The following is a 57,671-nucleotide window of genomic DNA, read 5'->3' as shown; positions in this document are numbered from 1 at the left end:
CAGGCCAGAAGGGGTCGTCTCACATCAAGCGCCCACGTCATCTGTCGTCGCGGAAGGGGCTGGTGTTCCACGCGCTGCGACCCCCTCTGTCGCCTTCGGCGACATCTCCCCCCTCAAGGGGGGAGATCAGGTGCGCTGCGCCAGCCTTGCACTCTCCACGGCAATGCCGAGCAGCGCCTGGCGTGCCAGCGCGACCGACAGATCCGGCCGCCGGCGTGTCTGCAGCACCGCCGTCTGCAGGCGGTTGAGGGCGCGGCCGAGCGCTTCGCTGCTCCACCGTTCGAGCGCTTTCTCCACCAGCTTGCGCCGCGAGAAAAAAACCGGCGGGCGCGCCGCGGCAACGACCGAAGCGGCATTGCGGCCGCCGGCGTCCATCTGGCCACGCATCGCCTGAATCGCCTGCAACTGCCGCATCGCCGACGACAGCACCAGGAAGGGCTGGCCGCCAGACTGGCAATGGCGGGTGAAAGCGGTGTCGAAGTCGGCGATCCTGCCTTCGAGCAGGGCGTCGACCGCCGCGTCGAAGGAGAGGCCGGAGACATCGCCAGACGTCGCCTTGACGTCGTCGAGGCCGATTTCGGGCTGGCCATGCGCATAAAGGACAAGCTTTTCGATCTCGCCGCGCGAGGCCAGCCGGTCGCCGCCGAGATTGCGGCGCAGCGCCTGGCGGGCCTCCAGTGTCATCGACATGCCGGCCTTGCGCAATTCGTCGTCGATGACCGTATCGATATCCCTGGCTTCATCGGCATAGCAAGGCAATGCCATGGCATTGTCCGCCGCCTCCACCACGGCGCGCAGGCCGACGCCCTTCTTCAGGTCGCCGGCCTCGATGAGTATGATGGCGTCCCGCGCGGGCTCGGCGGTCAGCGCCTTGACGTCGTCGGCAAGCGCCTTCTGGGCGCCGGCATTGCGCACCCAAAGCAGGCGCCGCTCGGAAAACATCGGCACGGTGCGGGCCTCGTCGAGCAGGCGGCCCTCGTCGCGATCGACCTCCGAACCGTCCAGCCTGACCACTGAGAACGGATCGTCAAGCGGCAGGCCGGTCTTGCCGGCAAAGGCCTTTGCCCGCTCGGCAACCAGCCCGCGATCGGGACCGTAAAGCAGCACGATCGAGACGCGCGGATCCGGCTTCGCGAGCCATGCATCGACCTCGTATGCTTTCTTCTGTGCCATGGGCGCTGATTAGCATGACGCAGGCGCTGGGTGAACGAGGATAGCGTATTGTTTCAGGGCACAGTGACAGGCGCGGAGAGGCCGGCCTTTCAAGACTTGGGTTCCTCGCCCACCGCGAAGCGGGGGAGAGGTGGCCGCGAAGCGGCCGGAGAGGGGGCCTTTTCGTAGAGCGCGGTTCCCCCTCTCCGTCTCGGCTTCGCCGAGCCACCTCTCCCCCACTTTCGTGGGGGCGATGAACCCAAGCTGAAATGATGCCGCGAGCCTTCGGCAGGACAGAGGGGGATAAGATGAAACTCGACAGAGGACTCTTGCCGCAGGAATTCACTCCTCTTGCACCAGATCAGCCGAACCATTCCCCAAATTGCGCGCCGGCGCGGAAGATCGACAAGAAATTTCGCTGACATATCTCCATCTTGTCTGCCGCGGGCAGTAGCCAGCGGCAGACAAGCCTCGCCCGACGAATTGGCACTGGTCTGGCGGTGTGCAAATATCTTGGCCGGGCAACAGTGGAGGACCGAGATCATGGCCGATGCCGGAATGCTGCGCTTCCATGTTCCGGAACCGGAAGTGCGGCCGGGCGGGACGCCGGATTTCTCCAATGTGAGCATTCCAAAAGCTGGCTCGGTGCCCCGCCCGAAGATCGACGTCGACCCGCGCGACATCCGCGATCTGGCCTTCTCGATCATCCGCGTGCTCAACCGCGCCGGCGAGGCGGTCGGGCCGTGGGCAGGGCTGCTTTCGGACGAGGAGTTGCTGGAGGGGCTGCGCCACATGGTGACGCTGCGCAGCTTCGATGCACGCATGCAGATGGCGCAGCGCCAGGGCAAGACCTCTTTCTACATGCAGCATCTCGGCGAAGAGGCGGTGAGCTGCGCCTTCCGCAAGGCGCTGTCGCGGGGCGACATGAACTTTCCGACTTATCGGCAAGCTGGCCTGCTCATCGCCGACGGCTACCCGATGGTCACGATGATGAACCAGATCTATTCGAACGAGGCGGATCCGCTGAAAGGGCGGCAATTGCCGATCATGTATTCGTCGAAGGAGCACGGCTTCTTCTCGATCTCCGGCAATCTGGCGACGCAGTACATCCAGGCGGTCGGCTGGGCGATGGCCTCGGCGATAAGCAACGATTCAAAGATCGCCGCCGCCTGGATCGGCGACGGCTCGACCGCCGAATCCGATTTCCATTCGGCGCTGGTCTTCGCCTCGACCTACAAGGCGCCGGTCGTGCTCAACGTCGTCAACAACCAGTGGGCGATTTCGACCTTCCAAGGCATCGCCCGCGGCGGCTCCGGCACTTTTGCCGCCCGCGGCCTCGGTTTCGGCATCCCGTCGCTGCGCGTCGACGGCAACGACTATCTCGCCGTCCATGCGGTGGCCAAATGGGCGGCGGAACGGGCGGGCAGCAATCTCGGGCCGACGCTGGTCGAATACGTCACCTACCGCGTCGGCGCCCATTCGAGCTCCGACGATCCGTCGGCTTACCGGCCGAAGGCCGAGTCCGATGCCTGGCCGCTCGGCGACCCGATCGTCAGGCTGAAGAACCATCTCATCCAGCGCGGCGTCTGGTCGGACGAACGCCACGCCCAGGCCGAGGCGGAAATCCTCGACACGGTGATTTCGGCGCAGCGGGAGGCCGAGCGTCACGGCACGCTGCATGCCGGCGGCAAGCCCTCGGCGCGCGACATGTTCGAGGGCGTCTATGCCGAGATGCCGCCGCATCTCAGGCGCCAGCGCCAACAGGCAGGGGTCTGACCATGCCGCGGCGGACCATGATCGAGGCGATCCGCGACGCTATGGACGTGTCGATGGCGCGCGACGAGCGCGTCATCGTGTTTGGCGAGGATGTCGGCTTCTTCGGCGGCGTCTTCCGCTGCACCCAGGGCCTGCAGGCGAAATACGGCAAGAGCCGCTGCTTCGATGCGCCGATCAGCGAATCCGGCATTGTCGGCGCGGCCATCGGCATGGCCGCCTACGGGCTGAAGCCTTGCGTCGAGGTGCAGTTTGCCGACTATGTTTATCCGGCCTATGACCAGATCGTCTCGGAAGCGGCGCGGCTGCGCTACCGGTCGAACGGTGATTTCACCTGCCCGATCGTCGTGAGAATGCCGACCGGCGGCGGTATCTTCGGCGGCCAGACCCACAGCCAGAGCCCGGAGGCGCTGTTCACCCACGTCTCCGGCCTGAAGGTTGTGGTTCCGTCCAATCCGCACGACGCCAAGGGCCTGCTGATCGCGGCGATCGAGGATCCCGACCCGGTGATCTTCCTGGAGCCGAAGCGGCTCTACAATGGCCCCTTCGACGGTCATCACGAGCGGCCGGTAACGCCATGGTCGAAACATGAGCTCGGCGAAGTCGCCGATGGCCATTACACGGTGCCGCTCGGCAAGGCGGTGATCCGGCGGCCTGGTGCGGCAGTCACCGTGCTTGCCTACGGCACGATGGTCTATGTCGCCCAGGCGGCAGCCGAGGAGACCGGCATCGATGCCGAGATCATCGATCTGAGGACGCTGCTGCCGCTCGATCTCGAGACGATCGTCGCCTCGGTCAACAAGACCGGGCGCTGCGTCATCGTGCATGAGGCGACGCTGACATCCGGGTTCGGCGCCGAACTGTCGGCGCTGGTTCAGGAGAACTGCTTCTACCATCTGGAAGCGCCGGTGGCGCGGGTCACCGGCTGGGACACGCCCTATCCGCATGCGCAGGAGTGGGACTATTTTCCCGGTCCTGCCCGGCTAGGCCGCGCGCTCGTCGAAACGATGGAAGCCTGAAGGGGGAACGATGGGCGAATATGTCATCAAGCTGCCCGATGTCGGCGAAGGCGTCGCCGAGGCCGAGCTCGTCGAATGGCAGGTCAAGGTCGGCGATCTGGTGCGCGAGGATGCCGTGCTTGCCGCTGTCATGACCGACAAGGCGACGGTCGAGATTCCTTCACCCGTCGATGGCGAGATCCTTTGGCTGGGTGCCGAGATCGGCGACACGGTGGCGATCGGCTCGCCGATCGTCAGGCTGAAGGTGGCGGGCGAAGGTAACGTGAAGGATGCGGCGGCGCAGGCCGCTGAGGCCGGCGCCAAGAGTACCCCCACCCCGAACCCCTCCCCACAAGGGGGAGGGGGACGTGCCTCGGCTCCCAAGGTCGAAGCCAATCCCACCGCACCATCACCCAGAAAAGTTTCAACGCATGAGGGTGGAAGCACGGCGTCGGAATCCCCCTCCCTCCTGTGGGGAGGGGTTAGAGGTGGGGGTACTGCCGCCGTTGGGGGTGCTGCGCCGACCTTCGGCGCGCCGCGCCCCGAGGGCGACAAGCCGCTGGCCTCGCCGGCCGTCCGCCTCAGGGCGAAAGAGGCCGGCGTCGACCTTCGGCAGGTCCCGGGAACCGGCCCGGCCGGCCGCATCCGGCACGAGGACATCGACGCCTTCCTCGCGCGCGGGCCACAGCTTGCGAAGGCCCCTGGCCTCGCCCGCAACGAGGCTATCGAGGACATCAAGATAGTCGGGCTCAGGCGAAAGATCGCCGAGAAGATGACGCTGGCCAAGTCGCGCATCCCGCATATCACCTATGTCGAGGAGATCGACGTCACCGCGCTCGAGGATCTGCGCGCCGCGCTCAACAAGGAGAAGCGGTCGGGCGCGGACCGGCCGAAGCTGACGCTGCTGCCGTTCCTGATGCGGGCAATGGTCAAGGCAATTGCCGACCAGCCCAATGTCAACGCGCTGTTCGACGACGAAGCCGGCATCGTCCACCAGCATGGCGGCATCCATATCGGCATCGCCGCGCAGACGCCTTCGGGGCTGATGGTGCCGGTGGTAAGACACGCCGAGGCGCGCGATATCTGGGACTGCGCCGCCGAGGTTGTCAGGCTGGCCGAGGCGGCAAAATCCGGCACGGCGACGCGCGACGAGCTCTCGGGATCGACCATCACCATCACCTCGCTCGGCGCCATGGGCGGCGTGGCGACGACGCCGGTGATCAATCATCCGGAAGTGGCGATCGTCGGCGTCAACAAGATGATGGTGCGGCCGGTATGGGACGGCAACCAGTTCATCCCGCGCAAGATGATGAACCTGTCCTCCAGCTTCGACCACCGCGTCGTTGACGGCTGGGACGCGGCGGTGTTCATCCAGCGGATCAAGGCGCTGCTGGAGACGCCGGCGCTGATTTTTGTGGATTGAGGAGATGCGGTTGATCGCGAAGCACGAGGAGAGTCGTCGGAAGATGCCGGCGTTGGGATGCGGCCTTCCCCTTCTCCCCTTGTGGGAGAAGGTGGATCGGCGCGATAGCGCCGAGACGGATGAGGGGTGTTCCAGGGAACGCCAACGTCTCACTCCGCTGGAACACCCCTCATCCGTCGCCTTCGGCGACACCTTCTCCCACAAGGGGAGAAGGGGGAGCCGCGCTGCGGCCATCGCCCAAAGGATGCAGCTGACATGAAGGAAATCTCCTGCAAGCTGCTGGTCATCGGTGCCGGTCCGGGCGGCTATGTCTGCGCCATCCGCGCCGGGCAGCTTGGCATCGACACGGTGATCGTCGAGGCCGGCAAGCCCGGCGGCACGTGCCTCAATGTCGGCTGCATCCCGTCCAAGGCGCTGATCCATGCGGCCGAAGAGTTCGAGAAGCTCTCGCACATGGCCGGCGGCAAAAGCGCGCTCGGCATTGCGATCGCCGCACCATCGCTTGATCTCGCAGCGACCATTGCCTGGAAGGACGGCATCGTTAGCCGGCTGAACAACGGTGTTGCCGGCCTGCTGAAGAAGGCGGGCGTGAAGACAGTGCATGGCTGGGCGACATTTCGCGACGGCAAGACCGTTGCCGTCGAGACCGAGATCGGCATGCAGGTGATCCGCGCCGAAACAGTGGTGATCGCAACCGGCTCGGCGCCGGTCGAGCTGCCATCGCTGCCGTTCGGCGGGCCGGTGATCTCGTCGACAGAAGCACTGGCACTGAGCGAAGTGCCGAAAAGGCTGGCGGTGGTCGGCGGCGGCTATATCGGGCTGGAACTCGGCATCGCCTTTGCCAAGCTGGGCGCCAAGGTGACCGTGGTCGAGGCGTTGCCGCGCGTGCTGGCGCAATATGATGCGGAACTGACCCGGCCGGTGGTGAAGCGGCTGGCCGAACTCGGCATCGAGGTGCTCGTGAACGCCAAGGCCAAGGGGCTGTCCACCAAGCGCGACGCGCTGCTGGTCGAGACGAATGGCGGCAAGAACGGCAAGATCGCTGCCGACAAGGTCCTGGTCACGGTCGGTCGCAAGCCGGTGACCGAAGGCTGGGGGTTGGAGCAGATCGACCTCGACATGGCCGGACCCTTCATCCGCATCGACGACCAGTGCCGCAGCTCGATGCGCGGTATCTTTGCCATTGGCGACGTCACCGGCGAGCCGATGCTGGCGCACCGGGCGATGGCGCAGGGTGAAATGGTCGCCGAGATCGTCGCCGGCCACAAGCGCAGCTGGGACAGACGAGCGATCCCGGCTGTCTGTTTCACCGATCCGGAGCTGGTCACCGCGGGCCTGTCGCCGGAGGAGGCCAAGGCCCGTGGCGAAATCAAGGTCGGACTGTTTCCCTTCACCGCCAATGGCCGGGCGATGACGAAGTTGGGCGAGGACGGATTCGTCCGGGTCGTTGCCCGCGCCGACAACCATCTGGTGCTCGGCATCCAGGCCGTCGGCCAGGGCGTGTCGGAACTGTCGACGGCCTTTGGGCTGGCGCTGGAGATGGGCGCAACGTTGGAGGATATCGCGGGAACGATCCATGCCCATCCGACACAGGGCGAGGGTTTTCAGGAAGCGGCGCTGAAGGCGCTGGGGCATGCGCTGCATGTCTGAGGGCAGGTGATCTCCCCCCTTGAGGGGGAGATGGCCGGCAGGCCAGAGGGGGTCGGTTCGACTGGATGCGACGTCCCTTGCGACAGATGAGGTGCTCTACGCGAGGCGACCCCCTCTGTCGCCTTCGGCGACATCTCCCTCTCAAGGGGGGGATTACGCAGCTCACCCCGCAAGCCGGCTAACCATCTCGTGCTGCGCATAGGCGCGGCCGAAGCGGTTGGCCAGAAACACGTCGAGCGCGATGTCCTCCTGCTTGATGAAACCTCTTGCCGGCAAGGTGCCGTCGGCGAGCATGTCGAGCACGGCGCAGATGGCGGACGCTGTGGTGACCTGGATGGCGCTGCGCACCGTTTCGCCGTCGCGCCTGGCGTAGATCTTGTTGGCGTAGGTCTCCTGCAGCAGGCGGCCGTTCTTGCGGCCGCTGACGGTGACGAAGACGATAACCACGTCCTGCAGCGTTGCCGGCAGGGCGCTTTCAAAAATATCCTTCAGCACGTCGCGGCGGTGGCGCAGGCCGAGGTCGTTGAGCAGCGCCTTCATGATCGCGGCGTGGCCGGGGTAGCGGATGGTGCGGTAGTTCAGCGTGCGCACTCTACCCTTCAGCGTTTCGGCCAGCGTGCCCAGCCCGCCCGACGTGTTGAACGCCTCATAGGTGACGCCGTCGAGCGAGAACTCCTCGCGCTCCTCGAGCGGCGGCACCTCGATCAGCTCGCCTTCGACAATCGCCTCGCAAGGCTCGCAATATTCGTTGATGACGCCGTCGGTGCTCCAGGTCAGATTGTAGTTCAGCGCGTTCGACGGGTATTGCGGCAGCGCGCCGACCCGCATGCGCACGCTTTCCAGCGTGTCGAAGCGGCTGGCGAGATCGTTGGCGACGATTGAGATGAAACCCGGCGCCAGGCCGCATTGCGGGATGAAGGCGCTGCTGCCGGAGCGCGCCAGTTCCTTGACCCGCCTGGTGCTGACGACGTCCTCGGTCAGGTCGAGATAGTGGACGCCGGCGCTGGCCGCCGCCTCGGCGATGCGCGTCGTCAGATGGAAGGGCGCGGCGCTGAGCACGGCGAACTTGCCGGCCAAGGCCGCTTCGAGGGTGCCGGCGGCTTCGATGTCGAGTTCCAGCGTCTGGACCGTTTCAGGCAGTTCGGCCGCGCCAAGCTGCGCCGCCGCGCGGTCGACGAGCGTGACACGGTAGTCGCCCGTGAAAGCCAGCATCTCGGCAATGGTCGAGCCGATCTTGCCGGCGCCGACGACAATGATTTCCTTCATGACCGGTCCCTCGCACCAACGTTAAATTTGATTGCTAGAATCGCAGCTTGCCTGTCGAAAGGAAGCGTGGGATTGTACGAAACGCAGCCTCTCGTAGGGCAATGTGCCGGTAAGGTTCGTCGAAATGCTCAGCGATGCCGACCAGGCTCTGCTTTCCCTGCTGCGCACCAATGCGCGCGCCTCGACGGCCGAACTGGCGCGGCGGCTCGGCGTGTCGCGAACGACGGTGCAGAGCCGGATCGAGCGGCTGGAACAGCGCGGCATCATCGCCGGCTACGGCGTCAGGCTGTCGCCGGATTACGAACAGGGGCTGGTCAGGGCGCATGTCCTGCTCACCGTCACCCCCAAGCTCGCCGACAAGGTGGTGCGCAGCCTGCAGGCGCTGCCACCGGTTCGCACGCTGCACTCGGTCAGCGGCAATTTCGACATGATCGTCATCGTCGAGGCGCCGTCGATAAGGGATCTCGACACGCTTCTCGACCAGATCGGCGCCATGGACGGGGTCGAGCGCACGTCGTCGTCGATCATCCTGTCGACGCGGATCGACCGCTGAGCCGGCTGGTGTCGCGGGTCCGGACGCTGGCAGGGCAGAAGGGGGCGCGAAGGATCACCAAGGGCGGTGATCGTTCTGGCGTTACCGCAGCAAAGCGATATAGGCTTTCAAAACGTGGATCGATGGCGTGCAGCCGCCCCCTATCTCTCGCAGCATCGCGCGTTCACCCAAAGAACCTAGACAGGAGGCCTTCTTGCCCAAGCAGTGTTTTGGAAAATCCCATGTGCCGTTGTCTCCGGCTGTCAGGGCCGGCGATTTCGTCTATGTCTCAGGCCAGGTGCCGGTCGGCGGCGACGGGCTGGTGGTCAAGGGCGGCATCGCCGAACAGACCGAACAGGTGCTGTCGAACGTCAAGGCGGCACTGGCGCTGGCCGGCTGTACCCTCGACGACGTGGTCAAGACGACGGTCTGGCTGGAAGACGCCCGCGATTTCGGCATTTTCAACACCGTCTATGCCAGGCATTTCCCGAAAGACCCGCCGGCGCGCACGACAGTGGAGTCGCGGCTGATGATCGACATCAAGATCGAGGTCGAAGCCGTCGCCTACAGGCCGGCCTGACGGAAAAGCGGAGACAGGCGCGATGCAATTCGATCTGCTGATAAAAGGCGGCCGCCTCATCGATCCGGCGTCCGGCCTCGACGCGCAACGCGATCTGGCGATCGCCGACGGCCGTATCGCCGCGATCGACGCCGAAATCCCCTTCGAACGTGCCGCCCGCGTCATCGACGCCACGGGCTCCATCGTCGCGCCGGGCCTGATCGACCTGCACAGCCATGTCTATTGGGGCGGCACCTCGCTCGGCGTCGATGCGGACCGGCTCGCCGCAAAGAGCGGTACCACCACCTTCATCGATGCCGGAAGTGCCGGCGCCGGCAATTTCCTCGGCTTTCGCCGCCACGTCATCGAGCGCTCGAAGGTCCGCATCCTGGCCTATGTGAACATTTCCTTTGCCGGCATTTTCGGCTTCTCGCAAACCGTGGCGGTCGGCGAGTGCAGCGACCTCCGGCTCTGCGAACCGCGCGAAACGGTGGCGGCGGCACGCGAGCACGCCGACGTGGTTGTCGGCGTCAAGGTCCGCTCCGGTCGCCACGCCGGCGGCAGCAGCGGCATCGCGCCGGTCGATCTCGCGCTCGAAGCCGCCGACAAAGCAGGCCTGCCGCTGATGGCGCATATAGACGAGCCGCCGCCCGGCCGCTCGGAAGTGCTGCCGCGGCTGCGCAAGGGCGACATCCTCACCCACTGCTTCCGGCCGTTTCCCAACGCGCCGGTCTTCGCCTCGGGGGTGGTGCGGCCGGACATGCGGCTGGCGCGCGAGCGCGGCGTCATCTTCGACATCGGCCACGGCATGGGCTCTTTCGATTTCGAAGTGGCCAAAGCGATGCTGAGCGAGGGGCTGGCGCCGGACGTGATCAGCAGCGATGTGCATCTCTACTGCGTCGACGGGCCCGCCTTCGACATCCTGGTCTGCATGTCGAAGCTGCTGGCGCTCGGCATGCCGCTGGTCGAGGTGCTGCGTGCCGCGACACAGCGGCCGGCCGAAGCGATCGCCAGGCCCGATCTCGGCAGGCTTGCGGTTGGTGCGGTTGGCGACATCGCGGTGCTGCGGCTGCGTCCGGGGCGCTTCACCTTTGTCGATTCGGTCGGCGCCTCGCTGATCGCCGAGCAAAGGCTGGTCTCGGACGGCATCGTGGTCGGCGGCAGTTGGTGGCCGAACGAGGCGGTGGACGATCTCGGCGAAACCGAGCGCTTCGAAGCGCATGCGCACGCCACGCATGTCGATGTTGTGGCCAGGCATTTCGGGCATCGGCACGATTGAGGTCAATGTGGCTCCCCCTTCTCCCCTTGTGGGAGAAGGTGTCGCCGAAGGCGACGGATGAGGGGTGTTCCAGCTTGGCACCGACGGCACTCCGGCCAGCACCCCTCATCCGTCTTGGCGCTGCGCGCCAATCCACCTTCTCCCACAAGGGGAGAAGGGAAGAAGGCGCCGCTACCGCCCTGGCGCTCCATAGACCGGCGTCGGAATGCCTTCCATCCTCGCCTTGATCTGCAGAGCCACGAATTTCGAATAGAAGCGCGACAGCGCCAGATTGCCGCCGTGGAACCACAGCGCCTGCTGCGCCGTCGGCTTCCACATGTTGCGCAATTCGCCTTGCCATGGCCCGGGATCGCCTTTCACGCCCGAGCCAATCCCCCAGCACGGCCCGACCTTGTCGGCGACTTCGCGCGAGACGATCGCCGCCACCGTTTCGTTCATCGAGAGATAGCCGGTGCAGGCGATGATTGCGTCGGCCGCCAGTTCGGTGCCGTCGTCGAAGAGGATGCCTGTCGGCGTCAGCGACTTGATCCCGACGCCGCTGCGGATGCCGATCTCGCCGTCGATGATCAGGTCGCAGGCGCCGACGTCGATGTAAAAGCCGGAGCCGGTGCGGTAGGCCTTCATCAGGAGCCCGGTCTCGTCGTCGCCGAAATCGATGGCGAAGCCGGCGCTGCGCAAGCGATCGTAGAAGGCCGCGTCGCGCGCCTTGATGATGTCGTAAAGCGCCCGCTGGCCCTGTGGCAGCAGCGCGAACGGCGTCGAGGCGACGATCATGTCGGCCTTCTCCGTGGTAATGCCGCGGGCCAGCGCCTTTTCCGAAAAGATCTCGAAACCGATCTCCATCAGCGTGTCCGACTTGACCACCGTCGTCGGCGAGCGCTGAACCATGGTCACCTCGGCGCCGCTCTCCCAGAGATCGACGCTGACGTCATGGCCGGAACTTGCCGCGCCGATGACGGCGACCTTTTTGCCGCGGAATTTGTCGCCGCTGGAATACTGGCTGGAATGCAGGATCTCGCCGTTGAAGACCTCGGCACCCGGCAGGTCGATCGGCCTGGGCGGGCCATAGGCGCCGGTCGCGAAGACGATGTGCTTCGGCTTCAGCGTGATGCGCTCGCCGGCGCGGTCGAGCTCGACCGTCCAGACCTTTTCGGTCTCCTCATACGACGCGCTGACGCATGTCGTGGAGGTCCAGTAGTTGAGCTCCATGACGCGCGTATACATCTCCAGCCAGTCGCCCATCTTGTCCTTGGGCGTGAACACCGGCCAGTTCTCGGGAAACGGGATATAGGGCAGGTGGTCGTACCAGACCGGGTCGTGCAGCACGAGCGAGCGGTAGCGATTGCGCCAGGAATCGCCGGCCTGGGCGTTCTTCTCGATGACGATGGCCGGCACGCCCAATTGCCTGAGCCGTGCCCCCAGCATGATGCCGCCCTGGCCGCCGCCGATGACCAGGCAATAGGGCTGCCGGCTAACGCCGAGGTCACGCGCCTCGCGGCGCCTCGCCTCCAGCCAGGTCTCGCGCTCCGGATCGGCCTTGTGGCGGACGCCCAGCGGCCGCGCCGGGCCCTTGCGCTCTTCATAGCTCTTCAGATCGCGCATCGCCGTAAACAGCGTCCGGCATTTGCCGTCCTTGAGGCGCATGATGCCTTGGCCCCACGCCGATGACGTCTCGAAAGAAAACCAGGCTTCGATGGTGCCTTCGTCCGAAGTCGCTTCGCCGCTGAGCTGCCACTGGGCAGGCTTTATCGTTGCCAGCGTCGCCGCCAGCATGTCGCGGATCGCTGCCGCCCCCTCCATCGTCTTGATGTTCCAGGTGAAGGTCAAAAGATCGCGCCAGTAGCAGTCCTCGACGAACAGGCTGGTTGCGGCCTCGACATCGCCCGCTTCGAGCGCCCGGGCAAAGGAACCGAGCCAAGTGGCAGCCTGTTTCGATGGTGCGATGTCGAGCATCTGTCTTCCCTAACTTCCAGAGACGGTGGCGCTGCCCTCATTCTTAGCCTTTCCCGGTTCTTTGTGGGAGAGGGTGAGGGCAGCGCAAACAGTCCGCAAGCCTAGGGGCGCAGCGTAAGGCTGAAGCGACTGCCGCTGCGATCAGGCCCGCGCGCGGGCCTGATCCGGACCGCTATCCAGCCATGCAAGATCGTCCGGCGAAAGTGAAATGTCGAGCGCCTGGAGGCTGTCTTCCAGTTCATCGAGCGTGCGCGGTCCGATCAGCGGGACGGACGGGAAGGGCTGGGCCAGGACATAGGCGAGCGCGACGTGGATCGGGCTCTTGCCCAGCCGCTTGGCGAGCTCGATGGCACGGTCGCGACGGCCGAAATTTCTCTCCGAATACCAGACCCGGACCAGCTCCTCATTGTCGCGCCGGTCGCGGCCGGCGCGGTCGGTGAAGAAGCCGCGGCCCTGGCTCGACCAGGCGAAGTTCGGCATCTGCCGGGCGGTGAGCCAGGTCTTCCACGCGTCGCTGGAGGAGGTGACGCAGCCTGCCCAGATCGGCTCCAGCATCTCGGCCAACGAGAAATTGTTGGAAAGCGCGCCGGGCTTCTGCTTGCCGGTGCGCTCGGCATAGGCAATCGCCTCGTCCATGCGTTCCATCGTCCAGTTCGAGCCGCCGAACGGACCGCGAATGCGGCCGGCCTTGACCTCGCGGTCCATCGCATCGACGAACTCGTCGACCGGCACGTCCGGATTGTCGCGGTGCATGAAATAGACGTCGATATGGTCGGTCTGCAGCCGCTCGAGCGACTGGGTGAGCTGCTTGCCAATGACGTCGGGATAGCAGAGCGGCGAGTGCGCACCCTTGCCGATGACCACCGACTGCTCGCGCACGCCGCGGTTTTTCAGCCATTGGCCGAGCAGCGTCTCGGTATAGCCGGAACCGTAGACGAAGGCGGTGTCGAACAGATTGCCGCCGGCCTCGAAATAGGCATCGAGCAGGATGGCGCCGGACGAAAAGGTGCGGAAATCCTCGAAGCCGAGCGCCAGGCACGAGGCGGGCCGCGGCAGGCCCGGAATGCTGCGCTTGGGGATGGCGGACCCGCCGGCGCGCAGCTTCCGCCCGGAGATCGTGTTGACGCGCTTTGCCGGTTTCTCGATGTCATATTCGAGCCCGATTGCGGCTCGCCATTTATCGAGCACGCGCAGATTGCCGAGACTGTCGGCCCAGCCCATGCCGGGCCAGGCGAACTCCTGCTTCCCGCCGAGAATGGCCTCGCCGGCGGCGTCGACCTCGAATGCGTAAAGCCAGCCGTCCTCCTTGACCTCGACTACCTCGGTGTCACCCGGACGGATGATGCGGATTTCGCCGGTACCGCCTTGCTTGCCGCCGGCAAACCAGAAATCCGCCACCTCGATGCGGCCCTTGCTGCCGAGAACGCGCAAGACATTGTCCTGCGCGAGCGAGATGCTGCAGGAGACTTCCGCGACGATGCCGCCCGGAAAATGCAACAGCGCCGACGCCCATTCGTCGACGCCGGATTGGCCGAGATGCGCAGCGCCGACCACTTTGTCCGGCTCGGCGAAGGGCTTTCCCGCCGCGGCGCCGGCAATCAGCCGCGCCATCGAGACGGGATAGCCGCCGACATCGAGAATGCCGCCGCCGGCGAGATCCTTGGCGTAAAGCCGGTGCTCCGGCATGAAGCCCGGCATGGCGAAGCCGAAACTGGATTTGATCATCTTGATGTCGCCGATCGCGCCGGCCCTGACCAACTCGACCAGCTTGGCCGTCTGCGGATGCAGCCGGTACATGAAGGCTTCGCCGAGAAAGGTGCCGGCCTTGCGCGCGGCATGGATCATGGCGTCGGCTTCGAAGGCGGTCAGGCCAAGCGGCTTTTCGCAAAGCACATGCTTTCCGGCCTCGGCTGCCTTGATCGCCCATTCGGCATGGCTCGGATGCGGCGTCGAAATATAGATCGCATCGACGTCCGGATCGCCAAGCAAAGCCTCGTAGCCGTCGAGGATGCGGGCGCCGGGGAAAGCCTCGGTGAGCCCTGCCTTGCCGGGATTGCGCGCCCCTAAGGCGACCAAAGTGCCGGTGCGCGAATGGGCGACGCCGCCGGCAAAGGCCTTGGCGATGTTGCCGGGCCCGAGAATGCCCCAGCGAACTTTTTCTGGTTTGGACGTCATGTCAAATCTCCGTGGGGTGGCCGCGAGCAATCGCGATCGGACATAAGAAAGATGGGTTAGCGAATGCGTGCGCCGGCGGCGTCGAAGAGAAGCGAGCGGTCGGCCTTGATCGACACCACCAGGTCGTCGCCATTGGCGCGATGCCGCGAGGCCTCGCGCTCGATGATCAGTTCCTCGCGCCCGCCCCCGGTTCCGGAATTGGCATAGACATAGCTCACCGATCCCAAGTGCTCGGCGACGTCGGCCTTGAGGGTAAGGTCGCAATCGCCCTGGCCGGCGTCGAAGAAATGCTCCGGCCGCACGCCAAGCACGACATCGCCGCCTATCGCAGGCGGCGCATCCGAAAGCGGCTTCCGCAGTCGCGCGCCGCGATGATTGACGAGTTCGACGACCGCAGCGCCATTGTCGGCGCCGACCATTTTCGCCGCCAGGAAATTCATCTTCGGCGAACCGACGAAGCCGGCAACGAAGCGGTTGGCGGGGTCGTCGTAGAGATCGAGCGGCGCGCCGATCTGTTCGATATTGCCGGCGTTGAGCACGACGATCCTGTCGGCCAGCGTCATCGCCTCGGTCTGGTCGTGCGTCACATAGACCATGGTAACGCCAAGCTCCTTATGAAGGCGCGATATCTCGACGCGCATCTGCACCCTGAGCTCGGCGTCGAGATTGCTGAGCGGTTCGTCGAACAGGAACACTTGCGGCTCGCGCACGATGGCACGGCCGATGGCGACGCGCTGGCGCTGGCCGCCCGACAATTGCCGCGGCCGCCGCTTCATCAGCTCGGCGATGCGCAGGATTTCGGAGGCCCGCTTCACCCGCCGCTCGGTATCTGCCTTGGGGTTGCCGGTCATTCTCAGGCCGAAGCTCAGATTTTGCTCGACCGTCATGTGCGGATAGAGCGCGTAGGACTGGAACACCATGGCGATGCCGCGATCGGCCGCCTCGACGTCGTTCACCACTTTGCCGCCAATGGCGATCTCGCCGTCGCTGATGTCCTCGAGCCCGGCGATCATCCGGAGCAGCGTGGACTTGCCGCAGCCGGAAGGGCCGACGAAGACGACGAATTCGCCGTCATCAATATCGATATTGGCACCGTGGACGATCTCGAAGACGCCGAAGCGCTTGATGACGTTTTTGAGTGTGACTGCCGCCATGCTGATCCTTACTTGATGGCGCCGGCGGCGATGCCGGCAACGAAATGGCGCTGCAGAAGCACGAACACGACGAGCATTGGCGCTGTCAGCATCACCGCGCCCGCCATGATGCCGCCCCAGGACACCTTGGTGAGACCGATCAGCGTGCCGAGCGCCACGGGCGCGGTCATTGCGCCCGGCTTGGAATTGATCAGCAGCGGCCAGAGATAATTGTTCCAGGAGGCAAGGAAGAGGATGATGGCGAGCGCCGCCAGCATCGGCCGCGCCAGAGGCAGTGCGACAAACAGGAATATCCGCCATTCCTTGACGCCCTCGACCTTGGCGGCGTCGAACAGCTCGTGCGGCATCATCGAAAAACTCTGCCGCATGAACAGCACGCCCAGCGAGTTGAACAGCGGCGGTACGATCAGCGCCACCCAGGTGTTGGCGAGCTTGAAGTCGCGCGCCACCATGATGAATTGCGGGATCAGCACGACCGCATAGGGCAGCGTGATGGTGCCGAAGATGATGGCGACGACCATGCCTTTGCCGAAGAAGTTGTAACGCGCCAGCGCCCAACCGGCCATCGAGGTCAGCATCACCGACAGGAAGGTATAGGTCACCGCCACCGAGACGGAGATGCCGATGGCGCCGATGAAATTGGTGCCGCGCTGCAGATTGCCGACATTGTCGAGGAAATTGCCGTGCGGCAAAAGCTCGATGTCGGGGCTGAAGATGCCGTTGTCGGGCATCGTGGAAAAGACCACCATCATCCACAGCGGAAACAGCCAGACCAGCGCCAGCGGCGTCAGGAACAGATGCAGTGCGATGCTGCGGCCCAATCTGGCCTGGGAACGGCTGACCCGTGAATGGCCGATTCGGGAGCGCGAGGTCATTTCGGTTCCCTCGTCAACCATATCTGCACCAGCGAAATGGCGATCGCCAGTCCGGCCATGGTGTAGGCGATGGCCGAAGCGTAGCCGAAATTGAGCGACCGGAAGCCTTGGCGGTAAAGCAGCAGCCCGAGCGTTTCGGTGCCGCCGCCCGGCCCGCCGCGCTCGGTGATCAGGAAGGGCTCGGTGAACAGCTGCATGGTGCCGATGATCGACAGCACGGCGCAGAACACGATGATCGGCTTGAGCAGCGGCAGCGTGATGTAGAAGAACTGTTTGACCTTGCTGACCCGGTCCAGGGTCGCCGCCTCGTAGACATCCTCGGGAATCGACTGCAGGCCGGCGAGCAGGATGATGGCGTTGTAGCCGGCCCAGCGCCACGTCACCGCCATCATGATCACCGCCATCGCCGGGGTGACGTTGGTAAACCAGTCGACACTGGGCAGGCCGATGCTGTTTAGCAATTTGTTGATGATGCCGTAGTCGAGATTGAACATCAGCCGGAAAACCGCCGAATAGGCGACTTCGCCGACCACGACCGGCGCGAAGAAGGCAAAGCGGAACAGGCCACGGGCCTTGAGCAGCGGCGAATTCAAAAGCACTGCCATCACAATCGCCAGCGAAATCATCACCGGCACCTGGATGACAAGGATCAGCAATGTGTTCTTCAAGGCATTGAAGAAGGCCGGATCGCCGATCAGCCGGCCCCAGTTGAAGGTCGGCGCGAACCGCCACGGCACGGTGCGCGTTGCCTGGAACGAGATCAGGAAGGAATCGATGATCGGCCACAGCCAGAAGATCGAAAAGATCAGCAGATAGGGCGCGAGGAAGCGATACGCCGTGGCGTTCTGGTAGCGCATCGTTTTCCTCCTTTCTGCTTTTCAAGTCTCTTGCCTTCTCCCCTTGTGGGAGAAGGTGGATCGGCGCGTAGCGCCGAGACGGTTGAGGGGTGATGGCCGGAGTGCCGCCGGCGCCAAGCTGGAGCACCCCTCATCCGTCGCCTTCGGCGACACCTTCTCCCACAAGGGGAGAAGGGGAGCCGCGCACCGGAGCCGTCTCGTCTAGATCACGACTTGACCGGCAGGCCGGTCGCCGCGGCGATCTGGCTTGCGGCATCGTCGAGCGCTGCCTTGGCGTCGGGATAGCCGCCGGCCAGATATTTGGTCTGCACCGCGCGGATGATGATCTCGGCGTCGCTCTGGAATGGCGTGCCGCGGCTGGGTACGACCTTGGGCAAGGTGCCGAGGATCTCCTTCCACACGGCCTGGCCACCCCAATAGGGCAGGCCTTCGGAGACATAGGGGTCGTTGAGGGCCGAGATCAGTGACGGCACCAGGCCGAAGCCTTTCAGCATGGTGATCTGGCCTTCATTCGTCGCAAGCGTGTATTTCAGATAGGCGTAGGCGGCTTCCTTGTTTTTCGACACCGAGGTGATGGCGAGCGAGGAGCCGCCGAGATTGGCGGCGCGCGGACCGTCGGCGGTCAGGCTCGGCATCAGATAGACGCCCCATTTGCCTGCCCCATCGGGCGATTCGGTGCGCACGGTGCCTTCATACCAGCCGCCATACATCTGCGTGGCGACCTTGCCGGCGGTGTTGTTGGTGATCTTGGTGCTCCAGTCGGCCGAGGAAATGATGCCGGCGTCCTTCATCTCCTTGATCTTGGTCATGGCATCGACGCATTTGGGCTGGTTGACCGTGATCGATTGACCGTCGGCGGAGAAGTAGGCGCAGCCCTGCTCGTTGGAAATCATGCGGAAAAATTCGGAATCGCCGTTGAAATCGGCGTTGGTCATCGTGACGCCGGGATTGGCGGCCTGGATCTTCTTGGCGGCGGCGATGAAATCGTCCCAGGTCTTGATCGAGGACGGATCGACGCCGGCCTTCTCGTAGAAGTCGCGGCGGTAGAACATCGCCACCGGGCCGGAATCCCAGGGCATCGCGATAGGCCTTGTCGTCAACCTCGAGCTCGGTGCGCTTGAAATCGGGGAATTTTGCCTGGTCTTCCGCGGTGTAGCCGAGCGTGTGCAGGTCGACGAAGCAATCCGGGAACTGGCTCCAGTAGTTTTCGGCTTCGCCGTTCTCGATCGTCACGATGTCCGGCAGCCCCTCGCCGCCGGCGGCACAGCCGGCGATCGACTTGTCATAGGTCGGCTGGTTGCCGAGGTCCTCGACGGTCACCTTGATGTCGGGATACTGCTTGTTGAAGCCCGCTATGGTGGCCTTCAGCGACGAAGCGGCGATATTCCAGCTCCAGATCGTGATTTCACCGGACTGCGCAAAGGCCGGGCTGGAGCCCAAGGCAAGCGCGAGCGCGGCGCAGGTCAATTTTATGCGCATTGAAATCCTCCCATTTCAGTTGCTCTCTGTTTGCGAGCGTGGCTAGACTAGGCCTCGGGGACGTCTTGTCCGCGACAAAGGGAATAAGAAATGAGCGGAAAGTAAGATGCCGGAAAGGCCGTTTTACCAGCCCGGCGCCAGCAGCGTGGAGGGCCTGCCGCTGCTGCTGCAGATGTTCCACACCCAGCCCCTGGTGATGCTCAAGCCGCATTGGCACGCCCAGGTCGAGGTGAATTTCATCGTGCGCGGCGCCGTGCATTACCGCATGGACGGACACGGGCTTTCGCTCTCTGCGGGCGACATGTGCCTGTTCTGGGGCGGCCTGCCGCACCAGATGGACGAAGCCTCCGACGATGCCATCTACGCCGGCGCGCATCTGCCGCTGGTGCATTTCTTCCGGCTGCATTTGCCCGCCGACGTCCGCAACAGGCTGATGACCGGCGCGACGCTGGTGACCGACGCCACCGACCGGTCGGACGACCACAATTTCGAGCGCTGGAACCGCTATGCCCGCTCCGGCGACCCGGTCAAAGCCGAGCATGCCGTCAACGAGCTTTTGCTGCGGCTGGAGCGGGTGCGGTTCGAGCCTTACCGGCTGGTGCCCGAAACCCCGGTCGAACAGGAGATAGGCAGTCCGTTCGATCAGCAATCGCTGCGCAATGTCGGGCGCATGTGCGACTTCATCGCCGAGAATTTCCTCTACGAGATCGATTGCGTCGACATTGCCGCGGCGGCCGACATCCATCCCAAATACGCCATGAGCATCTTCAAGAAATCGACCGGCATGACGCTCAACGAATATGTGAATCTGCTGCGCCTCAGCTACGCGCAGGCGCTGCTGATGCATCAGGATGCCAATGTGCTGCGCGTCGCCATGGAATCGGGCTTCGGTTCGCTCAGCGCCTTCAACAAGTCATTCCGCAAGCTTGCCGGCATGTCGCCGTCGGATTTCCGCAAGGGCGTGCCGGGAGTGAGGTGACGGTCAGCCGATGGTCCCCAAACCCCTCGGCAAGCGGTTCATCGGCGATGGCCCGTTGGCGGTGATCAGGAACTGGTCCTCGAGATTGAAGCTGGCGAGACCGTCGATGTAGAGCGGGATCTCGAATGCCAGCACCATGCCGGCTTCGATCACGACATCGCTGTCGGCCGAGATGAACGGCCATTGCTCCGAAAATACGGAATGGCCGACGCTGTGGCCGAAATGGCCGCGGCGATAGGAACGCAGGCCCTGGCGCGCCAGGCTTTCGCTGGCGGCGCGATGCACGGCGGCGAGCGGCTTTCCGGGCATAAGCGCGGCAAGCCCGTCGGCGAAGGCGCGTTCGGCTATCGCATGTAATTCGGCCTGTTCGGGCGACGGTGGCCCGAAGGTGAAATTCCGCGACATGTCCGAGGCATAGCCGTTCACGCTGCAGACCATGTCGGCCTTCAGCGGATCGCCTGCGGCGGCGACCGCATCGGCGCTTTTGGGGCGAGCGCCCAGCGTGACGTATTCGGCTGTCGAGATTTGCTGCGATGACCCGGCGGCTGCATCCGCGACGCCTTGCCGGTAGAGCGCGACCAGCTCCGACTGACGCATGCCGGTCGTCGCATGGCGCTGCAGCCGCGACAGGCCGGCTTCCGACACGACGATGCCCTGCTGCAGAAGGCCGATTTCGCTCTGCGATTTGATTGCCCGCAGCCTGTCGAGAACCGGCGAGCAGTTGACCAGTGCAGTGCCCGGCAACATCGCCTGCATCGCGGCAAAATCGCTGGCCGAGACAAAATCCAGTTCGATGCCGAGCGTCGCACGCTCCAGCCCGAATTCTGCGAGGATCGTTTTCAGCTCGCGGACGGAGCGGGCAAGCTCGAAGGTCGCCGGACGTGAAAAACCGGGCTCGCGGCCAACCAGGCCGGCCTCGATGCGCTGCGCCACGGGCCGATCGGCCGTCGCCGGCTCGAGCGACGCCGATTCGATCCAGATCGGATGCGTGCGCACCACGGCGCCGGCCATCGCCGCCCGGAGCTGGGCAGCCTGGAAATCCGCCACCACGACGCCGATCGGCAGGTCGCCTCGCTTCGGGATAACGACGAAACCGGCGCCGGCCCGCCGGAACAGGCCGGCCGGGCCGATCCAGGCGCCGGTGGCATATTGGAACGCCTCGGGTTCGCAAACCACCAGCGCCTCGATGCCGGCGCGCTGCATCAGGTCAGTTGCGCGCTCGCGGTCGACAAAGCCGGTCATGGGATCTCCTCGCATGCAATCGAATCCGACGCCGATGCGGCGGCACTGGCCTCAGCGTAGCTTCAGTGCCGCGGTGGAGCAGCTCTTTTCTGGAGGTGCCGTTCACCTGCCGACTTAAATCAAAAGCCTAGAGAGTTCGAACGCCAGGAGAGGAAAAGAAAAAAGCCGCGGCGAACCACGGCTTTCAACGCAACAAGTTGCCTGTTTCGAGCCCCTATTCGGTTTCGTCCGAGGTGTCGTCGGCAGTGTCTGCCGCGTCTTTCGCGGCCTGTCTTGCCAGCGCTGCCTGCAGGGCCAGCGTGGCCTGCGGTGAGGCCGGTGTCGTCGCAACGACCGCCGCTGCATGAGCGACTCCGGTCGTCGACTTGTCCTTGGCCGCGGCGGAAGTGGCGGCTCCGTGTCCCTGCGAGCCGGCCCCGGCCGAGTTTCCGCCGTTGCCGTTGCTGCCGCCATTGCCGTTGCCATTGCCATTGCCGCCGGGAGCAGCGAGGACCGGAGACGCGACAAGGGCAAGAGCGGCTACAGTTGCGAATAGACAGGTGCGCGTTTTCATAATTCCTCCTTCGAGTCGCCCTCCCGTCAGGATGGGTTCCAGATGAAAAACGTCAGGACTTCCGAGTCCGAAAGTCGGCTTACCTAGCTTTGTTCAAATACAGTATTCTACAAGACGGACCTTGGTCCGAAATCGACACGCAAAAGTCCTGAATTTTATCGACAGCGTACTTCGCACGACCGCAGCGGCGGGATTTTTGCTGCCGGCAGATTGTCCGGCGCCGCTACAGCGCAGTGTGCGATCTTGGCGCCAGGAACCGCCGACCATTCAACGCCGGCCGAAGAATCGGCTGAATTCCGAAAATCAAACCGGCACCGCGTCGTCCATGGCGTCCAAAAAGCTAGTGAGTTCAATTGGCTCGCCCGAAAAGAGTCGAACTCCTGACCCCCAGATTCTGGTCTGAGAAGCCGAGATCTGGGCGGTTCGAACGTGTCCCCTACTCCGTCAACGCTCCGGCTTCCCACGGCCAAGGCACATCATGGTTTAGGAGCTTGGCTTAGACGCTCGAAGTGAAGTACCCAACCCATACCTTATTCCATTCTGGAGCTTCCACGTTGATCGTAGCGGTCAAGGCTGCCGAGAATCCGAGATGGTCAATACCAGTGAAATGGTGCAGGTTCTTCTGGACCTACGTGGCAAGCAAGCCGCCGAGCAGACGTAGCTTCCTGATTTCAGCATATGGACCCTCTTTGTAATACGAATTGAAAATTGCGCCCTCATGTTTCAGAACAGGTCGGTAGACCCGCGAGGATGGTTTCGAATCCCGCGGGTCGCTCACGGTCCTCAAGGCGAGAATTCTAAGAGACGTTCAACAATGACCCAGCACGCAGAAAACGCTCGAATTCTCATGTACAGCCACGACACGTTCGGGCTCGGCCATTTGCAGCGCTGCCGGACTATCGCGCATTCGCTGGTCGAGGATTTCCGCGGACTTCAGGTGCTTATCATTTCGGGTGCGACTATCGCTGGCGCCTTCGACTACCGCGCCCGTGTCGACTTCGTGAAGATCCCCAGCGTCATCAAGCTGCGCAACGGCGAATACACCTCGCTGGAAAAGGACATCGATCTGCATGAGACGCTAAGGATGCGCCAGTCGATCATCCGCCATACAGCTGAGACCTTCCGGCCGGATATCTTCATCGTCGACAAGGAACCGCTCGGCCTGCGCGGTGAGATTGAGGACACGCTGTCCTACCTCAAGACGCGGGGCACCACGCTGGTGCTTGGCCTGCGCGAGGTGATGGATGCGCCGCATCTGCTCGAAGCAGAGTGGGCACGCAGAGACGTTATGCGCAAGATAGGCGTCTTCTACGACAAGGTCTGGGCCTATGGTCCGCCGGATTTCTACGATCCGTTGACCGGCTTGGATGTGCCCCCGGCTGTCAGGGCAAAGATGAGGTTCGTCGGTTTCCTGCAACGGAGCCTGCAGCGGAACGAGTTGCCCGGCCACCGGCCCGAGGGCGACTATATCCTCGTTACTACCGGTGGTGGCGGTGACGGCGCCGATCTGATCCACGACGTCATCGATGCCTATCAGCAGGATCCGCAATTGCAGCATAGAGCCCTGATCGTGCTTGGGCCTTACATGCCGGCGCGCAAGCGCAACAAGCTGCTCAAGAAGGGGTCCAAGATCCCCTACATCAAGATCATCGAGTTCGACAACCGCATGGAAGACCTGATTGCCGGCGCCAAGGCGGTAGTGGCGATGGGCGGCTACAACACCTATTGCGAGATACTGTCTTTCGACAAGCCGGCGCTGATCGTGCCGCGCGTCGAGCCCCGCCGGGAACAACTGATCCGCGCACGGCGCGCAGCCGAACTCGGCCTCATCGAGATGCTTTTGCCGGAAGAAGCCGAGGATTCCCGGCGGTTTGCCGATGCACTGAAGGTGCTGCCGGACCGGCCCCGCCCATCGCAGAGCAATCCGCATCTGACGCTGGAGGGGCTGCCTCATATTTCCGAAATCGTCGCGGAACTGCTCGACCGGCGGGCCGGCCATCACCTTTCGGTCATTGAAGGAATGACCTGAGTTGCAACATCGCAAGATCGTCGTGGTTCTGAAGGGTTATCCGCGGCTGTCCGAAACCTTCATCGCGCAGGAACTGCTCGGTCTTGAGCGTGCGGGGTTCGACCTGATACTCGTCGCGCTCAGGCGGCCGACCGACGAAAAACGCCACCCCGTGCATGACGAGATCAAAGCGCCCGTCCATTATCTACCGGAATATCTGCATGAAGAGCCGCTGCGCGTGCTTCGCTCGCTGTTTGCCTATCTGCTGCGTCCGGGCTTCTGGCGCGCGCTCGGATCGCTGGCTGCCGATATGCCCCGCGACTTTACGCGCAATCGCGCGCGCCGCTTCGGACAAGCGCTCGTGCTGGCGGCCGAATGGCCAGAAGACGCGGCCTGGCTGCATGCACATTTCGCGCACACACCGGCATCGGTGACGCGCTATGCCAGTCAGCTTCGTGGCCTGCCCTGGACCTGCTCGGCCCATGCCAAGGACATCTGGACTTCGGCGGACTGGGATCTGGCCGGCAAGCTTTCCTCGGCGCGCTGGACGGTCACTTGCACGAAAACCGGCTTCGACCGTCTGAAAAAACTCGCTAACGGCAACTCGTCTGTGCATCTGAGCTATCATGGGCTCGACCTTGATCGCTTCGGCAGTTTCGGCGAGGCGCGAAAGCAGCATGACGGCTCGGCGCCGGACGAACCGGTTGTCGTTCTGAGTGTCGGGCGCGCCGTTGAAAAGAAAGGTTACGATACGTTGCTGCAGGCCCTTGCCCTGTTGCCCGGCGATCTGGCGTGGCGTTTCGAGCATATCGGCGGCGGCGAGGAACTGGAACGGTTCAAGGCGCTGGCGCAAAAGCTCGGCCTGGATGGTCGAGTCTCTTGGAAAGGCGCGCTTGCGCAGGAGGAAGTGCTTGAGCACTACCGCCGCGCCGACATCTTCGCCCTGGCTTGCAGGATCACCGCAAATGGCGACCGCGACGGTCTGCCGAACGTTCTGGTGGAGGCGGCTAGCCAGCGACTTGCCTGCGTGTCGACCGATATTTCCGGCGTGCCGGAGCTTTTATCGCCGGATGAAACCGGGTTGCTGGTTCCGACGGAAAACCCGATTGCCCTGGCACAGGCGCTGGAGCGCCTGATCCGTGATCCCGTGCTCCGCGACCGCCTCGGCGACGCCGCGGAGCGGCGCGTGCGCGGCAATTTCGATCATATGGCAAGCATTGGACAGCTCAAGGAACTGTTCGAGCGGGAGTGGCGGGCCGCCGAATGAAGCGGCTGCGCGCTTTCTTCTATGTCCAGCACCTGCTCGGCATCGGCCATCTCGCGCGCGCCAGCCGCATTGCAGCGGCTCTGGTCGATGACGGGTTTGACGTAACCGTCGTGACCGGCGGAGCGCCGATCGCCGGGTTTCCGGGATTGGGAGTAAAATCTGTAACCCTGCCACCTGTCACCTCCGGTGATGAAGGATTTTCGGGACTTGTCGACCTGCAAGGCAACCCGATCGACGATGATTTCAAGAAATGGCGTTCAGAGATGCTGCTGCAGGCATTCCGGCATTGCAGGCCTGATATCGTCATTGTCGAGGCGTTTCCATTTGGACGCCGGCAGATGCGTTTCGAACTCTTGCCGCTGATCGAGGCCATCGACGCGACGTCGCCCAGACCGCTGCTGGCGACGTCCGTCCGGGATATCCTCCAGGAGCGCGTCAAGGCGGGCCGAAACGAGGAAACGGTCGATCTCATCAACAGGCATTTCGATCTTGTTATGGTCCACGGCGATCCGGCTTTCGCAACCATCGACAAGACATTTCCACTGGCTGGGGCGATCAGGGCCGAGGTCACCTACACAGGGCTCGTTGCCGCGCCGCCATCGCCCGCGGCCTCCGAGCGCTTCGACGTTCTGGTGTCGGTTGGCGGCGGGGCTGCCGGAAAGAGCCTTGTCAGCTCTACCATCGCAGCTGCGCGGAAGGCCAACAACGTTTGGAAATGGTGTTTGATCACCGGCCCAAACCTGCCGAAAGACGAGTTTGACGCGATCGCACGCGATACTACGCCGGGCCTGTCCATCTTCCGGTTCCGCGAGGATTTCGCCAGCCTGCTGACCGGCGCCCGCCTGTCGGTCTCGCAGGCGGGTTACAACACGGTCTGCGATCTCCTGCGCGCGGGTTGTCGCTCCCTGCTCGTTCCATTTGCAGCCGGCGGGGAAACCGAACAGACGGTTCGCGCCCTGATGCTCGAAGAACTCGGTCTTGCAACGGTGCTGATGGAAAAGCACCTAACGCCTGAAGGTTTGGCGCAAGCGATCGAACAGGCGCTTGGGGGACCGACGCCATCCGCGCATCGTCTCGATCTGGAAGGCGCGCGTCGCTCGGCGCAAATCCTGCGCGAGCGGTATCGAACATGGTCCCTAAATGTGGGGCCCGGTTTCGGAAAAGTTCATGATCAAACAGACGAAAGAACCTAGAGCGGTTCATCGGTTCACGAAAACGCCGAACCGCTCTATCTCTTTGTTTTGACGCAATTCCCAAGGGAAAGCGCTACGCGCTTTTTCCCGGAAAACCGTTTCACACTGTTCCTGGAATTGCTCTAACGCGTCGCGTCTGGTGAGATTCGTGCGACGCGCTTCAAGTCCTGTCTTTATGCGGGTCGTTGTCCCAAAACCGCTACGCGCTTTTGGGCGAAATGCATCAAACAGTTCCAATCAGCATGAAGCGCGTATAATTTTTTGTCGGCAGTTCGCCGGAGAACCGCACCTCCCGTAGCGCCACCATTTCCTCGAAGGCTGCAAGCGAAGCCACGCAGTTGATGTGCGTCGGCTCGCTGAAATAATCGTTCGATTGCAGCAGTACATTCGTGCCCGGCGGAAGCAGAGCAAGCCAGGCGCGCAGATCGGCTATGTGTTCGCAGCTCGTATTGACCATCAGGTCGGGCCGCCCGGCCGCATAGTCGAGTGCGTACATATCTGCCGTCAGTGCCCGGAACCGGTCGCCGGCTTCCCGGTTGAGGGTCCGGGCGACCGGCGCGACTTCGGGATCGATGTCGATGCTATCGACCGCCGCGATGTCGAAGCGGGCGTCGTTGAAAAGCATTGCCGGCAATACGCCGTACCATCCACCCAGAACCCATATGCGCCCGAACCGGCCGCCGCAGCTTTCGAACAGTCGGTCGAGCGCCCACATCTTGCAGGCGACCTGCTTGTGGTTGAAGGCGTTGGCGATATCGGCCTTCGGATGCTTGGCGACGACGCGCGCCAGGCCTGCCACGAGAGGGCAGTTGACATAAGCAGCAATTCCCCGCGTGAGGTCCAAGGCTTGCTCGTGCCAGTCCATGGCATTGCGTGGTTGCGTGACATCCATCATAATTCGTCTTGTATGTTGGGATTTTGGGCGACACAACGCAATCTTGCCTCCCGCAAGATTGTTTGATTCCGCGGACGTGATCATGCTGCAAGCCGCTTGGCTATTGCCCGGTGCCGGAGAGAGCCTGTTGCATCTGTCCGGATCATCGGCGTCCATCCGCCAGCACCAGCCGCGCAGCTGCGGCCTCGTGCTGTTCGGCTGTTCGCCAAAGCCTTACGAAAGCCGCGGACCGCTTGGCCAGCTGCTTTCTTCGCCGATCAACAATGCCCATGTCGTTGCCATCGACCATGCGCCGGAACTGGATCGCGCCGCCTCGCAGGTTCCCTGCATCGTTGACCGCAGGACCATGTCCGTGCACAGCAGCTTCGAGCCTGTCGTTGGCGACGAAGAAATTGCCGATACGCCATTCGCCAGCAGGTGCTTTTACATCCTGCGTCCTTCCAACTGAAGGGTCCACAGTCGCATATGGAAGCCAGCCTAGCCCGCTATATCTGGACGCACACCAAGAAGCAGCAGCTCTGGATATTGATGATCGTCGTGCTTTCGATGATCCCGTATTTCATGTCCTTCGACCTGCCGAAGCTGATCGTCAACGGCCCGATCCAAGGCAGGGGCTTCGAGCAACCGGGCGCAACCCAGCCATTCATGAGGCTACACTATAACCTGCCGTTCATTGGAGAGGTCCAGTTCTTCTCCGGTTTTCAGCTCGACCGCAAGGAGACCTTGTTTGCCCTGAGCCTTGTGTTCCTCTTGCTAGTCGTCATCAACGGCCTGTTCAAATTCTACATCAACACCTACAAGGGCCGCCTCGGCGAACGCATGCTGCGGCGTATCCGCTTCGATCTGGTCGACCGCGTGCTGCGTTTTCCGCCGGTTTACTTCAAGCGAGTCAAATCCGCCGAAGTGGCGACCATGGTGAAGGACGAGGTGGAGCCGCTGGGCGGCTTCATCGGCGACGCCTTCCTGCAGCCGGTACTGCTCGGCGGCCAGGCGCTGACGGCCATGCTGTTCATCATGATCCAGAACGTCTGGCTCGGAATGATAGCGGTCGTGATCGTGGCGATCCAGATCGTGCTCATCCCGCGAATGCGGCGGCGGCTGATCGTGCTCGGGCGCCAACGGCAGTTGACGGCGCGCGCGCTTTCGGGCCGGGTTGGCGAAATCGTCGACGGCATCGGCGCGGTTCACGTCCACGATACATCAAACTACGAGCGCGCCGACATAGCTGCCCGGCTCGGGCTCATCTTCAAGATCCGCTTCGATCTTTACCAATGGAAATTCATGGTGAAGTTCCTCAACAATTTTCTCGCGCAGCTCACGCCCTTTCTGTTCTACATGATCGGCGGGTATCTGGTCATCCTGGGGCGGCTGGACGTCGGCCAGCTCGTGGCCGTGATCGGCGCCTACAAGGACCTGCCCGGACCGATGAAGGAACTGATCGACTGGGATCAGGATCGGCAGGATGTCCAGGTCAAATATCAACAGGTCGTTGAACAGTTCACCGTCGAAGGTCTCATCGCGCCGAAAATCGGGGCATTGACGATCGACGATCCCGATCCGATGACCAAGCCGCTCTCTGCGATCAATCTGTCCATAGCAGACGATGGCGGTGCAATGCTTCTCAACCGCATCTCCCTCCAGGTCAAGCCGGGTGAGACGGTGGCGCTGGTCAGTACCGCAACAGGTGGAGCGGAGGCGCTTGCAGAAGCCTTCGCGCGGCTGAACTGGCCGGACAGCGGAAGGGTCGCTTCGGGCAGCGACGACCTGCTTGAACTCCCCGAAGCAGTAACCGGCCGGCGCATGTCGTATGCCTCGTCGGATGTTTTCCTGTTCCAGGCAAGCCTCCGCGACAACCTGCTCTACGGGTTGAAGCATGCGCCTCTGACATCGGTGCCTTATGACGGTGCTGCGGCAGATCAGCACCGCTGGAACATTCACGAGGCGCGCCGGTCGGGCAATCCGGATCTTGATATCCACAGCGACTGGATCAACTATGCTTCCGCTGGCGCTACCGGCCCGCACGACCTCTTTGAAGCCGTGCGCCGGGTGCTCGACGCGGTTGTTCTGTCGCGTGACATTCTGGATCTTGGCTTGCGCTCTTCGGCCGACCTCACGCGTCACACAGAGCTTGCCAGGCGGATCGTCGAACTGCGTGCGGCGCTGCGGAGCCGGCTGGAACAAGAGGGGCTGAGCGGACTTGTGGTTCCTTTCGAACCAGGCGCCTACAATAAGGAAGCAACGATCGGCCAAAACCTGCTCTTCGGCGCTGCCGCCGGCCCCGAACTGGCCGACAGGGCCCTGGCGGCCAATCCCTATTTTGCTTCCGTGCTGAGGCAAGCCGGCCTCGACCGCACGCTCTACGAAATGGGCTTAGAGATCGCCAAACAGGCGATCGAGCTGTTTGCCGACCTGCCGCCCGATCATCAGTTCTTCCAGCAGCTCGCCTTCATGAGCGCGGAGGAGATACCCGCCTACGAAACCTTGCTGCAACGGCTCAAGAACCGTCCCTACGAGGCGGTTTCGGAGAACGATCGCGCCATGATCGTCACCTTGAGCTTTGCCTATATCGAGCCCCGGCACCGCTTCGGCCTGCTGAGCGACGAGCTGATGAGCAAGATCGTCGCTGCACGCAACCGGTTCCATGAAGACCTGCCGCCCGAGCTGCACAATGCGGTCGAACGGTATGATCCTGCCAAATACATTGCCGCGGCCACCGTCATGGATAATGTCCTGTTCGGGCGTGTGGGCAACAATCATCCCGACGCGCCGGACCGCATACGCTCCATCGTCTATGACATTCTCGACGAACTGGGGCTTTATGGCGAACTTCTGGATGTCGGCCTGGACTTCAACGTCGGCTCCGGGGGCAGGCGACTCACCGGTGGACAGCGACAGAAGCTTGATGTTGCCCGGGCCTTGCTCAAGCGTCCCGATTTTCTCATTCTCAACCGGCCGCTGTCGGCGCTCGACCAGCGCATGCAGGATAAGGTGCTGCGAAATGTGCTCGAGGAAGCCAGGCGCGACGGCCATTCGCCGGCAATTGTGTGGGTCGTGACGAATCCGGCAATGGCGATGATGTTCGATCGCGTTATCGTCTTCGACTCGGGTCAATTGGCGGAAGACGGATCACACGAGACACTTTTGGCAGGGAACGGTATCTTCAAGGAACTGTTGTCATAGAGCAACGGACATTCAGATGGGATCATTCTGCCGGTGCACGACATCGGGCCCGCCACCTTTCGCGTGGTTTGTCTCGCGGTTCCGGAAAGAGAATTGATTCCATCTGGGCGTCCGTTGCTCTAGTCTGGCAAACGCGAATTTTGGAAGGTTTGCGACAATGCTGCTCAAGGATGAAGTTGGAATGCTGCAACGCGTTCCCTTGTTCTCTGCCATCGAGCCGACAAAGCTCAAGCTGCTTGCGTTCACATCCGATCGTGTGAGCTACAGCGCCGGCCAGATCCTTTTCCGGCAGGGCGACGAGGGAGACGCCGCCTATGTCATCCTTTCAGGCAGGGCGGATATTCTTGTCGATTCCGACAGCGGACCGATAAAAGTTGCCGAACTGGAGCCAAATTCGATCGTCGGCGAGATCGCCATATTGTGCAACAGCTCCCGCACTGCCACCGTCAGAGCGGCAAGTCCGCTGGAAGCCCTGAGAATCCGCAAGGATCATTTCCTGAGGCTTATGAGGGAGTTCCCGGAAATGACCATCGAGATATTGCGGGTTCTTGCCGATCGCCTAAGCCATACGACGGCGGATCTGATCGACGCACGAAGCGCCAAATAACGAAGGACGTGCGCTCGATCCTCGCCGTCGTGACGGCACTGTCCTCTCGCTGAGAAGGTCACCCGGAGAGAGCCTGTCTCGCCTAGCAGCAGTTGTCTGGATATGATGGGCGAAGGGGTAGCATGGACGACAACGTTTTCCTGGTCAGGTTTTGGGGTGTCCGCGGCAGCATTTCGGTATCAGGGCCAGAATTCTCTCGCTATGGCGGCAACTCAATCTGCGTCGAGATGCGATGCGGTAAGCATACGCTTCTGTTCGACGCAGGCTCTGGCCTACGGCCTGCCGGCGCGGCGCTTCAGGCGTTGGGCGTGACCGATTTCGACCTGCTTTTCACTCATTGCCATTACGACCACATCATCGGGCTGCCGTCTTTTGCGCCGATCTATGACCGGGGCGCCAAGGTTACGCTTTGGTCCGGGCATCTTGCAGGACACATGACGACCCGGCAGATGGTCGATGAATTCATGCGGCCGCCGTGGTTTCCGGTGAAACTGGAGGCCTGCAAGGCAAGCCTCGACTATCGCGATTTCGTATCCGGAGACGTGCTTCGCCCGCACGAAGGGGTGGTGGTCCGAACCGGCAGTCTTATGCATCCGGGCGGCTGCATAGGCTACCGGGTCGAATGGGGCGGCCGCGTCGTGGCGGTGATCACAGACACTGAGCACGAGCCGGACAAACTCGATCAGGCGGTGCTCGGCCTGATCGAAGATGCTGACCTCGTCATTTACGATTGCACCTACACCGAGGAGGAAATGGAACGCCGCCGCGGTTACGGGCACTCGACATGGCAACAGGGCGTCAAGCTCTGTGAGGCGGCCGGCGCGCGGAAGCTTGCGCTGTTTCATCACGATCCGACACGCACCGACAAGGAACTGGACAAGATCCAGAAACTGGCCAAGGACAGGTTTACCGGCGCTTTTGCCGCACGAGATGGCCAGACGCTCAAACTTCCAGTCTCATTGCGCAAAAAGCGCTGAGCTATTTTCCTCTATCTCTTTGTTCTGGTGCAATTCCCAAGGGAAAGCGCTACGCGCTTTTCCCGGGGAAACCGTTCACACTTTTCCTGGAATTTGCTCTACCGGCGCTGCGCCCGATCAATGTCCTGATCGGAAGCCATGCGCAGGCTTCACTCTGTGCGGTGACCGTGAACAGCCGTTCGAGGAAGAGCCATGCCGATTGATCATGTACGAGATGGTGGGTGAGCAGGCCCACCGGTTCGCGGCCATCGAATGCATGCTGCAATTGCGCGATGATAGCCTGAACCAATAGGCCGTGATCGCGGCAGCCGCGCGTGTCATGCCAATCCATGATGTCGACATTGCTGTTGATGACCGCAAGTGAAGCCGGCCTTGGCGGCCCATAGACCGACAGTGCCGTAAATCCTAACGATCCAAGGTCGGATACCAAGCCGGCGTCGATCCTGTTCCAGGGTGGCACCAGCATCGGAACGGCACGTGCGCCGTGCAGGCCGGTTACGTGCGCCAGCCCGCGAGCCAGATCATCGAGCACCGCCTCGCGTGGCCGATGCGCGCCGAGCTCCTGCTTCTTCTGGCCCTCAGGCGCATGATTTCGGTGCGCCCAGCCATGGATGGCGACCGTGGCATGCGGCGCCTCGTCAAGCCGAACGACAAGCTTCTCGTCAGTCAGGGCGGGAATGACGGCCAGGGTCACCGGAACCGCGAATTCGCCAGTGAGGTCGAGCAGCCGATCAAGCGCAGGCGTCGGATCCACGGCGTCATCGTCGCGCAGCCAGAACTCTGCCTTACGGTCCGCCCGTTGCCGGCTCGCCAGTTCCTCCACCAAGGGTTGCCAGATTTGATCGGATGTCATCAGACCGGGATCGTCGCAAGAAGTTCGGCCAGACGCGCCGCCGCAGCACCGAGAGAACGTTCTTCGAGGATGAAACGTCTGGCTTCTGCGGCCATGATGGATCTTTCGTCGTTACGGGCCAGAAGCCTTTCAATGGCAGAAGCGAACGCCGCCACATCGCCCGGCGGGGTGAGAAACCCGGCCTGGCCATCCCGCACGACCTCCGGCACGCCGGCGATGTCCTGAGCCACAACCGGAAGGCCCGCGGCCTGTGCTTCAAGATAGGCAACACCATAGGCCTCGCCGAAACCCGGCCAGACGTAAATTCCCCCACTGTAGAGGACATCCGGCACGGCGGCTGGCTCAATCGCGCCAAACCATTCGATACGGTCGGCGGGCAAGCCGGCGAATTGCGCTCTGATCGCTTCGCGGGCAGGTCCGTCCCCGACGACCGACATGGTCCAGGGCAGGTGAGCGATCGAACCGAGCGCCTGCGCCAGCATGCGATAGCTTTCGACTTTGTCGCCCGGGCGCATCATGGCCACGGTAACGAGGCGCGTCGGGCAACCCCGTGCCGGCGTTTCCCGGAATACCGATGTGTCGATGAAGGGCGAAAGCATGCCGAAAGCGGCGTCGGGTACCGCATCTGCCAGTCCCTGACGATCCCTTTGCGTGAAGCAGATGTTCAGCGCCGCCTGTTCGACGGCTCGCGCCACCAACGCTTGCGTATCGGCCCACAAGCCGATGTTGCGCCGCCTCGAATAGGAGGCTTCCGCTGTCACATAGGGGACACCAAAGGCCAACGCCAGTTCGGGCCCGATCGGGTCGGGCGCCTTGTAATAGGGATGATAGGTGAACCACAGATCGGGCTTGCCGTCACGATCCCAAAGCCTTGCCAGCCGCGTGGCTTCCTCCCGGGCCTCGATCTTGAGCGCATCGAAACTTTTCGAATCCGGTTCGCGTAGATAGAAGCGCGTTTCGGATGCCAGTTCGACGCTATGCCCTCCATGCTCCAGCGCCTTGACCAGCATCCGTGCCATCTGGCGGTCGCCGGAGGCAACGGGATGATTGGGCGACTTCAGCGGCGCGTAGAAGGCAATTCGCATCGCCGGACCCTATCATCGGAAAGCCTGCGCAAGTCAATTTCGAAGCATGAACGACTTCACCTTCAAGCACTGGAATGTGCTATCTGATGCTCATGGAAACAGCTGCCGCGTCCGACCCGTTTGTCGCTTCTTTGCCGGTCTTCGCAAAGTTCGAAAGCGTTGCCGATATCGATAACTATCAGCCGCTCCCCGATAGCTGGGCGCTGGCCACCGCCGACATCGTCGGCTCGACCAGGGCGATCGAGGCGGGGCGCTATAAAACCGTCAATATGGCCGGCGCCAGCGTCATTTCGGCGTTGCTCAATGCGCTGGGTAGGCAAGATCTTCCCTTTGTCTTCGGCGGCGACGGCGCGCTCGTGGCGTTTCCCGGCTCGGCGCTGGAGATCACCCGCAACGCGTTGGCGGCTGTCCAGAGATGGGTGGCGGACGAACTGGATCTGACCTTGCGTGCCGCAATCGTGCCGATAAAGGATATAAGAGCGCAAGGCCTCGACGTTCGCGTGGCGAGGTTCCAGGCCTCCGATGCGGTCTTCTATGCCATGTTCGCCGGAGGTGGCGGCAGTTGGGCGGAAGCCGAGATGAAAGCGGGGCGCTACCGCGTCGATCCTGCGCCGGCCGGCGCGCGGCCGGACCTGACCGGCCTCTCGTGCCGCTGGAACCCGATCGAAGCCCGGCACGGCGAAATCGTCTCGATCATAGCCATACCGGGGGCGTCGCGCGATTTGCGCGGTTTTCAGTCTCTGGTTTCCGACATCATCGCGCTTGCCGGCAGGCAGGAACGCGATGGCCACCCGGTGCCGGTGAACGGGCCGGACTACAGTGTGCTGCCCGCCGGCCTCGATATCGAGGCGCGTGCCACGGCGCCGGCAGGACGGCGGTGGCTGTCGAAGCTGTGGATAGTGTTCCTGATGACGCTTACGGCTGTTGCGGATAGATTTGGCTGGACGATCGGCAGATTCGATCCGAAGATCTACAAACGCGAAGTGGCCAGCAATTCGGATTTCCGGAAGTTCGACGATGGCTTGAAGATGACCATCGACGTTGACGCGGATGTGTTGCAACGGATCGAGAACCGGCTGAAACAGGCGGAAGAGGCGGGCATCTGCAACTATGGCCTGCACCGCCAGAAATCGGCCTTGATGACATGCCTCGTCGCATCGCCGCTGCAGCGCGATCACGTTCACTTCATCGATGGCGCCGCCGGCGGCTATGCGATGGCTGCCGCAAGCCTGAAGGCGAAGGTGCCGGTCTGACGGCTTGCGGACATCGATTTTCCGCAATATGCCTCGGGGCTCTTGGGACCGGTGAGCCTCACCATGGAAGCGGACGGCCTGTCCGAATTGACGGGAAGCAGATTGTTGGACGCCTCACGATCGACATATGACCGTCTTCTGAACCGGATTTCGACGCGTGCCGCGCAAGTCGGCGTGATCGGACTGGGCTATGTCGGGCTGCCGCTGGCGGTTGCGATCGCACGCGCCGGCTTCCCGGTTTCCGGCTTCGACATCGAAGCCCAGAAGGTCGAGAGCCTGAACAGCGGCCAATCCTATATCGAGGCGGTGACTCCGACAGCCCTTGCCGGCCAGGTGGCGAGCGGACGGTTCCGCGCCACTGCGGATTTTGCCGAACTGGCCGTCTGCGATGTCATCATCATCTGCGTTCCGACACCGCTGACGAAACACCGCGAGCCGGATCTCTCCTTTGTCAGGAACACCGCAGGCACCATCGCGAAGCATCTGCGTCTCGGCCAGCTGATCGTGCTGGAATCGACCACCTATCCCGGCACCACCGACGACGTGATCAAGCCCATCCTGGAAAAAACCGGCTTGCGGTCGAGGACAGACTTCTTCCTCGGCTTTTCGCCCGAACGCGAGGATCCCGGCAACCGCAGCTTTGAAGTCGCGACGATCCCCAAGGTCGTGGCAGGGGACGGCATTGAAGCGGCGACGCTCGTGCAGGCTTTTTACCAGGGCGTGGTCAAGACCGTCGTTCCGGTTTCCACCACGGCGACCGCCGAGGCGGTCAAGCTGACGGAAAACATCTTCCGCTCGGTCAACATAGCCCTCGTCAACGAGTTGAAGGTCGTGCTCGGTGCGATGGGAATCGACATCTGGGAGGTGATCGAGGCGGCAAAGACCAAGCCCTTCGGCTACATGCCTTTCTATCCTGGCCCCGGACTTGGCGGGCACTGCGTTCCGATCGATCCCTTCTACCTGACGTGGAAGGCGCGCGAATACGAACTGCCGACCCGCTTCATCGAGCTGGCGGCAGAGATCAACACGGCCATGCCGCGTCATGTCGTCGATGAACTGGCGAAGGCGCTGGACCGGCGCTGCGGCAAGGCGCTCAGCCGCTCGCGTATTCTCATCATCGGGCTCGCCTATAAGAAGAATGTGCCCGACATCCGCGAAAGCCCCTCATTGCGGCTCATTGAACTCATCGAGGAATGGGGCGGCAAGGCAGAATTCCACGATCCGCATGTTACCGAAATCCCGGCCACACGAGAGCATATGGCGATCAAGGGGCGTCGCTCGGTCGAATTGACCGAGGTGGCCTTGAAGGATTTCGACGCTGTCGTCGTTGCAACCGACCACGACGCGATCAACTATCAGGCGATCGCGGATCACGCTCGACTGATCGTCGACACGCGCAATGTTTTTGGCCGCCTCGGGCTAGCCCGAGAGACGGTGGTGAAGGCCTGACGGCGTTCGAGCCGGCGAATTTGTGGCGGATCAAGGAGATTTCGAGAGAGCATGAGCACAGCGCAAGCAGAAATTTCTGCCATTCTCATGGATAAGGTTGCCGATTGGCTGACCCAATCGGCGTTGGCGGGCGACGACCTGGAAACATTGGTAAGGGGCTTTTGTGAACGGCTTGCTGCTGCCGGCCTGCCGTTGAAGCGGGTGCATTTGAGCTTTTCGATGCTTCATCCGCTTTATGACGCGCTCGGCTTCACCTGGCTCCGCGGCCAGGGCCTGGAAGTGGAAGGCTTCCGCAAGGAGAACGGCGTTCATTCTGACAGATTCCTGACCAGCCCATACTACCATCTGCTCAGCCACAAGCTCGACCATCTGCGGCGCCGGCTCGACCCGTCGGTGCCGTCGGAATTTCCTATTTTCGACGACCTCAAGCTTATGGGCGTCACCGATTACATGGCTTTCGTCCATCCCTTCAGCGGCAACACCAGTCAGGGCATGATCGGGTCTTGGTCCACCGACAGTGCTGCAGGCTTCAGCGACAGCATGATTTCGGCGCTGCTGCGCCTCCAGAACCATCTCGCTATCGCAACCAAGATGGCGGTGCTCACCAAGCTTGCCGACAATATGATGACCACTTATCTCGGCGGCGACGCCGGCAGGCGCGTGCTCGACGGCCAGATCAAGCGCGGCGAGGGTGATACAATCCGGGCGGCACTGGTCATGGGCGATATGCGCGGGTCGTCAAGACTTGCCGAAACCGCCGGCCGCGAAGTCTATATCGATACGCTGAACCAGTTTTTCGACGCTGCTGCTGCACCTTTCAATCGCAAGGGCGGGCAGATCATGAGTTTCATAGGTGATGGCTTCATTGCCGTCTACCCTTGCGCAAGGCACCGTTCGCAGTCCGAGATCGCCTGCCAGGCTGCTCTTGCAGCAGCGCACAAGGCCACCGCGCGCATGATGGATCTCAATCTGCGCAGAAAGCAGCAGGGATTGAGCGACATAAACTATGGTATCGGCCTGCATGTCGGCAATGTGATGTTCGGCAATGTCGGGCTTACCGACCGGCTCACATTCTCTGTCTTCGGCTCGGCTGTAAATGAGGTCCAGCGCCTCCAGACCCTGACCAAGAAATATCCGCACAGCGTTCTTGCCAGCAAAGACTTCGCCAGCTATTGCGGCGCCAACAACTGGCTGGCGCTCGGCATGGAGGAACTGGCGGGCATCAGGCAGAAGCTAACGGTGCTTTCACCCGATTTGTCGGGTGCTCTCGCACTCGACGAAGACGGTGCGCTGGAGCCGATTTACGACCGAATATCCGACGCCGAGCAGGTCATGCTGCTTCATCGCAATGCCGCGCGGCCATCCGCGGGCGACCCGAGGAAGCTCCAGTAACCGCCACGATCTGATCCGAACGCGTTTGGTATGCAGTCCGGTCGCCGGTTCCGTCAGGGAACTGGCGACTGTTCGAATCCAAGTTGCTCTAGGCTGGCAATGCGTTAGTCTCGCCTTCTGGACGTGCCAGAGTGGGGGCTGGTGTGAGAATGAATTTGGGCGTTGATCTGCTGCGGATCGAGGATGTTGGCATCTCTTTTGCCGTTATAGGGGGACCGTTGCATGCCGTCAGGCGTGCAAATCTTCGCGTCCTGCCCGGCAAGGTTACCGCGCTTGTGGGCGAGTCCGGTTCCGGAAAATCGGTTCTCAGCCAGGCGGTGATGGGCATTTTGCCGAACACAGCCCATGTTCGCGGTCGTATCCTGTTTTCCGATCCTGAAAAGCCCGGCACGACGCAGGATATCCTGCAGATGCCGCGTGACGGATCCGAAATCCGGGCGTTGAGAGGCAGCCGCATCGGCAAGATATTTCAGGAGCCGATGACATCACTGTCGCCGCTGCATACGATCGGCAATCAGGTCAGCGAATCCCTGCAGATTCATACGCCCATGGCTCGGGTGGAGTGCAAGGCGCGCACCGAGGAAATGCTCGGACTTGTCGGCTTTCCCAACCCCAAGCGCGCTTATGACATGTATCCCTTTGAACTTTCGGGAGGATTGCGTCAACGCGCCATGATCGCCATGGCACTTATCTGCCGGCCCGCCCTGTTGATCGCCGACGAGCCGACGACGGCGTTGGACGTCACCATCCAGGCGCAAATCCTGCAATTGCTGCGCGAGCTTCAGACGAAGCTGAACATGGCGATGCTGCTGATCACGCACGACCTTGGCGTAGTCGCCAATGTCGCCGACGAGGTGGTGGTCATGTACCATGGCGAGATCATGGAAGCGGGACCTGTGGAGGCGATATTCCGCCGGCCGGGCCACCCTTACCTGAAGGGCCTGATGGCAGCCGTTCCGCATTTCGACCTGAAGCCCGGCGAAAGGCTAAAGGCGCTCCGCGAGGTGCCGGTGAATGTCGGGAACCTGCTCGGCAAGCAGACGGCGCCGGCATCGAAGGGGCCGAACGACCTCCTGCTATCGGTCAGCGATCTGACAAAGACCTTCACGATCCGCAAGTCCGGATGGTTTGGCGGAGATCATCAAACCTCTGTTCGCGCCGTGGACGGCGTGAGCTTCGATATCAGGCGGGGTGAGTGCCTGGGTCTTGTCGGCGAAAGCGGATCCGGCAAAACCACCGTCAGCAAGATCCTCATGCGGGCTGTCACCCCTAGCGGCGGCTCCGTGATCTTCAACGGCCGCGATGGTCCGATCGACGTCTTGGAAGCCGAGGGAGACGCCCTGCGCATGCTGCGCGCGAAAATCCAGATGGTCTTCCAGGATCCGGTTTCGTCGCTTTCACCTCGCATGACGGTGGAGAACATTTTGAGCGAGCCGCTGGAAATTCATCGACGTGGCAATGCCGCGTCCCGACTCGCCACGGTCAAGAGCCTGATGGAGGCAATCGGGCTCGACCCGCGCTTCATAAAGCGTTATCCGCACAGTTTCTCCGGCGGGCAGCGTCAGCGTATCGGCATCGCGCGCGCGTTGGCGCTGGGGCCTGAACTCCTGATCTGCGACGAGCCGGTTTCGGCACTCGACGTCTCTGTCCAGGCGCAGATCCTGAACCTTCTGAAGGACCTGCAGAAGGAACTGGGCCTGACCTACCTGTTCATTTCCCACAATCTGGCGGTGGTGGACTACATGGCAGACCGCATCGCGGTGATGTGCGGCGGGCGTATCGTCGAGCTCGCGCCGCGCGAAATTCTGCTTAGGAAACCTATCCACCCCTACACGCGCTCACTGGTCGCCGCAGTACCTTTCCCCGATCTCGACAGGCCGATGGATTTCAAGACGCTGAAGCTCAGCGGCGCTTCCGACACCAGCGCATGGGGACCGCAATTCCACGACGAGGGCGACGAAGATATGCTGTCGCCGCTCGATCTTGGCGGCGGCCACTTGGTGCTGGCCCGACGTTCGGCCGATGTCAGCGAGCTACGCCATTGATCAGCCGGCGCACCGTCCTTGGACTCATGGCTTCGGCATTTCTGCCGGGCACGTTGCGCGCCGGCGATCTGGAGCCGGAATTTCTTCAGCCGCAGCTGACGGCCAGGGCGCTGCCGGCGCTCGCCGAACGCCTGCCCAAGCGCCCGCGCGCGTTGAATCTCGCTGCGATGGGCCGGCAGCCCGGCCAGTATGGCGGCACGCTGCGCACGATCATCGGCAGCCAGAAAGATATCCGGATGATGACGATCTACGGGTACGCTCGCCTGGTCGGCTACGACGAAAAGCTTAACTTGCAAGCCGACATTCTCGAAAGTTTCGATGTAGCGGATGATCGTGTCTTCACTTTCAAGATACGAGAAGGACATAAATGGTCTGACGGTAGCCTGCTGACGTCGGAGGATTTTCGCTATTGCTGGGAAGATGTCTGGCTGAACGATGAGCTTTCGCAAGGCGGGCTCGCCCCGGCCCTGATGGCAGACGGCAAGCCGCCACGCTTCGAGATCGTCGATCCATTGACGGTCCGCTATAGTTGGGATGCGCCCAATCCCGACTTCCTGCCCAAGCTCGCCGCTGCTTCGCCCCTATCGCTTGTTCTGCCGGCCGCCTATCTCAAGCAGTTCCACAAGAAATACCAGGATCCATTCCGGCTCGCCGGCCTAATGAAGGAGAACCGGGCCCAGAAATGGACGCTCTTGCACATCCGCATGTCGCGGCAGTATCGCCCGGAGAACCCGGAACTGCCGACGCTCGATCCCTGGCAGAACCGGACCAAGCCGCCGGCTGAGCAGTTCGTCTTCGAGCGGAACCCGTTCTTTCATCGAATAGACGAGAATGGCCGGCAACTGCCCTATGTCGACCGGATTGTCATGAATGTCAGCTCGTCGGCGATCATTTCCGCCAAGACCGGTGCGGGCGAGAGCGACCTGCAAGCCATGGGAATCGATTTCAGCGATTACTCCTTCCTGAAGGATGCGGAGAAGCGCTACCCGGTGAAGATGCATCTCTGGAAACGCACACAGGGTTCGCGGCTGGCGCTGCTGCCCAATCTGAATTGTGCCGACCAGGTGTGGCGTGGCCTTTTTCGTGACGTGCGCGTGCGCCGCGCACTGTCGCTCGCTGTGGACAGGCGCGAGATCAATTTGGCTGTGTTCTACGGATTGGCGCAGGAAAGTGCCGATACGGTCCTGGCGGAGAGCCCGCTCTACCGGCCGGAATTCGCGAAAGCCTGGGTCGCCCATGATCCCGACCAGGCCAATGCCCTGCTCGACGAGGTCGGGCTTCAGGCGCGTGACGATGACGGCCTGCGGATACTTCCCGACGGACGCTCGGCGCAGCTCGTAGTTGAAACGGCCGGCGAAAGCACGCTGGAAACCGACGCACTCGAACTCATCACCGATCACTGGCGCAAGATCGGCATCGCCCTGTTCATCCGGACTTCGCAGCGTGACATCTTCCGCAGCCGCGCGCTTGGCGGCCAGATCATGATGTCGATGTGGTCGGGCATCGACAATGGCGTACCGACCGCCGACATGAACCCGTACCAATTGGCCCCCACCGTCGACGACCAGCTGCAATGGCCGCTCTGGGGTGCTCACTACTTGTCTCGTGGCAAGGTCGGCGAAGCGCCCGATCTTCCGCCTGTGGTCGAATTGATGGCTTTACTCAAGCGCTGGAACGCATCGACCGAAGCCACGGAGCGCGCCGAGATCTGGAATTCAATGCTGTCGATCTATACCGATCAGGTGTTTTCGATCGGCACGGTGAACGGAACGCATCAGCCGATCCTGGCGTCCTCACGGCTGCGCAATTTGCCTGACAAGGCGCTCTACGGCTACGACCCGACCGCCTATTTCGGTGTCTATATGCCGGATACATTCTGGCTTGGAGAGTCCTGAGCGTGCTTCGATATTTTGTCTGGCGCATCGCCGTGATGGTTCCAACGCTGCTGGTCATATCGGCACTGGTGTTCACGATCATCGAACTTCCCCCAGGCGACTATTTCGACAGCTATGTTGCCGAGCTTCGGGCCCAGGGCGAAGCGGTGGATTCCGATCGCATCGAGATGATGCGCAAGGAATATGGTTTCGACAAGCCACCGGTCATTCGCTACTTCTACTGGGTCGGCGGGATGCTGCACGGCGATTTCGGCTATTCCTTCGAATATGAGCTGCCGGTTCGCGATGTCGTCGGGGACCGAATGTGGCTGACGGTGCTGGTTTCCTTCGTCACGATCATCTTCACCTGGCTCATCGCCTTTCCGATCGGCATGTACTCAGCCACGCATCAATACAGCTGGGGCGACTACGGCCTGACTTTCTTCGGCCTTCTCGGCCTTGCCATTCCGAACTTCATGCTGGCGCTGATCCTGATGTATTTCGCCAACATCTGGTTCGGCACGTCCATCGGCCATCTCATGGATCAGCAATATCTCGGCGAGCCGATGAGCTGGGCCAAGGCGAAGTCGATCCTCGCCCATCTCTGGATCCCGGTCTTGATCATCGGCACCGGGGGCACGGCAAGCATGATCCGACGGCTGCGCGCCAATCTGCTCGATGAGCTACATAAGCAATATGTCGTGACCGCGCGCGCCAAAGGCCTTCATCCCTTCAAGGCGCTGGTCAAATATCCGCTGCGCATGGCGCTCAATTTCTTCATTTCAGACATCGGCTCTATCCTGCCGGCCATCATCTCCGGCGCCGAAATCACGGCGATCGTGCTGTCTTTGGAAACGACCGGGCCGATGCTGATCAAGGCGCTGCAAAGCCAGGACATGTATCTGGCGGGGTCGTTTCTGATGTTCCTCGCCTTCCTGACGGTCATCGGCGTCCTGATTTCCGACCTGGCGCTGGCGTTACTTGATCCGCGAATTCGTTTGCAAGGCGGCAGCACCAAATGAACACGCCATCGCCGCTGCCCGCTCCGGGTGCCCCACTGCAACACTACGTTTCCATCGAGCCCTTTGACCTGCAGTCCGTCGAGGCGATGACGCCGGAGCAGGAGAAGGTCTTTCAGGCGTCGCAGTTGCGGCTGATGTGGTGGAAATTCCGTCGGCACCGGCTTGCCCTTGTATCCGGCATATTCCTGGCAGCGCTTTATTTCGGGATACTGATCTGCGAGTTCCTGGCGCCCTACGATCTGCACACGCGCAACATGGACTACATCTATTCGCCGCCGCAGCGGGTGCACCTGTTCCACGACGGCCAGTTCGTCGGGCCGTTCGTCTATGGCCGCCAGATGACGCTGGACATGGACACGCTCAAGCGGAACTACATCGAGAAACAGGATGATGTTCAGCGGATCCGTTTCTTCTGCAAGGGCGACAAGTATCGGTTCTGGGGCCTGATCGAAGGTGACAGGCATTTTGTCTGCCCCGCCGAAAACGGCCAGCTCTTTCTGGCCGGCACTGACAGGCTGGGGCGCGATGTGCTCTCGCGCATCATCTATGGCGCACGCATTTCACTGACAATCGGCCTCGTCGGCATCAGTTTCAGCTTCCTGCTCGGCATTGTCATCGGCGGACTGGCCGGCTATCACGGCGGTATCTTCGACCTGATCGTCCAACGGATAATCGAAGTTCTGCAATCGATCCCCAGCATTCCGCTATGGCTGGCTCTGGCGGCGATCATGCCGATAACCTGGAGTCCGATCCTGATCTATTTCGGCATCACCGTCATCCTCGGGCTGCTCGACTGGACCGGACTGGCGCGGGCCGTGCGTTCGAAGCTTCTAGCCTTGCGCGAGGAGGATTACGTCCTGGCCGCGCAATTGATGGGCGCCAGAAGCAGCCGCATTATCCGGCGGCATCTCATTCCCGGCTTCATGTCGCATCTGATCGCGACGGCGACGATCTCCATACCCGGCATGATCCTGGGCGAGACGGCACTGAGCTTCCTCGGCCTCGGCCTGAGGGCACCGATAACCAGCTGGGGCATCCTGCTCACCGAGGCGCGCAGCGTCAGCGTGATCGCGTTCTATCCATGGCTGCTTTTGCCGATGCTCCCCGTCGTTCTCGTCATCTTGGCGTTCAACTTCCTCGGCGATGGGTTGCGGGACGCCGCGGACCCCTACAAGTGACATCGCTATTCCGCCGCGCGCCGTGCCACCGACTCCACCCGGTATGGTCCTTGTCGGCGGCCTGTTCGCTTGTTGCAGCGTTCATCGTTCGCCTCTACACGCGGCAAGACTCGATCGGGGTTTAAGATGTCGGCCTCGGGTTTCAGCCGCGAAACGCTCTGGTCGGGGCAGTTGATTTCGTGGACTGGTTCAGGACATACAATCGCACATGAGTCGCCTCGACAGTTTCATCCGGAGGATGACCGCACAGCGCGACATACTCGATCATGTCTGCGCCGAGGTGGCGAAGATGGAGGGGCCCGTGCTCGAGCTCGGCCTCGGCAATGGCCGGACGTTCCACCATCTGCGCGAGCGCCTGCCCGGACGCCGGATCGTAGCGTTCGACCGCGCACTTGCCGCACACGCCAGCTCAATTCCCGAAGCTGAAAACCTCGTGCTCGGCGAAATACGCGAGACGGCGAGCAGGTTCATTGGCATCGACGCCGCTCTTGTTCATGCCGACATCGGCACCGGCTATGAAGATCGCGATGCAGTGACGTCTACCTGGCTTCCCGATCTGACCGCGCGTCTGCTTCGCGTCGGCGGCATCGCGGTCAGCGGCACGCCGCTCGATCACCCGCAGTTGCAACGCCTCCCGCCGCCGCCCTCGGTGCCCGCCGATCGCTATTTTATCTATAGGCGCGTGTGAGGGGCCGGGACGACCTGAGTCGTCAGGGGCCAAGTCTTCAGGGGATCGTATATACTGCTATCTCCCGCTCAATGCCGCGCAGCGAGACCTCGTGGGGCACGGGCGTCAGCGCGTTCCTGTGCAACAGATCGGCGGTGAGATTGTCATCGACCACCGCTCGAGTGGCGAAGATCGCCTGTGCGTTGGCAAGGTTCTGGACCCGCGAAGCAATGTTGACCGTCTGGCCGAAATAGTCCTGTCGCTCATTCATAGACACGGCGATGCAGGGGCCGGCATGGACTCCGATCTTGAGCAGCAGATCCTCGCGCCCGCTCTTGTCGTTGAGTGTACGCATGGCATCGCGCATCCTGAGGGCCGCAGCAATCGCACGATCAGGCGTCGCGAAGGTCGCCATCACTGCATCACCGATCGTCTTCACCACCGCGCCTGCCTCCGCCGTGACGATCTCGTGCAGAACCTGGAAATGCTCGCGCACGAGATCGAAGGCTGAAAGGTCGCCCACCCGCTCGTAAAGTTCGGTCGATCCGCGCAGGTCGGTGAACAGGAACGTGAGGCTGGTGATCTTCAGGCGCTGGTTGATGTCGAGTGTATCCGTGCGATAGAGATCGCGGAACGTCTGGTTGGTGAGCAGGCGCTTGGCGGTCAGGAAGGGCCGGCGTTTACCCAGGAAATCATGCAATGCCTGGCCGGCTATGAAGACCGTCGGCAGCACGCGGGTATCGGTCCGGTTTTCCAGCGAAATGCGCAACGGGCCGGGTTGCATCTCCAGCGTCTGACTCTGGATATGGTCGCGGTCGAAGATCAAAGAGAGGCTCCGGCGCTCCTTTGTTGGTTCACCTTTCCCGTCGATGAACTGCGCTGAGTGGGTGACCGGCTCGAAGACGATGATGAATTCGGACGGAAGCTGTATGAGCAGAACCGCCTTTTCACCGGGCGCAAGCTCGATATCCTCCAGCGAGAACGCTTCCAGCTTTTTCGCGAAATCCTCTTCCGGCAGATCGACGCCGGACGCCCAGTAGATCTGGCGGAAATATTCCGCCACCGGCAGTTCGTGCGGATTGTGGGCGGCAATCCTGCGCACGCGGGGACTTACGGTGAATGTCACCTCGACCATCTCGTCGAGGGTCGGCGAATAGCCCTCGGAGCACAGCGCGCAGGTGTATTCGTCCTTCTGGAGGGTTTTCAGCGTGGCGTTGGTGTCGAGCACGCCGCCACAGCCGGGGCACAGAACATTCCAGGAAATGTCGAAGATGCCCACCCGCGCCGCATGGAGAAAGGCGCTTATTGCGCGCTCCTCGTCGAGGCCATGCTTGCTGGCGAAGGCTGGCGCATTGATGCGGCAAAGTTCGCGGTCCTCACCTTCTGCGATGGTTCGCTTGATCGCGTCGATCGCCTGCGGATCGACATCGGCCGATTGTCGCAGAAGTGAGAACAGATCCTGAGCTTCGTTCATCGTGCAGGCTCCGGAAAATGCACCCCGAGGCGTTTTGACCGGACCGGTCTTTGGTCCGAGTGCTCTATCTTACTGCGAAACGGACCGTAGGGCCATTCGAATGGATAAGCCCGATCACCGTTCAATTTCCATTCGGCGGATTTTAACCGGCCGCAAGCAGCACTATGATGGTCCATGGAGCCTTCATCTTTGGGATTTTCTCCCATGCCGACATCCGACAATCCGCCATTTCCCGCGGCCCTGCGCCTTTTCTCTGCGGTGGTCATCATCGTCCTGATCGCAGGCGCCGGCCTGTTTTTCGTGCCTGTTCTGGTCAAACCGGGCTGGCCTTGGGCCGTCACGCCGTTCAATGCGCGCTTCCTCGGTGGCTTCTACACCGCCGAAATGGTCGTGATGGCGGCACTGCTGGTCTGGAATCGCTGGTCGCCCGGCAGGCTCGTGCTCGTCATGGCCTTCATCTTCACCGTCGTCGTGTCAGTGGCTTCGTTCATCAATCTCGGCTACTTCAACTTCGAGCGCAAAGCGCCCTGGCTGTGGTTTTTGGTCTATCTTGCTTCGGTCTCGGTATCCGGTCTGTTCTTGTGGCGGGCCCGGGCCCGTCCTTCTGCAAAGGGCGTGACCTTAAGTCCCGCGTGGCGCGGCTACATGCCGGTGGAATCCGCGATTCTTGGGCTCTATGGCGTCGGCCTGTTGCTGTTTCCCCTGACATTCAGCGGCATCTGGCCATGGCCGATCGATGCCTTCCACGCTCAGGTCTACAGCGCCATTTTCCTCGCCGGTGCGGGCGGTACATATCTCGTCTGGAGAAGCGCGCCGCGCGAGGAACTGCTGGTGCTCGGGTTGGCGCAGTTTCTGGTTGGCCTGCTTGCCATCCTCGGCATCGTCATCACCGACGCTGCACTGCACCGGATCGACTGGACGGCGACCGCGACATTGTGCTGGCTCGCGCTTTTCGGCTGGATCGGCATCAGCGGCGTCTCCAAACTCTACGCCGCCTCCCGGTATTTTAGCTCGCAATCGGCATCATAGGTCACAGACGGCTGGATTTTCAGGTGACGTCCGGTGCATCGTACCGGGCCGATTGCCTTCGCCGGGAACGCCATGACCAGCACGACCTCGCCACCCTCCGAGAAAATCCAGCCGCTGCTCCGGTCCGTCCGGCCAAGCGATGCGGAGGCGCTTTGCGCTATCTTCAACATGCCGGGCTTCCGCTGGGGCACGCTCAGGATGCCTTTCGAGATGGTGGAGCAGGTGGCGCGGCGCATCGCCAAGTCCGGCCCGGAAACCACCTGGATCGTTGCCGAGCTGGACGGCAAGGTCGTCGGCCATGGCAGCCTGGTCGTGCAGGGTTCGCCGCGCCGTTCGCACATCGGCGAGATCAATATTGGCCTTGACGATGCCTTTGTCGGCAAAGGTATCGGCTCTGCCATACTTGGCGCGCTGCTTGACGTAGCCGACAACTGGCGCGCCCTGAAGCGGGTCGAATTGACCGTCTATGCCGACAACGAAGCAGCCCTCCGTCTCTACAAGAGCCACGGCTTTGAGATCGAAGGCCGGCATGTGAAGGCCGGCTTTACCGACGGGCATTACCACGACCTCCTGAGCATGGCCCGGCTGAGGTTCTAAGATCCGCTGTTTGCCTTAGCTGTTTAGCCAATCTGACAATTCGTGCCGGGTCAGCGAACAGGTAATTGCTCATGGAGAACTGCGTAGGGCATGGTCATTTCGTCTCACACCATCTTGATCGAATTGACAATCTGTGTGTGGGCCGGCCGCATCCAGCAAGTCTGGTCTCTCCCTTGGCGTTTGCACCGCAAGCGGCTAGACGGGACCAATGACCGCCGTCTTTGACCCAAGCCCTACGCCTCCGGCGGAAATTCTGGCTGTGCTGTCGCTGCTCTGCCCGGAGGTCGTGCGCGACATCGAGCAGAACTGGAATGCACCGGTTTCCGACTACGCCCGCCATCTGTGGCGGCCGGTGGCAAGGCCTGCATCGGACCCGGCGATCGCTGCCCGCTCGATCCTGCGCGAGGTCCTGCATCAGCGCCTCGGTAGGATTATGCAGCCTGAGGAGATCGGCAAAGCCCTCGACGAGTTCGAGCACAGACCGGTGATTCAGTCCGGCCTGCACTGCCTGCTTCTGATGGACCGGATCACCTTCGATGCCCTCCTGCTTGCCTGGCTCGGCGCGGTCGAAAACGGGCTGTCGGCCTTCGTCGGCTTCATGGGAACGACGATGACCATGGAGACAGTTGGCCGGGAGGGGCCCGGATGGCTCGATGTCGGCGACGACAAGGTCAACCTGTTTGGCATGGGGCGCCACAAACTGTGCCGCAAAAGCGCCTGCGTGGCCGGTCCCGTCTCCCTCAACAAGCGCGCGCTCGAAGCGGTGGGCGACGAAACGGATGCCAGCCGCTGGCTGGGCACACTGCTTGCCAGCCAGGACAAGGTGTTTGGAACCGCCGCCGATGCGCTGACAGCCCTCAACGAGGATCTGGTCGCCAATTGGGATCGTGCCGGCATGGCCCTGCCGGTTTTCATCGATGATCGGCTCGCCGCAGCTGCCATGGCGCGGCACCTAGAATATGACGGCAGCCTTCTTTCCAGGCTGCTCATTGAACCCGCAAGACGCCAGCGTCTCGAACATGCCTTGCAAGAGGCCGCATCGAGCTCATTTGGCAGATTCCTGCCCAATGCCACGGACTATTTCTGGGGCATCCGCGAGGAGCGCGTGCGCAAGCTCGTTCTCGAGAACGGGCACCTGATCGAGCCTGGCAGGCCGCAAGGTCTTTCCATCCCCTTCGAGCGGCCGCATCTCAGGCAGGCGCTGCTGGACGGCGTGCTGCTGCCGAACTTGTTCCTGACATTCCTCGTCCTTGCCATATTGCCGCGCGTGCGGGTCGTGGGCGGACTGAGACAGATTGGCTATGTAGCGCTTTTCCACTCGATCCTTCTGGCCGTGCTAGACGAAAACGCGCCGGAAGAGCGCGGTCTGGCCGCGGAGCTGCAGGTTCGGGAAAATGCCTGGGGCATGCGGGTCATCGATGAAAAGATCTCGGTCCGCGAGCAGCTTGCCGGCCTGCCGGAAGGGGCGCTCTTCCCGGACCTGCTCCGGCAATACCGTTTGCGGACATTTGCCGAGACGACCGACGACCTGAAACTGGTTCGCGAAAACGCCAGATGGCGCAAGATCGGCCGGGCAGAGATCAAGCCGACCTGAGCCTCACTTCAAGCCTTATTTCAGGTTGATTTTCTGGTGCGCAACCGCAAGCGACTATCGGCGAGCCTCTGGCGTCTGGTCCGGCCGCTTCCTTGACGCTGATGCGTTTTGGGATTTCGACGACGGCTTCCGCCTCGACAATCATATGGCCTGCCTGGGAGCTGTCTGCAGTTCAAGGCCTGACCTGACTTGGCCTCACCTGTCATTGCACGACACCGGCCTTGCGGAACCCGTCCACCACGAGTTCGAAATCGGCAACGACAGCTCTATCACGCTTTCGGACGTACGACACTGTCACGCCGCGCGCCCGCTCTGGGTCAAACTTTGCGGTTTAAGGCGGCGCCCGGAACGGGCAACTCGCGCCATATCCGGACCTTCAGTGATGTCGTGAATGTTAAGTCTCGGCTCCGATGCGGACGTTCCGTCCGAGTTCGAAGACTGACCGCGACCGTTCTACGGCCTCCGCATCGATAGCGCCAATGAGCGGCGTCCCGCATCCCACTCCTTGCATCCAATGGGAGGGGGTCGTTGTGGACCAAGCCCTACTACCCCGGCTTGCGACAAAGCCGATCCAGCGCGTCTCGAAGTGCGGTGGCGGCATCGCCACGCTCGTCAGGGGACATCAGCTCCGGTTCAAGTTCCAGCCTGAAGTGCGGCAGCTCGGTTCGAACGGCATGACGAGCGGCCGCCAGATTGGCCTTCAGATCGATGACGCGGTAGGTGGCGACGGGATAGGCGATCCCCTTGACCTGGACGTGCCCCAGCTCCTCACAGTCGATTGAGTCCTTCACTTGCGCAAACGTCTCGTAGGAAATGAGGATGGCCCCCGGCGGCGCCTCCTGCTCCAGACGCGAGGCGAGATTCACGGCGCCGCCGATTATCGTGTAGTCCATCCTGTCCTCGCTGCCGAAGTTACCGACGGTGCAGTAGTCGGTATGGATGCCGATGCGACAGCGCAGCGGTGTTTCGATCCCCATGTCCCGCCAGACTTCGGCAAGCTCGCTGATCCGCTTTTGCATTGCAAGTGCCATCTGCGCGCAAGCCAGCGCGTCCTCCTTGACGCCGCGAGTCTCGGGATCGCCGAAAAACATCAGGATCGCGTCGCCGACATATTTGTCGATCGTCGCGCCGTGATCCGAAGCAATTTTCGACATTTCCGTCAGATAGTGATTGAGGAGTTGGGTGAGATCCTCAGATTCCATTTTGTCAGTGGTCTCGGTAAAGCCGGCGATATCGGAGAAGCATATTGTCAGTTTCTTCCGCTGGCTGGCGATCCTGACCTCCTGGCGGCCGGTGAATATCGAGCGATACACTTGGGGCGCCAGATACTTCGCCAGCTTGCTGGAAAGCGCCTCCAGAACCACGGATTTCTCGGCGAGGTTCTCCTCCCTTTGCTTCAACTCAGTGATGTCCGAATAGACGGCGACCGTGCCGCCGGCGCTGATCCGCCGCTCGCTGATCATGACCCACCGCCCGTCGCCTCGCCGCTGCACCCAAGGTTCGCCAGGCTTGCGGTGCCGCGCGAGGCGCTCGGCGACCCACTCCTCGACCCGCCCCTCGGCGTCCCTGATGTAGCCGCGCTCAGCGGATCGGCGAATGATTTGCTCGAACGTCGTGCCGGGCGTCAGTTCGGTCTCCAGACCGGTGTAGAGCAATTCGCGGTAGCGGCTGTTGCTGAGGACGAGCCGGTCGTCCCCGTCGTACAGAGCGAATCCTTCGGAGATGCTTTCGATGGCATCGATGAGCCGCTGACGAGCTTCCGCAACGTCGCGCAGGTTCTTTTCCTCGACCTCGACAGCAGTATCCCGGAAGAGTCTCAGCGCTTCGGCCATGCGCCCGATTTCGTCGCGGCCCGCGGCTGGCAGCGGCGCACGAAGGTTGCCCCCCGCAATTGCGAGCATGCCCTGGCTCACGGCCCCCAGTCGGGCGAGGAGGCTGCGGTCGACATAGAGCCAGACAACCAGAACCGAACTCAGGAGGCTGAGGAAGGCGGAGCCGAGCACAACCGCGGTGCCGTAGCGCTGGACGAGCGCGGCTTCGCGGCCCGACGCAGCGATCTCCTGGTCTGCCGTGGCGACCAGGCGATCGACGCCAGCGGTGAGATTGCGCGACAGTCGATTGTTCTCGGCCAGAAGCCTTTCACCCTGTGCCAGGACAGCAAACTCGTCCTCCCGCGCCTTGGGGATGCTGTCCTCGCCGTCGGTCAAACCCTTGAATTCGTCGACACGCTGCCGGAAGCGGGTCCGCAGCTTTTCGTCGATCTCCGTGGAAACCTTTTCAAGAGCAGTGAGCGAACGGCGTAGCGGAAAAGGATCAACGCCAGGTCGCCCGGCGTCGGCGCGTTCGCGACCTTCACCAGCGCGTCGTTGACCGCCGAGATCTCCAGCTGCGCCTTCTGCTGGGGGATGTAGGCCGCAATCGCCTGGACCAGGTCGGCCATCGCCGCTGCGCGTCGATCGGGCGACAGCGACGTGTCGGCCGCGACCGCCCGCCATTGCGGGAGCCTGGAATCCATCACTAGGATGCCGGTGGCGACAAGGCGCTGGCTTCCGGTCGTCGTCGCGGCGAGGCGGTTCAGGAGCGCCTCCTTGCGGGTGACCACGTCGAGCCGGGCGACAACAAGAGAGTCGAGCTCCTTCAGGTTGCGCCTCAGAACAATCGCGGCTTCCTCGATCTCGGCCAAAGGCACTGTGCCCAACGTGGTATCCCGGAGGTCCGTGCGCAGGGCCTCGAGGCGGGACATCTCGAGCGCGACGGCAGCCGAGACCTCGCTGTGCTGAGCCCTGCTTGTCGCTGCCAGCACGGATGGCGCGGCAGCAGCGACCCGTTCGGCCTGGCGCGACAGCTGGAGGGAGGCGAGCGCCGAGGGCACTCGATCCGTGGTAATTCGGTCGACGACGTCGCCGACCTGGAGGAAGGCATAAAGCGCCGCAGCGGTTGCCAGCACCGCAAGGGCGCTGATCCCGAAAAAGGCGAGCAACAGCCGGCCGCGTATGCCGAGGCGTTCAAGCATCTCGGCGGGTCGGAACAGTCGGGCCACACTGGTCTGCATCAGACTAGACGTCCCAGCCGGCACGCCGGCCATCAACGAACCCTATTCAACCGGCACGTATTCTCCGCCGCGCCAGACGTACCAAACCCAGCTCTGCTTCGTGAGGTCGCCCTTGTCGTCGAAATCGACCCGGCCGATGACGGTGTCGAATTCCTGTTCGTGCAGTGCCGCAATGACGGCCTTCGGCTCCAGCGAACCTGCCTTCGAGACTGCCTGGGCCCAGACCTGGACCGCGCAGTAGCTCAACAGCGTGTAGCCCGCGGGTTCGAAGTTCTCCGCACGGAACTGCTCAACGACCGCAGCCGCTTCGGGGCCTCGCCTGGGGTCCGCCGGGAACGTGAAGAGGGTCCCCTCCGCCGCGGGGCCGGCGATCAGGGCAAATTCCTCGGTCGCCAAAGCATCTCCGGATATGAGCTGAACCGTGTAGCCACTGTCGTGTGCAGCGCGAGCAATCAGCGCAACCTCGGCATGATACCCACCCACATATAAGGCGGAGACGCCGGCGGTCTGCAATGCAGCGACCTCGGCCGAATAGTCGTCCTTCCCGGGAATGTATGCGTTGTAAACGGCCTCAGTCACGCCCCGCTTGTTCAGCTGCTTCCGGGTCTCGTCGGCGAGACCCTTCCCATAGGTCGAGTTGTCGTGGAGGATCGCAATCTTCTTGTTGCCCCAGCGATCGGCAAGGTAGTTGCCGGCGATGAAACCTTGCGCGTCGTCGCGGCCAATGGTGCGAAAGACATTGGCACGGCCCTGTTCGGTCAGCTGCGGATTGGTCGAGCCTGGGGATATCTCAACGACGCCCGCCTCCTCGTACACTTTTGATGCGGGGATCGAGGCCCCGGAGCAATAATGCCCGACGACGAGCACGACCCCGTCAGCCACCAGCTTCTTGGCGGCCGCCACAGCTTGCTCGGGATCGCAGAAGTCGTCGACCGAGATGAGCCTCACCTTCTGGCCGAGCACGCCGCCCGCCGTGTTGACGTCGGCCACCGCCATCTCCGCGCCGCGCTGTCCCTGCTCGCCGATCCAGGCGAGCCGTCCCGTCATCGCAGCCGAGACGCCGATCAGCACCTCCGCCCGCGCAGAGCTGAACGCGGCCGCGAGAACTAAGATCGCTATGGCGATGATGCGGTGCATGTGTGCACCCCCTTAACTGTAGCTTACGCCAATCCCGCCAGAGCCGACAGCCCCTTCGGCAAGCGCGACTATCTCGGCGTCGTTCACGGATCCGACAACTATTGCCCCTTCAACAATGCCTGCCCGCAGCGCTCTGCCACAGGATCCGCACGGATCGTTCGATGCCCAGTTGCGCTGCCACTTGCTGGTCGACGGCTATCGGTGCATCCTTATGAATAGCCTGGCCGTGAAGTGCGGGCGAGATCACGCCGTCACGGCCACCAGTGAGGTCTTGTTCGATGGACTGCTCGGGCTGCGGTTTCGAGATTGAGGGCGGTTACGCCTTCTGTCCGAGGTGTGGCAGGCGCCAGCCCGTGCCATGCGCCAGTTGCGGCTACCCCTGCGCACCTGATTTCGAGTTCTGTCCGAAATGTGGGGCAAGCGTCGGTGCGTCCGCAAAGGCCGTCGAACGGCCTGCTCCGACACCAAGCCGGACCATTGTGCCGCCTTCTCGAACTCCGTCGCTGCTTCCGAACATCGAAAGCGAAGAAGGGCTGCATCCCGTCTCTGACGCCGATCGCCGGACGGTAACGGTGCTGTTCGCCGACCTTTGCGGCTTCACGACACTCAGCGAGCAGCTCGACCCCGAGGTCATGCAAGCGCTGCAGAACAAACTGTTCAAGGAATTGACGTCGGCCGTGCGAAACTTTGGTGGTTTCGTCGACAAATTCATCGGCGATGCACTGCTGGCTTTGTTCGGTGCGCCGGTCGCGCATGAGGACGATCCGGAACGTGCGCTTCGCGCCGCTCTCGACATGATCGCCCGGACGGCTCGGCTCGGCGAAAGCACTCCCCACTCCGGCTCGCCTCTGTTACTCCACATCGGCATAAACACCGGTCCGGTCGTTACTGGCGGATTGGGCATCGGCACCGCCAGATCCTATTCGGTGACCGGCGACACAGTGAATACGGCGCAACGCCTGCAATCGCTGGCCGCACCGGGTGAGGTGCTGGTAGGCGAGCTCACTCACAGGCTGACCCGGCATGCCTTCTCTTACGAGTCGCTAGGCGATGTCGTGTTTCGCGGCAAGGCTGGCAGCGTGCTCGTCCATCGACTGGACGCACCGCTTGCGACGCCGCGTGCAGCGCGCGGGCTCGAGGCGCTCGGCCTCAGTGCCCCGCTGATAGGTCGTGGTGCGGAGCTCAATAGAATGCTGGCGAGCCTTGACCAGGCGTGCAGCGGCTCGGCCCAACTTGTCCGCCTCGTCGGAGAAGCCGGCATCGGGAAATCGCGGCTGGTGAAGGAGTTCGTCGCCCGCGTCGGCGACGAGGAGCGTTTTCGCAACGTCGCCGTGCGACAGGCCACGTGCTCACCGCTCGGCGAACAATCATTTGGCGCCTTGGGCGCAGTGGTGCGCAGCGCTGCCGGGATGATGCAAAACGACAATGGGGACGAGATGCGGGGGAAGCTCGCAGGCTTGCTTGCCGATCTCGGTCTGCAGGGCGAGGAGGCGAAGCGGCTGATGCCCTTGCTCTACCATGTGCTCGGCCTTGGCGACCCCGATGCCACCTTGCAGCATGTCGAGCCTGAGCAGCTGCGGCGGCAAATTCTCTACGCAGTCCGCACAATCATCGAACGGCGGCTTGCGTTGTCGCCGCTGTTGATTGTCGTCGAAGACCTGCACTGGGCCGACGCCGTGTCGCTCGAGGCACTGCGTTTCGTGATGGACAGGTTGGAACGCACGCGGTTGATGTTGCTGGTCACGCATCGTCCGGCGCCGGACAACGACCAGCTCGATTCAAGTCGGGTCAGTCACACAGCGCTCAGGCTTCCGCCGCTCAACAATGATGACGGACGCAGCCTGCTGGCGGCGCTTTTCGGCGAGAGCTGGGTAAACTCCGCAGGAGGGCTTCTCGACCAGATCCTCGAGCGCGCGGGCGGCAACCCCCTTTTTGTAGAGGAGATCGTTCGCGGCCTTATCGATCGCGGTGTACTGATGCGCGACGGCCAGCGATGGCGGACTGTGGCAGGCGAAGTCGCAACCGGCATCCCCGCCACTATCCAGGCAATGTTGCTTGCTCGCGTCGACCGGCTGCCCCAAGAGGTGCGCCGGTTGGCCCAGGAGGCCGCGGTAATCGGCCCGCGCTTCGATGCCACACTTCTGAAAACCGTGACAGCCGACCCCGACCGGCTTGAAGCCGGCTGCGAGCTGCTTTGCGATGCGGAAATCATCGAGGAAGTTGCCGGATCAGGCTCGGTCTCGTCGCAAAGCTACCGCTTTACGCAAACATTGCTGCAGGACGTGATCTACCAGAATCTGCTCCTGCAACGCCGGACCGAAATCCACGGACGGATCGGTGCTGCCTTGGAGCAACTGTGCGGCGACAAGCCGGAACGGCTCGAGGATTTGACCGTGCTCGGTCATCATTTCGCACAGAGCGCCGAGCGGGAGAAGGGCGCGCATTACCTGCAGGCGGCAGGCGATCGCGCTCGTATGATATACGCCAACGACGACGCCCTTCGTTTCTACGAGCGAGCACTGACTGCATTGGACGCGATCGGGCAAACACCGCTCAAACTGGCAATTGCGGAGCGCATTGCCGATTTGAGCGGCCCGGCAGGCCGCCGCGAGATCGCGCACCACCACTACGAGACTGTGTTGCAGGCATACCGCGAGTCGGCCAATCGCGTCGCCTCGGCGCGAGTTTTGCGCAAGATCGGTCGGCTGCTCTGGGACGTCGGCAAGCGGGACAAGGCAGAAGCCCGCTATGCTGAGGCGGCAGCGCTCCTCGATGGAGCGGATGCTCCGATCGAGCAGGCGCACCTGTGGCAAGAACGTGGCCGGCAGGCGTTCCGCAGCGGAGATCACGCTCTCGCGGCAAAATGGGCAGACGCGGCGCTGGATTGCGTACGCACTCTGACAACGGAGTATGTCTCCGAGGTAGGGCGTGATGCCACTCTTGTGACCGCCGAGGCACTCAATACCAAGGCTGTCGCGCTGGCTCGCCTTGGGCGAAACCGTGAGGCCGTGCGTCAGGTTGAGCGTAGCATTGAATTGGCCGAAGCCGCCGGTCTGTTGGGCGCGGCCTGCCGCGGCTACACCAATCTCGGCGTGCTTTACACGACCATCGATCCGGCAAAGGCGATGGAGGTCTGTCGGCGCGGTCTTGAAGTGGCGCGCCGTATTGGTGATTTGGGTTTCCAGGCGCGCCTCCTCGCCAATCTGGCGGTCGCCTGTTGTACTTTCACGGATCGCTGTCCAACGGAGGGCGTGCCTGCTGCCGAGAAGGCCATCGAGATCGACCGTGCGCTCGACCAGCGCGAGCACCTGCCGGTGCCGCTGATCGTGCTTGGGCAGATTCACCAGTGCAACGGCCGTCCGGACCTGGCGGTGGGGTTGTTCCACGAAGCACTGGACGTAGCCCGCGAAACGGGCGAACCCCAACTGCTGTTTCCGTGTTATGATGGTCTCGCAACGCTCAATCTCGACCTCGACAATCTGGCCGAGGCCGAACGCTACTTTTCCCTGGCGCAGGGTATATGCGCCCAGCACGGGCTCGACCCGGAGGCGCTTGTGGTGCTGCCTTTTCTCGACTAGCCGGGGTTGGAGGTTGGAAATGTCCGCGCGTAGTGACTTGGTGCCGCTTCAACCGGGCGACCGTGCGCCAAACGTGGTACTCGACGCCATTACCCAGGAAGGCAAGATCGCGCTTGACGACTTTCGCGGCCAAAAACCGGTGCTGGTCGGCCTGTTTCGAGGTCTGCATTGTGCGTTTTGCCGGCGCCATATCGCCGCCCAGGCGCGGCTTGATCCTGAGCTGCGCGAAAAGGGCGTGGAGAGCCTGACGGTGGTCAACACGCCGATCGAACGGGCGCGTCTCTATTTCCGCTACCATCCGATGCCGAACCTGCTTGCGGCCTCCGACCCTGAACGCGCTTCACATCGTGCTTTTGGACTGCCCAA

The 57,671-nt window shown here is 62.5% G+C and carries 42 protein-coding genes and 2 pseudogenes (1 of these 44 cut by a window edge); 28 read left to right on the top strand and 16 right to left on the bottom strand.

Annotated features, from left to right (window positions below; genetic code table 11):
- Positions 1–126 precede the first annotated feature (126 nt).
- Positions 127–1,173: a DNA polymerase III subunit delta gene (gene holA / locus AC0L2Y_RS03625; RefSeq protein WP_352566900.1), complete on the bottom strand. Its 1,047-nt coding sequence runs from the start codon at positions 1,171–1,173 to the stop codon at positions 127–129.
- Between the two features lie 522 nt (positions 1,174–1,695).
- On the opposite strand from holA, the gene AC0L2Y_RS03620 reads away from it, so the two are divergent.
- The 4 genes from AC0L2Y_RS03620 to lpdA all read left to right on the top strand — a co-directional run bounded on the left by AC0L2Y_RS03620 (position 1,696) and on the right by lpdA (position 6,996).
- Complete coding sequence (locus AC0L2Y_RS03620) at positions 1,696–2,928, top strand: thiamine pyrophosphate-dependent enzyme (RefSeq protein ID WP_473553891.1); 1,233 nt, start codon at positions 1,696–1,698, stop codon at positions 2,926–2,928.
- Between the two features lie 2 nt (positions 2,929–2,930).
- Positions 2,931–3,944, top strand: a complete 1,014-nt coding sequence (locus tag AC0L2Y_RS03615; protein ID WP_292665092.1) for an alpha-ketoacid dehydrogenase subunit beta — start codon at positions 2,931–2,933, stop codon at positions 3,942–3,944.
- A gap of 10 nt (positions 3,945–3,954) precedes the next feature.
- On the top strand, positions 3,955–5,346 hold the full coding sequence (locus tag AC0L2Y_RS03610) for a dihydrolipoamide acetyltransferase family protein (RefSeq protein ID WP_473553889.1): 1,392 nt from the start codon (positions 3,955–3,957) through the stop codon (positions 5,344–5,346).
- A 255-nt stretch (positions 5,347–5,601) separates the two neighbouring features.
- Complete coding sequence (lpdA, locus tag AC0L2Y_RS03605; protein WP_473553887.1) at positions 5,602–6,996, top strand: dihydrolipoyl dehydrogenase; 1,395 nt, start codon at positions 5,602–5,604, stop codon at positions 6,994–6,996.
- A gap of 162 nt (positions 6,997–7,158) precedes the next feature.
- Here the strand turns inward: lpdA and AC0L2Y_RS03600 are convergent, their stop codons facing one another.
- The gene (locus AC0L2Y_RS03600; RefSeq protein WP_473553885.1) at positions 7,159–8,262 is read right to left on the bottom strand and encodes a saccharopine dehydrogenase family protein; all 1,104 of its coding nucleotides are present in this window, start codon (positions 8,260–8,262) and stop codon (positions 7,159–7,161) included.
- Positions 8,263–8,386: 124 nt separating this feature from the next.
- Between AC0L2Y_RS03600 and AC0L2Y_RS03595 the strand changes: the two genes are divergently transcribed.
- The 3 genes from AC0L2Y_RS03595 (at position 8,387) to AC0L2Y_RS03585 (ending at position 10,632) form a co-directional block, all read left to right on the top strand.
- Positions 8,387–8,815 (top strand): Lrp/AsnC family transcriptional regulator, encoded by a 429-nt coding sequence (locus AC0L2Y_RS03595; RefSeq protein ID WP_352993562.1) that lies wholly within the window; start codon positions 8,387–8,389, stop codon positions 8,813–8,815.
- Between the two features lie 193 nt (positions 8,816–9,008).
- On the top strand, positions 9,009–9,374 hold the full coding sequence (locus tag AC0L2Y_RS03590) for a RidA family protein (RefSeq protein ID WP_473553883.1): 366 nt from the start codon (positions 9,009–9,011) through the stop codon (positions 9,372–9,374).
- A 22-nt stretch (positions 9,375–9,396) separates the two neighbouring features.
- Positions 9,397–10,632: an amidohydrolase/deacetylase family metallohydrolase gene (locus AC0L2Y_RS03585; RefSeq protein WP_473553882.1), complete on the top strand. Its 1,236-nt coding sequence runs from the start codon at positions 9,397–9,399 to the stop codon at positions 10,630–10,632.
- A 171-nt stretch (positions 10,633–10,803) separates the two neighbouring features.
- On the opposite strand, the gene AC0L2Y_RS03580 is transcribed toward AC0L2Y_RS03585, so the two are convergent.
- The 6 genes and pseudogenes from AC0L2Y_RS03580 to AC0L2Y_RS03555 form a co-directional block, all read right to left on the bottom strand.
- Complete coding sequence (locus tag AC0L2Y_RS03580) at positions 10,804–12,585, bottom strand: NAD(P)-binding domain-containing protein (protein WP_473553880.1); 1,782 nt, start codon at positions 12,583–12,585, stop codon at positions 10,804–10,806.
- Positions 12,586–12,726: 141 nt separating this feature from the next.
- The gene (locus AC0L2Y_RS03575; RefSeq protein WP_473553878.1) at positions 12,727–14,760 is read right to left on the bottom strand and encodes an aldo/keto reductase; all 2,034 of its coding nucleotides are present in this window, start codon (positions 14,758–14,760) and stop codon (positions 12,727–12,729) included.
- A gap of 56 nt (positions 14,761–14,816) precedes the next feature.
- Complete coding sequence (locus tag AC0L2Y_RS03570; protein ID WP_473553876.1) at positions 14,817–15,914, bottom strand: ABC transporter ATP-binding protein; 1,098 nt, start codon at positions 15,912–15,914, stop codon at positions 14,817–14,819.
- Between the two features lie 8 nt (positions 15,915–15,922).
- Positions 15,923–16,789, bottom strand: coding sequence for a carbohydrate ABC transporter permease (locus AC0L2Y_RS03565; RefSeq protein WP_352566885.1), 867 nt, complete (start codon positions 16,787–16,789; stop codon positions 15,923–15,925).
- Positions 16,786–17,646 (bottom strand): carbohydrate ABC transporter permease, encoded by an 861-nt coding sequence (locus AC0L2Y_RS03560; RefSeq protein ID WP_023720572.1) that lies wholly within the window; start codon positions 17,644–17,646, stop codon positions 16,786–16,788. The genes AC0L2Y_RS03565 and AC0L2Y_RS03560 overlap by 4 nt, the downstream gene beginning before the upstream one ends.
- Before the next feature lie 206 nt (positions 17,647–17,852).
- A pseudogene (locus AC0L2Y_RS03555) lies at positions 17,853–19,125 on the bottom strand (extracellular solute-binding protein).
- A gap of 106 nt (positions 19,126–19,231) precedes the next feature.
- Here AC0L2Y_RS03555 and AC0L2Y_RS03550 point away from each other — a divergent pair.
- A complete protein-coding gene (locus AC0L2Y_RS03550) occupies positions 19,232–20,104 on the top strand; it encodes a helix-turn-helix domain-containing protein (RefSeq protein WP_352566883.1) in 873 nt (290 codons plus the stop codon).
- Positions 20,105–20,107: 3 nt separating this feature from the next.
- On the opposite strand, the gene AC0L2Y_RS03545 is transcribed toward AC0L2Y_RS03550, so the two are convergent.
- Together AC0L2Y_RS03545 and AC0L2Y_RS03540 are read right to left on the bottom strand one after the other, a co-directional pair.
- Positions 20,108–21,346, bottom strand: coding sequence for a M24 family metallopeptidase (locus tag AC0L2Y_RS03545; RefSeq protein WP_473553874.1), 1,239 nt, complete (start codon positions 21,344–21,346; stop codon positions 20,108–20,110).
- A gap of 214 nt (positions 21,347–21,560) precedes the next feature.
- Positions 21,561–21,899, bottom strand: coding sequence for a hypothetical protein (locus tag AC0L2Y_RS03540; RefSeq protein ID WP_473553872.1), 339 nt, complete (start codon positions 21,897–21,899; stop codon positions 21,561–21,563).
- Between the two features lie 814 nt (positions 21,900–22,713).
- On the opposite strand from AC0L2Y_RS03540, the gene AC0L2Y_RS03535 reads away from it, so the two are divergent.
- From AC0L2Y_RS03535 to AC0L2Y_RS03525, 3 genes are read left to right on the top strand one after another with little or no spacing between them, the layout of a single operon-like run.
- Positions 22,714–23,928: a glycosyltransferase family protein gene (locus AC0L2Y_RS03535; protein WP_352450264.1), complete on the top strand. Its 1,215-nt coding sequence runs from the start codon at positions 22,714–22,716 to the stop codon at positions 23,926–23,928.
- A 1-nt stretch (position 23,929) separates the two neighbouring features.
- Positions 23,930–25,174 carry a glycosyltransferase gene (locus tag AC0L2Y_RS03530; protein WP_352665280.1) on the top strand — a complete coding sequence of 415 codons (1,245 nt, stop codon included), beginning with the start codon at positions 23,930–23,932 and terminating at the stop codon, positions 25,172–25,174.
- Positions 25,171–26,367 (top strand): glycosyltransferase family protein, encoded by a 1,197-nt coding sequence (locus AC0L2Y_RS03525; protein WP_473553869.1) that lies wholly within the window; start codon positions 25,171–25,173, stop codon positions 26,365–26,367. The genes AC0L2Y_RS03530 and AC0L2Y_RS03525 overlap by 4 nt, the downstream gene beginning before the upstream one ends.
- A 223-nt stretch (positions 26,368–26,590) precedes the next feature.
- Here the strand turns inward: AC0L2Y_RS03525 and AC0L2Y_RS03520 are convergent, their stop codons facing one another.
- Positions 26,591–27,259 carry a methyltransferase domain-containing protein gene (locus AC0L2Y_RS03520; RefSeq protein ID WP_473554187.1) on the bottom strand — a complete coding sequence of 223 codons (669 nt, stop codon included), beginning with the start codon at positions 27,257–27,259 and terminating at the stop codon, positions 26,591–26,593.
- Between the two features lie 130 nt (positions 27,260–27,389).
- Here AC0L2Y_RS03520 and AC0L2Y_RS03515 point away from each other — a divergent pair, with 130 nt between their 5' ends.
- The 4 genes from AC0L2Y_RS03515 to AC0L2Y_RS03500 all read left to right on the top strand — a co-directional run bounded on the left by AC0L2Y_RS03515 (position 27,390) and on the right by AC0L2Y_RS03500 (position 32,026).
- On the top strand, positions 27,390–27,710 hold the full coding sequence (locus AC0L2Y_RS03515) for a hypothetical protein (protein WP_352566874.1): 321 nt from the start codon (positions 27,390–27,392) through the stop codon (positions 27,708–27,710).
- Positions 27,711–27,727: 17 nt separating this feature from the next.
- Positions 27,728–30,442: an ABC transporter transmembrane domain-containing protein gene (locus AC0L2Y_RS03510; protein WP_473553865.1), complete on the top strand. Its 2,715-nt coding sequence runs from the start codon at positions 27,728–27,730 to the stop codon at positions 30,440–30,442.
- Positions 30,443–30,599: 157 nt separating this feature from the next.
- Positions 30,600–31,049 carry a cyclic nucleotide-binding domain-containing protein gene (locus AC0L2Y_RS03505; RefSeq protein ID WP_023675957.1) on the top strand — a complete coding sequence of 150 codons (450 nt, stop codon included), beginning with the start codon at positions 30,600–30,602 and terminating at the stop codon, positions 31,047–31,049.
- Between the two features lie 122 nt (positions 31,050–31,171).
- The gene (locus AC0L2Y_RS03500) at positions 31,172–32,026 is read left to right on the top strand and encodes an MBL fold metallo-hydrolase (RefSeq protein ID WP_473553863.1); all 855 of its coding nucleotides are present in this window, start codon (positions 31,172–31,174) and stop codon (positions 32,024–32,026) included.
- Between the two features lie 49 nt (positions 32,027–32,075).
- On the opposite strand, the gene AC0L2Y_RS03495 is transcribed toward AC0L2Y_RS03500, so the two are convergent.
- Positions 32,076–32,879 (bottom strand): polysaccharide deacetylase family protein, encoded by an 804-nt coding sequence (locus AC0L2Y_RS03495; RefSeq protein ID WP_473553862.1) that lies wholly within the window; start codon positions 32,877–32,879, stop codon positions 32,076–32,078.
- Positions 32,879–33,964 carry a glycosyltransferase family 4 protein gene (locus tag AC0L2Y_RS03490; protein ID WP_473553860.1) on the bottom strand — a complete coding sequence of 362 codons (1,086 nt, stop codon included), beginning with the start codon at positions 33,962–33,964 and terminating at the stop codon, positions 32,879–32,881. The genes AC0L2Y_RS03495 and AC0L2Y_RS03490 overlap by 1 nt, the downstream gene beginning before the upstream one ends.
- 74 nt (positions 33,965–34,038) lie before the next feature.
- Here AC0L2Y_RS03490 and AC0L2Y_RS03485 point away from each other — a divergent pair, with 74 nt between their 5' ends.
- The 8 genes from AC0L2Y_RS03485 to AC0L2Y_RS03450 all read left to right on the top strand — a co-directional run bounded on the left by AC0L2Y_RS03485 (position 34,039) and on the right by AC0L2Y_RS03450 (position 44,865).
- Complete coding sequence (locus AC0L2Y_RS03485) at positions 34,039–35,217, top strand: DUF3095 domain-containing protein (protein WP_473553858.1); 1,179 nt, start codon at positions 34,039–34,041, stop codon at positions 35,215–35,217.
- 105 nt (positions 35,218–35,322) lie between these two features.
- Complete coding sequence (locus tag AC0L2Y_RS03480) at positions 35,323–36,666, top strand: nucleotide sugar dehydrogenase (protein WP_473553856.1); 1,344 nt, start codon at positions 35,323–35,325, stop codon at positions 36,664–36,666.
- Between the two features lie 51 nt (positions 36,667–36,717).
- Complete coding sequence (locus AC0L2Y_RS03475) at positions 36,718–38,058, top strand: adenylate/guanylate cyclase domain-containing protein (protein WP_473553854.1); 1,341 nt, start codon at positions 36,718–36,720, stop codon at positions 38,056–38,058.
- A 149-nt stretch (positions 38,059–38,207) separates the two neighbouring features.
- Complete coding sequence (locus tag AC0L2Y_RS03470; protein WP_473553852.1) at positions 38,208–40,103, top strand: ABC transporter ATP-binding protein; 1,896 nt, start codon at positions 38,208–38,210, stop codon at positions 40,101–40,103.
- Entirely contained in the window at positions 40,100–41,998 is a 1,899-nt protein-coding gene (locus AC0L2Y_RS03465) for an ABC transporter substrate-binding protein (RefSeq protein WP_473553850.1), read from the top strand. Before AC0L2Y_RS03470 ends, AC0L2Y_RS03465 begins: the two co-directional genes overlap by 4 nt.
- A 2-nt stretch (positions 41,999–42,000) precedes the next feature.
- Entirely contained in the window at positions 42,001–42,999 is a 999-nt protein-coding gene (locus AC0L2Y_RS03460; RefSeq protein WP_352491719.1) for an ABC transporter permease, read from the top strand.
- Positions 42,996–44,177 carry an ABC transporter permease gene (locus AC0L2Y_RS03455; RefSeq protein ID WP_473553848.1) on the top strand — a complete coding sequence of 394 codons (1,182 nt, stop codon included), beginning with the start codon at positions 42,996–42,998 and terminating at the stop codon, positions 44,175–44,177. Before AC0L2Y_RS03460 ends, AC0L2Y_RS03455 begins: the two co-directional genes overlap by 4 nt.
- A gap of 208 nt (positions 44,178–44,385) precedes the next feature.
- Positions 44,386–44,865, top strand: a complete 480-nt coding sequence (locus AC0L2Y_RS03450; RefSeq protein WP_352491717.1) for a class I SAM-dependent methyltransferase — start codon at positions 44,386–44,388, stop codon at positions 44,863–44,865.
- A 37-nt stretch (positions 44,866–44,902) separates the two neighbouring features.
- Here the strand turns inward: AC0L2Y_RS03450 and AC0L2Y_RS03445 are convergent, their stop codons facing one another.
- On the bottom strand, positions 44,903–46,318 hold the full coding sequence (locus AC0L2Y_RS03445; RefSeq protein WP_473553846.1) for a DUF5939 domain-containing protein: 1,416 nt from the start codon (positions 46,316–46,318) through the stop codon (positions 44,903–44,905).
- Positions 46,319–46,522: 204 nt separating this feature from the next.
- On the opposite strand from AC0L2Y_RS03445, the gene AC0L2Y_RS03440 reads away from it, so the two are divergent.
- The 3 genes from AC0L2Y_RS03440 (at position 46,523) to AC0L2Y_RS03430 (ending at position 49,538) form a co-directional block, all read left to right on the top strand.
- Positions 46,523–47,347 (top strand): hypothetical protein, encoded by an 825-nt coding sequence (locus AC0L2Y_RS03440; protein ID WP_473553844.1) that lies wholly within the window; start codon positions 46,523–46,525, stop codon positions 47,345–47,347.
- Between the two features lie 72 nt (positions 47,348–47,419).
- A complete protein-coding gene (locus tag AC0L2Y_RS03435) occupies positions 47,420–47,944 on the top strand; it encodes a GNAT family N-acetyltransferase (RefSeq protein ID WP_473553842.1) in 525 nt (174 codons plus the stop codon).
- Between the two features lie 208 nt (positions 47,945–48,152).
- Complete coding sequence (locus AC0L2Y_RS03430; protein WP_473553840.1) at positions 48,153–49,538, top strand: hypothetical protein; 1,386 nt, start codon at positions 48,153–48,155, stop codon at positions 49,536–49,538.
- Positions 49,539–50,083: 545 nt separating this feature from the next.
- Here AC0L2Y_RS03430 and AC0L2Y_RS03425 read toward each other — a convergent pair.
- Positions 50,084–52,551 (bottom strand): annotated as a pseudogene (locus tag AC0L2Y_RS03425) (adenylate/guanylate cyclase domain-containing protein).
- Positions 52,552–52,632: 81 nt separating this feature from the next.
- A complete protein-coding gene (locus tag AC0L2Y_RS03420; RefSeq protein ID WP_473553838.1) occupies positions 52,633–53,727 on the bottom strand; it encodes a branched-chain amino acid ABC transporter substrate-binding protein in 1,095 nt (364 codons plus the stop codon).
- A gap of 278 nt (positions 53,728–54,005) precedes the next feature.
- On the opposite strand from AC0L2Y_RS03420, the gene AC0L2Y_RS03415 reads away from it, so the two are divergent.
- Both AC0L2Y_RS03415 and AC0L2Y_RS03410 read left to right on the top strand, forming a co-directional pair.
- Positions 54,006–57,305: an ATP-binding protein gene (locus tag AC0L2Y_RS03415; protein ID WP_473553836.1), complete on the top strand. Its 3,300-nt coding sequence runs from the start codon at positions 54,006–54,008 to the stop codon at positions 57,303–57,305.
- Positions 57,306–57,324: 19 nt separating this feature from the next.
- Positions 57,325–57,671 carry the 5' portion of a redoxin domain-containing protein gene (locus tag AC0L2Y_RS03410; protein WP_473553834.1) on the top strand. The gene runs 334 nt beyond the window's last position, so the window shows 347 of its 681 coding nt (coding positions 1–347); its start codon is at positions 57,325–57,327; the stop codon falls past the right edge of the window.

Source organism: Mesorhizobium sp. WSM4830 (assembly GCF_055811495.1).
The sequence above is the reverse complement of the archived record's forward strand: the minus strand, read 5'-3'. Positions and strand labels throughout refer to the sequence as shown.

What these genes read in the sequence shown, in the direction of transcription:
- holA (WP_352566900.1), bottom strand. Translation starts at nt 1,173, where the DNA reads ATGGCACAGAAGAAAGCATACGAGGTCGATGCATGGCTCGCGAAGCCG.
- AC0L2Y_RS03620 (WP_473553891.1), top strand. Translation starts at nt 1,696, where the DNA reads ATGGCCGATGCCGGAATGCTGCGCTTCCATGTTCCGGAACCGGAAGTG.
- AC0L2Y_RS03615 (WP_292665092.1), top strand. Translation starts at nt 2,931, where the DNA reads ATGCCGCGGCGGACCATGATCGAGGCGATCCGCGACGCTATGGACGTG.
- AC0L2Y_RS03610 (WP_473553889.1), top strand. Translation starts at nt 3,955, where the DNA reads ATGGGCGAATATGTCATCAAGCTGCCCGATGTCGGCGAAGGCGTCGCC.
- lpdA (WP_473553887.1), top strand. Translation starts at nt 5,602, where the DNA reads ATGAAGGAAATCTCCTGCAAGCTGCTGGTCATCGGTGCCGGTCCGGGC.
- AC0L2Y_RS03600 (WP_473553885.1), bottom strand. Translation starts at nt 8,262, where the DNA reads ATGAAGGAAATCATTGTCGTCGGCGCCGGCAAGATCGGCTCGACCATT.
- AC0L2Y_RS03595 (WP_352993562.1), top strand. Translation starts at nt 8,387, where the DNA reads ATGCTCAGCGATGCCGACCAGGCTCTGCTTTCCCTGCTGCGCACCAAT.
- AC0L2Y_RS03585 (WP_473553882.1), top strand. Translation starts at nt 9,397, where the DNA reads ATGCAATTCGATCTGCTGATAAAAGGCGGCCGCCTCATCGATCCGGCG.
- AC0L2Y_RS03580 (WP_473553880.1), bottom strand. Translation starts at nt 12,585, where the DNA reads ATGCTCGACATCGCACCATCGAAACAGGCTGCCACTTGGCTCGGTTCC.
- AC0L2Y_RS03575 (WP_473553878.1), bottom strand. Translation starts at nt 14,760, where the DNA reads ATGACGTCCAAACCAGAAAAAGTTCGCTGGGGCATTCTCGGGCCCGGC.
- AC0L2Y_RS03570 (WP_473553876.1), bottom strand. Translation starts at nt 15,914, where the DNA reads ATGGCGGCAGTCACACTCAAAAACGTCATCAAGCGCTTCGGCGTCTTC.
- AC0L2Y_RS03565 (WP_352566885.1), bottom strand. Translation starts at nt 16,789, where the DNA reads ATGACCTCGCGCTCCCGAATCGGCCATTCACGGGTCAGCCGTTCCCAG.
- AC0L2Y_RS03560 (WP_023720572.1), bottom strand. Translation starts at nt 17,646, where the DNA reads ATGCGCTACCAGAACGCCACGGCGTATCGCTTCCTCGCGCCCTATCTG.
- AC0L2Y_RS03550 (WP_352566883.1), top strand. Translation starts at nt 19,232, where the DNA reads ATGCCGGAAAGGCCGTTTTACCAGCCCGGCGCCAGCAGCGTGGAGGGC.
- AC0L2Y_RS03545 (WP_473553874.1), bottom strand. Translation starts at nt 21,346, where the DNA reads ATGACCGGCTTTGTCGACCGCGAGCGCGCAACTGACCTGATGCAGCGC.
- AC0L2Y_RS03540 (WP_473553872.1), bottom strand. Translation starts at nt 21,899, where the DNA reads ATGAAAACGCGCACCTGTCTATTCGCAACTGTAGCCGCTCTTGCCCTT.
- AC0L2Y_RS03535 (WP_352450264.1), top strand. Translation starts at nt 22,714, where the DNA reads ATGACCCAGCACGCAGAAAACGCTCGAATTCTCATGTACAGCCACGAC.
- AC0L2Y_RS03525 (WP_473553869.1), top strand. Translation starts at nt 25,171, where the DNA reads ATGAAGCGGCTGCGCGCTTTCTTCTATGTCCAGCACCTGCTCGGCATC.
- AC0L2Y_RS03520 (WP_473554187.1), bottom strand. Translation starts at nt 27,259, where the DNA reads ATGGATGTCACGCAACCACGCAATGCCATGGACTGGCACGAGCAAGCC.
- AC0L2Y_RS03510 (WP_473553865.1), top strand. Translation starts at nt 27,728, where the DNA reads ATGGAAGCCAGCCTAGCCCGCTATATCTGGACGCACACCAAGAAGCAG.
- AC0L2Y_RS03505 (WP_023675957.1), top strand. Translation starts at nt 30,600, where the DNA reads ATGCTGCTCAAGGATGAAGTTGGAATGCTGCAACGCGTTCCCTTGTTC.
- AC0L2Y_RS03500 (WP_473553863.1), top strand. Translation starts at nt 31,172, where the DNA reads ATGGACGACAACGTTTTCCTGGTCAGGTTTTGGGGTGTCCGCGGCAGC.
- AC0L2Y_RS03495 (WP_473553862.1), bottom strand. Translation starts at nt 32,879, where the DNA reads ATGACATCCGATCAAATCTGGCAACCCTTGGTGGAGGAACTGGCGAGC.
- AC0L2Y_RS03490 (WP_473553860.1), bottom strand. Translation starts at nt 33,964, where the DNA reads ATGCGAATTGCCTTCTACGCGCCGCTGAAGTCGCCCAATCATCCCGTT.
- AC0L2Y_RS03485 (WP_473553858.1), top strand. Translation starts at nt 34,039, where the DNA reads ATGTGCTATCTGATGCTCATGGAAACAGCTGCCGCGTCCGACCCGTTT.
- AC0L2Y_RS03475 (WP_473553854.1), top strand. Translation starts at nt 36,718, where the DNA reads ATGAGCACAGCGCAAGCAGAAATTTCTGCCATTCTCATGGATAAGGTT.
- AC0L2Y_RS03470 (WP_473553852.1), top strand. Translation starts at nt 38,208, where the DNA reads ATGAATTTGGGCGTTGATCTGCTGCGGATCGAGGATGTTGGCATCTCT.
- AC0L2Y_RS03455 (WP_473553848.1), top strand. Translation starts at nt 42,996, where the DNA reads ATGAACACGCCATCGCCGCTGCCCGCTCCGGGTGCCCCACTGCAACAC.
- AC0L2Y_RS03450 (WP_352491717.1), top strand. Translation starts at nt 44,386, where the DNA reads ATGAGTCGCCTCGACAGTTTCATCCGGAGGATGACCGCACAGCGCGAC.
- AC0L2Y_RS03445 (WP_473553846.1), bottom strand. Translation starts at nt 46,318, where the DNA reads ATGAACGAAGCTCAGGATCTGTTCTCACTTCTGCGACAATCGGCCGAT.
- AC0L2Y_RS03440 (WP_473553844.1), top strand. Translation starts at nt 46,523, where the DNA reads ATGCCGACATCCGACAATCCGCCATTTCCCGCGGCCCTGCGCCTTTTC.
- AC0L2Y_RS03435 (WP_473553842.1), top strand. Translation starts at nt 47,420, where the DNA reads ATGACCAGCACGACCTCGCCACCCTCCGAGAAAATCCAGCCGCTGCTC.
- AC0L2Y_RS03430 (WP_473553840.1), top strand. Translation starts at nt 48,153, where the DNA reads ATGACCGCCGTCTTTGACCCAAGCCCTACGCCTCCGGCGGAAATTCTG.
- AC0L2Y_RS03420 (WP_473553838.1), bottom strand. Translation starts at nt 53,727, where the DNA reads ATGCACCGCATCATCGCCATAGCGATCTTAGTTCTCGCGGCCGCGTTC.
- AC0L2Y_RS03415 (WP_473553836.1), top strand. Translation starts at nt 54,006, where the DNA reads ATGGACTGCTCGGGCTGCGGTTTCGAGATTGAGGGCGGTTACGCCTTC.